Below are 56,398 nucleotides of genomic sequence, written 5' to 3' on the forward strand. Positions count from 1 at the left end.
GGGGGCGGCGCGGGGGGGGGCGGCCTCCCCGCCCCCCGGGGGTGCCGGCCCCCCCCCGCCCCCCCCCCGGCTCTACCGGTTTGCCGGGCATTACATGTCGAACCGCACGCTCACAGCGAACGTGCGCGGCAGGCCGGCGCCGGCGTTGGACCAGTACTTCCGGTTGGCCAGGTTCTCGACGCTGGCACGCAGGGTCACCGGATGGCCGGACGCCAGCAGGCGATAGCCGATGCCTGCGTTGACCAGCGTGTAGTCAGGCAGCTTCAGGGTGTTGTCGGCGTCATACCAGACATCGCCGTAGTAGCGCACGGCGGCGTAGGTCTCCAGTCCATCCACCCATGGCAGCTGGTAGGTGGCATGCAGTACCCCGCTCCAGCGCGCAGCACCGGCGGTACGGTTACCTTCCTGTGCGGCGCTGCCCGGGGACAGCTTGTCGTAGGTCGGGTCCAGCCAGGTGACGCCGCCACCGATGCTCAGTGCATCGTTGAGGTGCAGGTCGGCACTGGCTTCGATGCCTTCGTACAGCGTGATGCCGTCCTGTACCAGACGCTTGCCGGCAGGTGTGAGTTCATCAATGTTGGCGCCACGCTCCAGCCGGAACGCCGCCAGGTTGGCATTCCAGCGTGCTGCCTCGACCTTCGCGCCGATCTCGTACTGCTTGCTGATGGTCGGGTCGAGAACGTCGCCGGCGTTGATATAGCTGTTGCCTACGCGGCTGCCTGCTTCCAGCGATTCGATGTAGCTGGCATACAGCGTGACCGCCTCGCTGGGCTTGAACATCACCGCGTAGGTCGGTGTGACCGGGTAGGTGTGGTATCGCCCCTTGGTTTCGAAGTCGTTGTAGCGCCAACCCGCCAGTACCGACCAGCCGCTGCCGAGATCGACGGTATCGCTTGCGAACACCGCCTGCTGCACGGTCTCATCGCCGCGGGTCACTACCCGCGAACCGACGGCGTCATGGCGGATGGCGTGGCGCTGGTACAGGTTGGCGCGGCCGATCAGGTTCCATTCGTAGGGGCGGTCCCAGCCCAGCCCGGTCTGGTGACTGATGCCCGCCACCACCCGATGTTGCAGGGGGCCAGTGCGGAAGCTGCCCTGCAGCATCGCCTGCGCCAGCTTCCACTCGCTCTTGCCACCCAGTTCGTAGACGTTGACGTCGTAGTCGCCGTTGAGATCGTCGATGTAAGCGAAGATCTTGTTGACGTCATTCCACGAGGTGGTGACGCCGTAACTCAGGCTGGCTTTCCAGTCGCTGTTGATCTGCCAGTTCAAGCCGGTCGACAGCAGGCTGGAGCGTGTGTCGTAGTAGGTGCCGGGCACGCTGTTGTCGGTATCCCCGGCGATCGGCCGCGGCAACGAGGTCAGGCCACGGAAGTAGTACTGCGGCGATTCTTCGCGCAGGTCGCGTGACTGGAACACACCGTCGAAGATCCAGGTCAGTACATCGCTCAGGCGCGCATCCAGCGACAGTGCGCCAACCTTGCGATCGACGTGCCCACCATTGAAGGTCTCGCCCTTTTCCTGGAAGGCATTGAAGCGGTAGCCGAACATCTGCTCGTTGCCGAAGCGGCCGCCAACGTCGATGCCGCCGCTGACGATGCCCTGTTCGCGCCAGCCCAGCTGGGCGGAGAAAGTGGGCGTGTCCGTCGGCTTCTTGGTGATGTAGTTGACGATGCCGCCGGGGGTGCCGAAGCCATACAGGAATCCGCCCGGGCCTTTCAGCAGATCGACCTGTTCCATCACTTCCAGCGGCCATTCGGTACCCCAGGAAGAGACCTGCAGGCCATTGACCCGGTAGCTGTCGTAGTTCAGCTCCAGACCGCGGTTGCGGATGGGCGAGCTCCAGCCACTGGCATAGGCGCTGACCTGGGTGCTGACCGAGGGGTCGAGCAGGAAGGCTTCGCCCAGCGAGACCACCTGGCGCTGCTCGATCTGCTCGCGGCCAACAGCGGTGATCGCGAATGGAGTGTCGCGCAGGGCGCGGTCGCCCAGTGCGCCGGCGTCGGTATGGGTGCGTTCGGCGGTGACCTTCACCGCATCCAGATCGGTGGCGTTACGGCTGACGGCCGGCGCTTCGGCATGGGCAGCGCAGGCGGCGGACAGGGCGACGGCCAGCAGGGCCAGGCGGGGGAGACGGGAAGGCTGCATTGATGGTGGTCCTCGACGGACGGCCACAGGCCATCCGCCCACGGGTGGGGGAAGGGGCGGTGGCTGGGATCACGCAGGCTGGCCGGAGATGGCAGCGGGGCGCCGCGAAGGGGCGCAGGACCATGGCTGGATGAGAATTGTTCTCTTTTCGTTACGGCGCGTCAAACCCGGAGGCGTGCGGACCAACGGCCCGCACCCACCATCCGCTCCCACGGTAGTGCCGGCCGCTGGCCGGCAGATTGGCTGTACGGAGGCAGCCGGCCAGCGGCCGGCTCTACCAGTAGATCCACGCCATGCGTGGATACGCGTTCCTACGCCCGCTGCGCGCGCTTGAGCAGCTTCGCTTCGCGCTTGCGTGCGCGACGTGCCCGCCAGCGCTCGGCCAGGCAGGAGAAGATCACGTACAGCGCCGGTGTGCTGAGCAGGGTCAGGCTCTGCGAGAACAGCAGGCCGCCGATCATCGCGATGCCCAGCGGGCGGCGCAGCTCCGACCCTTCACCCAGGCCGATCGCCAGCGGCACGGCCGCCAGGATCGCCACCATGGTGGTCATCATGATCGGGCGGAAGCGCACGATGCTGGCCTCGCGTGCCGCTTCGCGCGGTGCCAGCCCGTGTTCGCGCTGCGCCACCAGCGCGAAGTCGATCATCATGATCGCGTTCTTCTTGACGATGCCGATCAACAGCACCAGCGCGATCATCGAGATCACCGACAGCTCGGTGTTGGTGCCGAACAAGGCCAGCAGCGCGCCCACACCTGCTGCCGGCAGTGTGGACAGGATGGTGACCGGATGGATCAGGCTCTCGTACAGCATGCCCAGCACCAGGTACACGGTCAGGATCGCTGCCAGCACCAGGATCAGCATGTCGCTGGGATCGGAGTTGAACCCGAAACCCGCATCATCGGCCAGGCGGATGTCGCCCGGCATGCGCATGCCGGCCACCGTCGCGTCGATGATTGCCTTGGCCTCACCCATGCTCACGTTCGGAGCAAGGTTGTAGCTGAGGTCCATCGTCGTGTACTGGTTTTCGTGGGTGATCTGAGACGGTGCCAGCCCCGGGACCTGGGTGGCCACCGCGGTGATCGGCACCATGTCGCCGTTGCGCGCACGCACGTACACCTCATCCAGCGCCGCCGGTGTGGCGGTCTGCGAGGGCAGGGCGTTCACCACCACGCTGTACTGGTTGATGTCGGAGTAGATGGTGGAGATCTGGCGCTGGCCGAATGCACCGTACAGCGCGCCGTCGATGGCGCCCACGGTGATGCCCAGGCGCGCGGCCTTGGCACGGTCGATCTGGATGTTCTGGCGCAGGCCGGCATTGTCCACGTCGGTGCCGACGTCGCGCAGCTTCGGGTTCTTCTTCAGTTCCGCCTGCAGCTTGGGCAGCCATTCCTGCAGTGCGGCCAGGTCGTTGCCCTGCAGCGAAATGCGGTACTGCGCGCCCTGGCTGGAACCGCCGCCATCGTTGCTGGGCAGGTCCTGGATCGCGCGCAGGCGCAGCTGCAGGTCGGGGTAGCGGTCGGCCTTGGCACTGAGGCGAGCCAACGCATGCGCGGTGGTTTCGCGGCGGCCGTCGCTGCGCGACTTCAGCTCGATGTTGAACTGTGCGCTGGAGCCCTGGCGGCCGCTGCCCAGGCGCACGCCCACGGTCTTCACCGCCGGGTCGGCCATCAGCATGTCGGTGATGCGGCGCTGGCGGACGACCATGTCCTCGAAGGACACCGTAGCACTGGAGTTGGCGCGGCCCCAGATCAGGCCGGTGTCCTGCGGCGGGAACGCACCCTTCTTCACCGCCCCGAACAGGAACACGGTGACGCCGATCAGGATCAACGGGGTCAGCGACATCAGCAGCGCGTGGCGCAGCGAGAAGTCCAGGAACACGGTGTAGATGCGCAGCATGCGCTCGTGGCCGGCGTCCAGCCAGCGGCCGAAGCGCGACGGCGGCGCGCTGTGGTCATGCGCGCTGAGGAAGCGGCTGCACAGCGCCGGGGTCAGCGTCAGCGAGACGATCATCGAGACCACGATGGCCGCGACCAGGGTGACGGTGAACTCGCGGAAGAATGCGCCCATCATGCCGCTGGCGAACAGCAGCGGGATGAACACCGCCACCAGCGAGGCGGTGATCGAGACGATGGTGAAGCCGATCTCGCGGGCGCCGGTCAGCGCCGCCTGCATGCGCGGCATGCCCTCGTCGAGGTGACGCATGATGTTCTCGATCACCACGATCGCATCGTCGACCACGAAGCCGATCGCGATCACCAGCGCCAGCAGGCTCAGGTTGTTCAGGGTGAAGCCCATCACGTACATCACCAGCGCGGCACCGGCCAGCGACAGCGGCACGGTCACCGCAGCGATCAGCGTCGGTGCCAGCCGGCGCAGGAACAGCGCCATGGTCAGCACCACCATCGCCAGGCTGATCAGCAGGGTGATCTGCACTTCATGCAGCGACGAACGGATGGTCGGCGTACGGTCGAAGTACGGCGTCATCGTGGTGCCCGGCTGCAGGTAGTCACGCAGGGTCGGGATCTGCGCCTTGACCCGGTCCACGGTCTCCACGATGTTGGCGCCGGCGCGGGTGAACACGTACATCACCACCGCCGGTTTGTGGTCGAACCACGCCGCCTGGTAGGCGTCCTGCTGGCCGTCGTAGACATTGGCGATGTCCTTCAGGCGGATCACCCGGCCATCGCCCTGGGTCTTGACCACCAGGTCGGCGAAGTCGGCGGCACGCGCCACCGAGTCGTTGGCGATGATCGCAGTGGTGGTGTTGCCATCGCTGAGGAAGCCGGTGGGCGAGGTCACGTTGGCAGCGCGCACGGCGTTGCGCAGGTCATCGGCGGTCAGGCCCAGCGCGTTCATCAGGCGCAGGTTGACGTCCACGCGCACCGCTGGCGTCGACGCACCGGCGATATCGACCGAGGCGACGCCGCTGATCTGGCGGATGCGCTGCGCCAGCAGCGAATCGGCGACGTTGTACAGCTCGTCGGCCGACTGCGTCTGCGAGGTCAACGCGATGGCGATCACCGGGTCGTCGTTCGGGTTCGCCTTCTGGTACATCGGCGAGCCCATGCCCGAGGGCAGGTCGGCCTGTGCCGAGTTGATCGCGGTCTGTACGTCCAGTGCCGCCGAATCGATGTTGTGGCCGCTCTGGAAGATCATGAACACCAGCGAGCTGCCTTCCGAGCTCGACGAGCGCATGCGGTCGATGCCCGGCAGCTGGCCGAGATGGCGTTCCAGCGGCGCGGTGACCGTGGATGCCATGGTCGCTGCGTCCGCGCCGGACTGGCTGGCGTGCACGAAGATCACCGGGATCTCGATGTTCGGCAGTGCCGACACGCCCAGCCGCAGGTAGCAGATCAGGCCGACCATGAACAGGCCGATGGCCAGCAGCGCGGTGCCGATCGGGCGGCGGATGAAGGGGCCGGACAGGTTCATCGTGCGGCCCCCCGCAGCAGCGGGGCGTGGATCATGCCTGCGGCTCCTGCAGCGAACCGTCGCGCAGTGCGCGCTGTTCGCGGCGACGGGCAAGCCACTCGGAGAAGCGCTCCATGTACAGGTAGATCACCGGCGTGGTGTACAGCGTCACCAGCTGCGACAGCAGCAGGCCGCCGACGATGGCGATGCCCAGCGGGCGGCGCAGTTCCGAGCCGATGCCGGTACCCAGTGCCAGCGGCAGCGCGCCGAGCATGGCCGCGGCGGTGGTCATCATGATCGGGCGGAAACGCAGCAGGCAGGCGCGGCGGATCGCTTCATGCGCGTTGGCACCGGCGCGGCGCGCTTCGATCGCGAAGTCGACCATCATGATGCCGTTCTTCTTGACGATGCCGATCAGCAGCACGATGCCGACGATGCCGTCCACCGACAGGCTCAGCCCGCACAGCATCAGCGCCAGCAGCGCGCCGACACCGGCCGGCGGCAGCGTGGAGATGATCGTGATCGGGTGGATGTAGCTCTCGTAGAGCACGCCCAGCACGATGTAGATCACCACCAGCGAGGCCAGCAGCAGCCACACCACATCGGTCTGGCTGCCGGTGAACTCGGCGGCCTTGCCGATGAACTCGGCGTGCAGGTGGGTGGGCATGTCCAGGCTGTCCTTGGTCTCCTGGATCGCACGCACGGCTTCGGACAGCGAATAGCCCGGCGCCACGTTGAACGAGACCGTCACCGCCGGCAGCTGCTGCTGATGGCTGACCAGCAGCGGCGCACTGCTGACCTTGCCTTCGGCCAGCGCCGACAGCGGGATGATGTTGCCGGCGCCAACGGTGATGCCGGTGTTCTGCGCACCGATGCCGGTAGCGGTCGACGAGTTCGACGAGGTGACCTGGCCGAAGCTGGTGGCATTGGTGCCGGTCAGTGCGCCTGCACCGTTGGACGCCACCGCCAGCTGTTCCATCAGCGCTGTGCTGGTGCGGAACTCCGGTGCCACTTCCAGCACCACGCGGTACTGGTTGAGCTCGGTGAAGATGGTGGAGATCTGGCGCTGGCCGAACGCATCGTAGAGTGTGTCGTCGATGGTCTGCATCGGCACGCCCAGCACGCTGGCCTTGTCGCGGTCGATGTTCAGCTCAAGCGCACGGCCCTGGTTGGACAGGTTGTTGTCCACGTCGGCCAGTTCCGGGCGCTTGCGCAGCGCTTCGGTCAGGCGCGTGGCCTGGGTCGCCACCGTTGCCGAATCCACGTCCGACAGCGAGTACTGGTACTCGGTGGCGGCCACGCGGGTATCCAGGGTCACGTCCTGCACCGGCTTCAGGTACAGCGCCACGCCCGGAATGCCGGCCACCGCCTTCTGCAGGCGCGGCAGGATCTCGTCCAGGCCATCGCGTTGGCTGCGCTCCTTCAGCACGATCGACAGCTGGCCCTGGTTGAGCGTGGGGTTCATGCTGCCGGCACCGATGAAGGCCGACACGCCGGTCACATCCGGATCGTGCCGCAGTGCCTCGGCCACCTGCTTGGTGCGCTGCTCCATCTGCGGGAAGGCGATGTTCTGATCGGCCTGCACCACGCCGGTGATCAGGCCGGTGTCCTGTTCGGGCAGCAGGCCCTTGGGAATCAGCACGTACAGCAGCACGGTCAGCACCAGTGCGGCGCCGGCCACGGCCAAGGTCAGGCGCTGGTGGCCCAGCACCCAGTCCAGGCTGTGCTCGTACAGGCCCACGGTGCGCGTCCACAGGTTCTGCTTGCCGGCCGCCGCTGCGCGCTCATGCGCGTCCTCGCCCTCGGGCAGGGCGTCGGGCTTGAGCAGGTAGGCGCACATCATCGGGGTCAGCGTCAGCGAGATCAGCATCGACAGCACGACCGCGATGCTCAGCACCCAGGCGAACTCATGGAACAGGCGGCCGGTGACGCCGGGCATCAGCAACAGCGGCAGGAACACCGCCACCAGCGACACGGTCAGCGACAGCACGGTGAAGCCGATCTGGCGTGCACCGATCTCAGCCGCTTCCTTGCCACTCTTGCCCTGCTCGATGTAACGCACGATGTTCTCGATCATCACGATCGCATCGTCGACCACGAAGCCGGTGGCCACCACCAGTGCCATCAGCGACAGGTTGTCCAGCGACATACCGGCGAAGGCCATCACCGCGAAGGTGCCCGCCAGTGACAAAGGCACCGCCACCGACGGGATGATCGTGGCCCACAATCGGCGCAGGAACACGAAGATCACCGCCACCACCAGGCCGATGGTCAGGATCAGGGTGAACTGCACTTCATGCACCGAGGCGCGGATGGTCTCGGTGCGGTCGTTGAAGATTTCCAGGTGCACGTCGGCCGGCAGCACGCCCTGCAGCTGCGGCAGGATCGCGCGGATGCGCTCGACGGTCTGCACGATGTTGGCACCGGGCTGGCGGCGCACTTCCAGCAGTACCGCCGGCTTGCCATCGGCCCAGGCGGCCAGCTGGTCGTTCTCCACGCCATCGATCACCTCGGCCACGTCCGACAATCGCACCGGGCGGCCGTTCTTGTAGCTGATGATGGTGTCGCGGTACTCGGCGGCGCTGGCCAGCTGGTCGTTGGTGCCGATGCTGTAGGACTGCGTCTTGCCGTTCAACGAGCCCTTGGGCGCATTGACGTTGGCCTGGGTCAGCGCGCTGCGCAGCTGCTCCAGGGTCAGGCCCATGTTCGACAGCTGCGCCGGATTGACCTGGATGCGCACGGCCGGGCGCACGTTGCCGGCAATCGAAACCAGGCCGACGCCCTGCACCTGCGACAGGCGCTGGGCCAGGATCGAGTCGGCGTAGTTGTTGACGTCGCGCAGCGGGCGCGTGTCAGAGGTCAGTTTCAGGGTGACGATGGCTGCGTCGGCCGGGTTCACCCGGTTGTAGACCGGCTGGTAGGGCAGCGACGAGGGCAGGGTGGCCTGGCGGATCGCCGCCTGCACGTCCTGTGCGGCGATGTCGATGTCGCGGTCCATCGAGAACTGCAGGATGATCGTGGACAACCCGGCCGACGAGTCGGAGGTCATCAGTTCCAGCCCGGAGATCTGCCCGAACTGCCGCTCCAGTGGCGTGGTGACCAGCGACGCCATGGTGGTGGCGTTGGCACCCGGGTACTGGGTGGTGACCACCAGGCTGGGCGCATCGATTTCCGGCAACGCCGACACCGGCAGCTTGCGGTAGCCGAGGATGCCGAGCAGTAACAGGCCCGCCATCAACAGCGAGGTGGCGATCGGGCGGCGGATGAAGATCGTCGAAAAGCCCACGGACTGATCCTTGCTGGCACTTCAATGTCGGCGCCGGCAGGTGTGCCGGCGCGAGGGAGAGCTGTGGCCTGCGCTCAGCGCGGGCCACCACCGCGACGGCCACTGCCGCCACCGTTCTTCTGCTCGGCCGCCTTCAGTTCGGCCTCGGTCGGCGCGGCCGGGGTCTCGCCCGGCTTCAGCGCGTTGACCTTGCTGCCCGGTTTCAGGCGGAACTGGCCTTCACTGACAACCCGCTCGCCGCCCTTCAGGCCTTCGGCGATCTGCACCTGGCTGTCGCCCACTTCCACGCCGCTGCGCACGGTCTGCATCTTCACCGTGTTGTCGCCCTGCACGACGTAGACGTACTCGCCATCCGGGCCACGCAGCACGGCCTGGGTCGGGATGACCACGCCACCGGCGATCGTGCGCAGCTGCATGCGCACGTTGACGAACTGGCCCGGCCACAGGCCGTTGTCGGTGTTGTCGAAGATCGCGCGTGCCTTGAACGTGCCGCTGTCGGCACTGATCAGGTTGTCGACCACATCGAGCTTGCCATCACCTGACAGCACGTGCGAATCGGCGCGGTCCAGCGCGGCCACCGGCACCGTGCCGGCGGCCTGCGCCTGGCGCACGTCGCCGAGCTGGCGCTCGGGCAGGTTGAACAGCACATGGATCGGGTGGATCTGGGTCAGCGTGACCAGTGCGGCGCCGGCGTTGACCACGTTGCCGGCGTCGACCGCGCGGATGCCGGCGATGCCGGAGATCGGTGCGGTTACCTTGGTGTACTGCAGCTGCACCTGTGCAGAGCGCATGCTGGCCTCGTTCGCCGCGACTGCGCTTTCGTACTGTGCCACTTGGTTTCGCTGTGTATCCAGATCGGTCTTGGCGACGTACTGGCGATACTCCGGCGCGTTCGAGCGCTGGAAGTTGGAGCGCGCAGTGGCCAGGAGGGCTTCGTTCTGGCGCTTGGCCGCGGCGGCCTGGTCGTAACTCGCCTGGGCGGTGCGCGGGTCGATCACCGCCAGCACATCCCCCTGCTTCACTTCCTGGCCTTCACGGAAATTCAGGCTCATCAGCTGGCCGCCGACCTGCGGGCTGACCGTAACGGTGTTCATCGCGGTCACCGTGCCCAGTGCGCTGGCATACACCGGCACGTCCTGGCGCGTAGCGTCGACCACGGTGACCGGTACCGGGCCGGCATCCGGATCTTCGCCGCCCTGGCGCGCGCCCGCAGCGGGTTTTCCAGCCTTGTCCTTGCCTCCGCCGACGACGCGCAGGCCAACCACGGCCAGCACCAGTACCGCCACGACCAGCAGCACGATCTTCCAAACACGTGACATTACGAGGACTCCAAGTGGGCTGGACCGGGCGGTGCCCGGGTTGGCAATGCGCAAAGCATACCTGTGCCACATCACGTTTCCTGCATGACGGATGGGACGGGCGCTAAGACCGGATCCGGCCGCGGAGGTTCCCGTGGCGGCGGCGTTGCCCTACATTCAGCTGGAACCCCCTGCCGTGGAGATCGCGATGCGCCGTTCGCTGTTGCTGTCCGCCCTGCTGCTGGCCCTGCCGGCCCTTGCCCATGCCCAGGACGGGCAACGCCCCGAAGTGACCGCTGCCGCCCAGCGCCTGCATGCCAAGGTGGTCGAATGGCGCCGTGACTTCCATCAGCACCCGGAGCTGTCCAACCGCGAGGTGCGAACCTCGGCCGAGGTCGCCAAGCGCCTGCGTGCGATGGGCCTGAAGCCGAAAACCGGCATCGCCCATCACGGCGTGGTGGCGATCATCGAAGGCGGCAAGCCCGGCCCGAAGATCGCGCTGCGCGCGGACATGGACGCGCTGCCGGTGACCGAGCAGACCGGCCTGCCGTTCGCCTCCAGGGCCACCGACCAGTATCGCGGGCAGACTGTGGGCGTGATGCATGCCTGTGGTCACGACGCGCACACTGCCACCCTGCTGGGCGTGGCCGAAGCGCTGGTGTCGATGAAGAAGGACCTGCCGGGCCAGGTGATGCTGATCTTCCAGCCGGCCGAGGAAGGCGCGCCGCCGCCGGAAGAGGGTGGTGCCGCGCTGATGCTGAAGGAAGGGCTGTTCGCCGACTTCAAGCCGGAGGCCGTGTTCGGCCTGCATGTGTTCTCCAGCGTGCAGGCCGGTCAGATCGCGGTGCGGGGCGGTCCGCTGATGGCGGCTTCGGACCGCTTCGGGATCAAGGTGATCGGTCGCCAGACGCACGGTTCGGCGCCCTGGAATGGTGTCGATCCGATCGTTGCCACCGCCGATCTGGTCGGCACCGCGCAGACCATCGTCAGCCGCCGCGCCAACCTGTCCAAGCAGCCGGCGGTGCTGACCTTCGGCGCGATCAACGGCGGCATCCGCTACAACATCATTCCGGATGAAGTGGAGATGGTCGGCACCATCCGCACCTTCGACGAAGGCATGCGCCAGCAGATCTTCGCCGACCTGCGCAACGTGGCCGAGCACACCGCCGCCGCGCACGGTGCCAAGGCGGTGACGGACATCTACGAGTCGGAGGGCAATCCGGCCACGGTGAACGACCCGGCACTGACCGCGAAGATGCTGCCGAGCCTGCAGGCGGTGGTGGGCAAGGACAACGTGTACGAGCCGCCGCTGCAGATGGGCGCAGAGGATTTCTCGCTGTACGCGAAGGAGGTGCCGGGCATGTTCTTCTTCGTCGGCTCCACCAGCGTGGGGATCGACCCGGCGACAGCACCGGCCAATCATTCGCCGAAGTTCCTGCTGGATGAGAAGGCGCTGGACGTGGGACTGCGCGCGCTGCTGCAGGTGAGCCTGGATTACTTGAACGGTGCCGGCACTCCTGCTGGCTGAGGGTTTCCGGCAGGGCTGCGCCCTGCACCCGCTGAGGCCAAGGCAACAGCCGGAGCAACGGCAGAAGCCGGCTATCTGTGGGTTGGCGGGGCGGGTCCGGTGGCAGGGGACGGCGCAAGTACGTCCCTGTAGCCTCGGTCGCCGCTTGCTCATGTGCGCAGTCCTGCGCACACGGCAAGACCGGGGTTGGGCGTCCTGCCCAACCCGCCCGAGGCATGCCTCGGGCCCATGCGGCTCACGCCCCTGCCACCGGACCCACCCCGCCTTCGACGGTTTCCCGCGAACTGTCGGAACGACATTCTGCTTCTGGTGGGTGTCGACCTTGGTCGACACGGCGGACGTCATGAATGTCTGAAGCATCTGCTTTTGATTTTGATTTTCCTGATCTTTCCCGTGGTGGCGGCCGCGCGTGGGGAACTGTCAGGGGCCGGGTGGGTAGGCGGGGCGGGGGTGTCCGCGGCATGGATGCCGCGGCCAAGCCCCCAAGGACGGGTTTACGGCGTCCCCCGACCCGCCTACCCACCCGGCCAAGCCGATAACCGCCTTCCACGACCAACCAACAAAACCACCACGGAGGGGCTCCGCCGTTGGCCGGCCCGGCCGAAGGCCCGCCGTCCGCGCGATACAATGACCCCCATGAACACCCCACAGGATTCCAGCCTCGGTCGCGAGGTCAGTTACCCGTCGCAGTACGATCCCGGCCTGCTGTTTCCCATCCCGCGCATCGGCGCCCGCGCCGAGATCGGCCTCGATGACGCCGCGCTGCCGTTCGTCGGCCACGACCGCTGGCACGCCTTCGAGTTGAGCTGGCTCGACCCGCGCGGCAAGCCGCAGGTCGCCGTGGCCACCGTGCAGGTGCCGTGCACCTCGCCGCGGCTGATCGAGTCGAAGTCATTCAAGCTGTACCTCAACTCCCTCAACAGCACCCGCGTCGACAGCGCCCAGGCACTGCGCGAGCGTCTGGTGGCTGACCTGTCAGCCTGCGCCGGTGCGCCGGTCCAGGTCGAGTTCGGCCTGCCGGGCCTGCGCGAGACGCCGCTCGGTGAATCCATCGACGGGCTGGACGTGGAGATCGACTGCTACGGCCCGCCACAGGCGGACTTCCTCGCAGCCGATGCGGGCGAGGTGGTGGAGGAGACCCTGGTCTCGGCGCTGCTGAAGTCCAACTGCCCGGTCACCGGCCAGCCGGACTGGGCAACGGTCAGCCTGCGTTACCGTGGGCCGAAGATCGACCGCGCGGGCCTGCTGCGCTACCTGGTCAGCTACCGCGAGCACGCCGAGTTCCACGAGCAGTGCGTTGAACGGATCTTCAGCGAGGTGTCCGCCCGCTGCCAGCCGCAGTGGCTGGAAGTGGAGGCCCGCTACACCCGCCGTGGTGGCCTGGATATCAATCCCTGGCGTGCCAGCCCCGGCATCGCTGCCCCGGCCGCGACCTACCGCGAACTGCGGCAGTAACCGCCGCAGGCGGTTACGGGTAGCGCCGGGCCATGCCCGGTGAGCGCCGGCCAGCGGCCGGCACTACCATGGTTCGCAGGCGGTTACGGGTAGTGCCGGCCGCTGGCCGGCAATCGGCCAAGGCCGGATCCCCCTGGCACAGCCGGCCAGCGGCCGGCACTACCGGGCACCGTCTCTCCCGATTGTTCAGCCGCCCCCGGGGGCGGCTTCACATCTGCACCATCCCCATTTAACAACCTCCATGGCACCGTGCGAACCACGTAGTCATGCAGACGGGAGTTGTGGATGAGTACCGAGAAGAAAGCCGATTTCTCCGGTGTCAGTGGCAGTGTCGACAGTACCGCCGAGCAGGTGCCGAAGGCGGACTTCTCCGGCGTCAGCGCCTCGGTGGACAGCACCGCAGACGTTGTCAGCGGCGGCACCTATACCGTGCAGAAGGGTGACTCGCTGTCGAAGATCGCCAAGCAGCATCTGGGCGACGCCAATGCCTGGAAGAAGATCTTCGAAGCCAATCGCGATGTGCTTGATGACCCGGACAAGATTTTCCCGGGCCAGACCCTGAAGCTGCCGCCGAAGTAAGCCGGCCATCGAACGCCGTCCGACAATCCCTGGGAGGAACCCCGAATGATCAAGACCACCCCGCTCCAGACCGCCCTGATCGCCGCCCTGCTGGGCAGCGTTGCCTTGGTAGGTTGCAAGAAGAAAGAAGAGTCGACCGATAGCAACGCCGCTCCGGCAGCGACCGCGCCGGCCGAACCGGCAGCACCTGCACCGATGACCGGCGCACCGCCGCCGATGGCCGAAGCCGCTGCAGTCAGCGTCTCGGCAGTCACCGTCGGCAAGACCGCAGCCGCCGACAAGTCGGTTGCGACGACGGCATTGTTCGCACCGAAGGATGACGTCATCGTCTCGGTCAAGACCGACGGCGCTGCCAACAACGTCACCGTTGGCGCGAAGCTGACCTACCAGGACGGTCAGGTGGCCGGCGAACAGAACGCCACCCTGAACACCAGTGGTGCGGAAACCACCAACGTCACCTTCAAGAATGCAAAGGGCTGGCCGGCCGGCAAGTACCGCGCCGAGGTCACCGTCGATGGCAAGGCGGCTGGAACGCCGCAGGAGTTCGAGGTCAAGTAAGTCCTGCCGACTCTCTCCCGGCAGGGCTCACGATGGACGCAGCCGCGAGGCTGCGTCCTTTTTTATTGGACGGCGGTTGGCGCCCTCCACGCATGGCGTGGATCTACTGACAGCCGGGCCGCGCTTCATCCACGCCATGCATGGATGGATCACAGCGTTGCCGCCGTGCAGTACCGCCGCGTATGGCGCGGCTTTGCCCCGCGCGGCTGAAAACGCGACAATGCAGGGGTTTCCCCGCCGCGCGCCCACCCTGACGGCGACGGGGGAAAGCGTGGGGCCCGGCCCCGCGCGCGACACGGTTGCACGTGGCCCGGCGCTGGCGCCGGCCTTCCCCTGAGCACTGCTACAGAGTCCAAGTCCCCCATGTCCAAGATCCTCTACACGCTGACCGACGAAGCACCGTTCCTGGCCACCCAGTCGCTGCTGCCGATCGTTGGTGCCTACACCGCCACTGCCGGCATCGTGGTGGAAACCCGTGACATCTCGCTGTCCGGCCGCATCCTGTCGCTGTTCCCGGAACTGCTCAGCGACGCGCAGAAGGTCAGCGACGACCTGGCCGAGCTGGGCCAGCTGGCGACCACGCCGGATGCCAACATCATCAAGCTGCCGAACATCTCCGCCTCGGTGCCGCAGCTGAAGGCGGCCATCAAGGAACTGCAGGACCAGGGCTATCCGCTGCCGGATTACCCGGAAACCCCGGCTGACGACCAGCAGCGCGACTACAAGGCGCGCTATGACAAGGTCAAGGGCAGCGCGGTGAACCCGGTGCTGCGCGAAGGCAATTCGGACCGCCGCGCACCGCTGTCGGTGAAGAACTATGCGCGCAAGCATCCGCACCGCATGGGCGCCTGGGCGTCGGATTCGAAGTCGCACGTCGCGCACATGGCCGCCGGTGATTTCTACGGCAGCGAAAAGTCGGCCACCCTGGCCAACGCCGGTTCGCTGAAGATCACCTTCCACGGCAAGGACGGCAGCACCGTCGTGCTGAAGGAAAAGACCGCGGTCAAGGCCGGCGAGATCGTCGACGCCGCCGTCATGAGCCGCAAGGCACTGGCCGCCTTCATCGGCGAGCAGATCGCCGATGCCAAGGCCCAGGGCGTGCTGTTCTCGCTGCACCTGAAGGCGACCATGATGAAGGTCTCCGACCCGATCATGTTCGGCGTGGCGGTCAACGAGTTCTACAAGGACGTGCTGGCCAAGCACGCCGACGTGCTCAAGCAGGCGGGTTTCGATGCCAACAACGGCATCGGTGACCTGGCTGCGCGCCTGTCGTCGCTGCCTGAAGCCACCCGTGCGGCGATCGAAGCCGACCTGGCGGCCGAGTACGCGCAGCGCCCGGGCGTGGCCATGGTCAACTCGGACAAGGGCATCACCAACCTGCACGTGCCGAGCGACGTGATCGTCGACGCCTCGATGCCGGCGATGATCCGTGACTCCGGCAAGATGTGGAACGCCGAAGGCAAGCTGCAGGACACCAAGGCCGTCATTCCGGACCGCTGCTACGCCGGTGTGTACCAGGCCGTCATCGACGACTGCAAGGCGCACGGCGCCTTCGACCCGGCCACCATGGGTTCGGTGCCGAACGTCGGCCTGATGGCGCAGAAGGCCGAAGAGTACGGCTCGCACGACAAGACCTTCCAGATCGCTGCCGATGGCGTGGTCAAGGTCACTGACGATGCCGGCACCGTGGTGTTCGAGCACGCCGTGGAAGCGGGTGATATCTGGCGCATGTGCCAGACCAAGGACGCGCCGATCCAGGACTGGGTGAAGCTGGCCGTCGAACGCGCCCGCCTGAGCAGCACCCCGGCCGTGTTCTGGCTCGATGCCGCCCGCGCCCACGACGCGCAGGTCATCGCCAAGGTCGAGCAGTACCTGAAGGACCACGACACCAACGGCCTGGACATCCGCATCCTGCCGCCGGTGGAAGCCACCGCGTTCTCGCTGGACCGCATCCGCAAGGGCGAGGACACCATCTCGGTGACCGGCAACGTGCTGCGCGATTACCTGACCGACCTGTTCCCGATCATGGAGCTGGGCACCAGCGCCAAGATGCTGTCGATCGTGCCGCTGATGGCCGGTGGCGGCCTGTTCGAGACCGGCGCCGGTGGTTCGGCCCCGAAGCACGTTCAGCAGTTCGTCGAAGAGGACTACCTGCGCTGGGATTCGCTGGGCGAATTCCTGGCCCTGGCCGCGTCGCTGGAACACCTGGGCAACCGCTACGACAACGCCGCCGCCCGCGTGCTGGCCACGGCGCTGGATGAAGCCAACGGCCAGTTCCTGGACAACGACAAGTCGCCGTCGCGCAAGCTGGGTGGCATCGACAACCGCGGCAGCCACTTCTACATCGCGCTGTACTGGGCCCAGGCCCTGGCCGCGCAGAATGAAGATGCTGCACTGAAAGCACGCTTCGCGCCGCTGGCCAAGGCGCTGACCGACAACGAGCAGAAGATCGTTGAAGAACTGATCGCGGTGCAGGGCAAGGCCGTGGACATCGGCGGCTATTACCGCCCGGACGTGACCAAGGCCAGCAAGGCGATGCGCCCGAGCGCGACCTTCAACGCCGCGCTGGAGCAGCTGCGCGGCTGATCCATCGCCGTTCGGTTGTGACACTGGAACCCGCGCTTCGGCGCGGGTTTCTTTTTTGCGGCCGTAGGGGTCGGATCCCTCTGCACCGCAGAGGGCTCTGACCCCAGCCGAAAAGCGTGACATCCGTCGGCTGTCGGAATGCCGTCAAAGGGGCATGAAACTTGCCCGCGATGGCCGTCGCAGAAGTGAAAGAACACCGTCTGCAACTGCCTTCGATCTGAGCAGTCGATCACGACGGCTGCCGCTGGCGATGCCCTAGCCTTGGCGACGCGAGGCCACCGGGGAGGTGGCCGCACGGGGAACACGGATGGCACGCGTGCTGGTAGTGGGAACCGACATCCAGGGCGAGCAGGCCCTGCTGCAGCGGCTGCGCGTCGCATCGTCCCTGCCGGACGGCCAGATCCGCCGCAGCCAGGACCTGGACGATTGCGATCTGCTGGTCATCCGCGATACGCCGGCGCTGCGCAACGCGGCCCAGCGCATGCGCCAGCAGCGTCCACGACTGCAGTGCTGGATCGAGGACCTGGGTGGCCAGCTGCGTGACGGCGATGGGCATCAGGACGTACTTGACGACAGCGCCATCGGCCGCGCATTGCGCGGCATGCAGTTGGCAGTGGAGCCCCTGGCCATGCCCGCACCCGCACCGATCCGCCTGGCCGATGGTGCACACGCCATCACCCGCCTGCTGCGCGAGCGGCTGCCGCTGCGACAGGGCCAGGCACTGTTGAGTGATGCGGGCGAGCCTCTGCTGCTGATGGATCTGGAGCACGACCAGGCCGTGCTGCTGCAGGAACCGGCTGCGGCGCTGGTGGAGCGCCTGGCCGATGCCTTTGAACGCCTGCAGCTGGATGCGCTGACGCAGGCACGCCTGCAGGCGCTGGCTGGTGAGCGGCCACGCCAACCGCTGCGGCCATTGCTGTGGCAGTGGGCACAGCGCAGCCGCCATTGGCAGGCATTGGACGAACGCCTGCGTGGCGCCTCGGTGAAGCTGCTGCGCTGGCCCGACTTCCGCGTGCTGGGCCACGACCACGATGGCTTCCGCCTGTGTTCGTTGCTGCTCAAGCGCGCGTGCACGGTTGACGAGTGCGCGATGCTGCTTGAGTTGCCGGCTGCGGCGGTGCGCGATTTCATCCATGCCGCCTACCTCTGCGGCTACGCGCAATTGCAGAGCGCCCCGGTGGCACCGATGACGGCAGTACGAGGCAGCGGCCCCGGCACCGACAACGGCCTGCTTGCCCGCCTGTGGCGGCACCTGCGCGGGAGCGAGCGCAATGCGTGAGCACAAGGTGGTGGTGCTGGGTGGCATGGGCAGCGGCAAGTCGACCCTGGTGCGCAGCATCGCGGCCGGTGCGGTGATCGACACGGATGTGACCAACAGCGATCGCCTCGGCGCCGACAAGGCTTCCACCACCGTCGCGCTGGACTATGCAGACATCGACCTGCCCAACGGCGAACGCCTGCGTCTCTACGGCACACCTGGCCAGCAGCGCTTCGATTTCCTGTGGCCGATCCTGCTGCAGGGGGCACGAGGTGCGGTGCTGCTGCTGGACGCGCGTCGTGCCGGGTTGGCCAGCGAGCTGGAGGACTACCTGCAGGTGCTGCAGCCGTTCGCATCGTCATTGGCGCTGGTGGTGGCGGTGACCCATCTCGACCAGGCGCCACGCGCCGCGCTGGATGACTGGGCCACGCGCGCCTGCCTCGACGACCAACCACTACCGCTGCTGGCGGTGGACGCCCGCGACCGCGAACAGGGGCTGCTGCTGATGGATGTGTTGATGAGTGAAATGGAAGCGCACGCACTGGTGGCGGCGCATGGCTGACGGGCAGATGGCGGTGCTGCCCGATGCCGGCCAGCGTGAGCGCCTGCAGCCCCTGCTGCAGGACCTGCAGCAGCGGGTCGAAGGCGTGCGCACGGTGGTGCTGGCCAGTGTCGATGGCTTTGCCCTGGTCAGTGCCGGTGCCGAAGGGCGCGGCGAACGGCTGGCAGCGATGACCAGCGCAATGCTGGCGCTGGCCGCAGCGGTGGGGCGCGAACTGGTGCTGGGCGATCTGCAGACACTGATGCTGGAGGCCGCAGGCGGCAAGGTGCTGATGCTGGCGATCCAGGCCGACGGGCGTGCACCGCTGCTGCTGATGGCGGCCTGCGACCAGCGCAGCGTGATCGGCCAGGTGCTGTGGCAGAGCAGGGAATGTGGCCAGGCGATCCTGGCCGAACTCGGCGGATCGTGAGCCCGGCCGCAGGGGAACGAGGGGCTCGAACCAACATCGACAAGGGGTGCGACGTGGCTGGATTGAATGAATCGTTGAACGCACTGATGGGCATCGACGGCGCGCAGGCAGTGGCGCTGGTCGACTACGAAAGCGGCATGCTGCTGGGCGAAGCCGGTGCCGGCATGGACATGGAAGTGGCCGCCGCCGGCAACACCGAAGTGATCCGCGCCAAGATGAAGACCGCCGCGTCGCTGAATCTCAACGACAGCATCGAGGACATCCTGATCTCGCTGGGCAAGGCGTACCACATCATGCGCCCGGTGGCGAAGAAGAAGGGCCTGTTCTTCTACATCGTGCTGGACCGTACCAAGTCCAACCTGGCATTGGCCCGGCGCAAGGTGCAGGACGTGGAGGCCGAACTGGCGATCTGAGCCGGTAGTGCCGGCCGCTGGCCGGCATCTGCATGGATCCACCGGAGGTCCAGGGGCTGCCGGCCAGCGGCCGACACTACCTCTGCGCTCGACGGCATCGCACACGCCGGCGTATGGTGGATGCCCGTCTCCCTGCCGAGCCGTGCATGTCCCAGCCTGACATCGCTGCCGAACTCGCGCCGCGTATCGCCAGCGCCATCCGCGATGGTTTCGAGCAGTACCACGCCCGCTTTGCGGCGATCACCGCGCGGGCGCGACAGCGCTTCGAGCAGTGCGACTGGGCCGGCGCGCGCCAGGATGCGGTTGAGCGCATCGCCCTGTACGACCTGTGCATCGCCGAGCAGATGGATACATTGCGCCGCCTCGCCGGTGACGCGATCGGCGAGCGCGCGCTGTGGTTGCAGGTGCACGCCCGCTACAGCGCGCTGCTGCAGGGGCTGATCGACGCCGAGCTGTACAAGACTTTCTACAACACGCTGTCGCGACGCCTGTTTGCTACCCGCGGCGTGGACCCGGCGCTGGAATTCATTGCTTTCGACGTCGAGCCGTCCGATGCGATCACCCATCCCGTCGCGCGGCATACCTATGCCGTCTCGCCGACGCGGCCGGTGGAGGCCCTGCAACGCGTATTGGCCGACTATCGTTTCGACATTCCGTACGCGCACCAGCTGCGCTGCGCGGCGGCCATCGCCGTGCGCCTGCAGGATGATCTGGTCCACTGGGGTGACACGCCAGTGCGCAGCATCGAGCTGCTCGACACCGTGTTCTACCGCGAACGCCGCGCCTATCTGGTTGGACGTGTATTCGGCGAGCACCGCTTCTCGCCCTGCGTGATCGCGCTGGTGAACGACAGGCACGGCCTGCGTGCCGACGCGGTGCTGACCCGGCGCCGTGATGTCGCTCACCTGTTCGGCGTGTCGCGCAGTTATTTCCAGGCCGACCTGCGCACGGTGGGTGATGCGGTGGTGTTCCTGCGCAGCCTGCTGCCGGGCAAGCCCATCGATGAGATCTACACGGTGCTGGGCCGGGCCAAGCAGGGCAAGACCGAGCGCTATCGCACCTTCTTCCGCCATTTCAACGAGCATCCGCAGGAGCGGCTGGTGCACGCCGAAGGCACGCCGGGCATGGTCATGGCGGTGTTTACCCTGCCCAGCTATCCGCTGGTATTCAAGCTGATCCGCGACCGCTTCGCGTGGCCCAAGGCGATGTCGCGGCAGCAGGTGGAAGAGAAGTACGCGCTGGTGTTCAACCTTGATCGTGTCGGACGCCTGCTTGATGCGCAGCCTTATCGCCACCTGAGCTTCCCGCGCGACCGCTTCGCACCGGCCTTGCTGGCAGAGCTGCTGGAGCAGTGCGCGCAGAGCGTGCGCGTCGATGGCGACCAGGTGGAAGTTTCACTTTGCTACGTGCAGCGCCGCTTCCGTCCATTGAACCTGTACCTGCGCGAGCAGGGAGGCGAAGCCGTGCGCGCGGCGGTGCTCGACTACGCGCAGGCGATCACCGACATGGCGCGCAACAACATCTTCCCAGGCGACATGCTGCCGAAGAACTTCGGCGTCTCGCGGCATGGCCGTGCGGTGTTCTACGACTACGACGAGCTCTGCCTGGTCAGTGACTGCGTGTTCCGTGCCTGGCCGCAGCCACGCACGCCTGAGGAAGCGATGGCGGACGAGCCTTGGTTCCATGTCGGTCCGCGCGATGTGTTTCCGGAGCGCTTCGGCCCGTTCATGGGCCTGCCGGCGAGCGAGTTGGCCGCAGTGCGCGAGCACTACCGGCATCTGTTCGATCCGGGCTGGTGGCAGGGCCTGCAGGAACGCTTCGCCCGTGGTGACTATCCGGATACGCCGCCCTATGCAGGCACGCACCGGCTGGCCTGAACCGGCTGTCATGGTGGCTGGGACTGGGGTACGCTCGCCGTTCATCACCAAGGATCCGGCAATGATGCGTTCCCCCCTGTTTCTCGCTCTCGCGCTGGCCGTAGGTGCCGGCACCCCGTTGCTTGCTGGCCAGGCCAGCGCGCAGACCACGCGTGCGGTGCGTGCCACCGCGGAAATGAGCATGGTGCTGTCCGGCCATATCGAGATCACGCCTGAGGGCGAGGTCAGCTCGCTGGTACTGGATCAGAAATCGGCCCTGACTCCGAGCATCGCCTCCTTCGTGGAAGGAACAATCGGCGGCTGGCGCTTCGAACCCACGCTGCACGATGGCAAGGCAGTGGCTGCACGTGCCCCGATGCGGGTGCGGCTGAGGGGGACGCAGATGGCCGATGGTGGCTACCAGGTCAGCATGACCAGTGTCGATTTCAGTGAATATGATCCGAAGGCTACCGATTCGGTGACCAAGATGCGCATAACCCCGCCTCGTTATCCGGACGAAGCCTATCGGAATGGCGCGCAGGGTGAAGTGTTGCTGATGATCAAGGTGGCGCGTGATGGCACCGTGGCCGATGTCATCGCCGAACAGGTGAACATGACCGTGGTCGGCCCGGAACGGGCCATGGCCAAGATGCGCGACATCCTGGCCAGAGCCAGTATCAGCAGCGCCCGCAGCTGGACCTTCAACCCACCGACCACCGGCGAGGACAGCACCCGCGACAGCTGGGAGGTACGCGTCCCGGTAGGCTTCGCCCTGGGCAACGACCGCAACACCGCGCAGGAACGCTATGGTCGCTGGCGCGCCTTCATTCCGGGACCTCGGCAGACCATACCGTGGCGCAAGTCGGCCCCGGTCGAGCGGGGCGGCAGCGACCTGCTGCCGGAAGGCGGCGTGTACATGGTCGATGGCGCCAAGCGCGGCGTGCGTCTGCTGACCCCGCTGGAAGAGAGCTGAGTGCTGGAGCGGAGCCGGGCAATCCGGCGCCGCGTCAGTCGGCGTACGGGTAGATCACCACCCGGTTGCGGCCCTGTTCCTTGGCCATGTACAGCGCCTTGTCGGCCAGCCGCAATGCCTGCTCGGCGTCGACGTGGAAGCTGGGGAAGTGGGCCACGCCCAGCGATACGGTGATGGTGCCGACCGGTTCGAACGGATGGTCGGCGATGTGCTGGCGCAGGCGTTCACCGGCCTGACGGGCCGATTCAGTACTGATGCCCGGCAGCAGCAGCAGGAATTCCTCGCCACCGGCGCGGCAGAGGATGTCGCTGTCGCGCGAGTAGCGGCGCATCTGGTCAGCGATGTGGACGATGGCGTTGTCGCCGACGTCATGTCCGTAACTGTCGTTGATCGACTTGAAGCGATCGATGTCCAACGCCAGGATCGCGAACGGAATGCCCTGCACCTGCAGCGCGTCCAGCGCCTGCTGCAGCCCGCGGCGGTTGAGCAGGCCGGTCAGCGGGTCGGTGCGGCTGGCACGGTTGAGCGTGCCGATACGATCCTGCAGGGCATTGAAGCTGTGCAGCACCGCCTGCTTGAGCTGGGCGACCTCGAAGTACCAGGCGCGGATGCCACTGACATGGTTGATCGCATTGCCGGTATCCTCACCGCCCTGCACATTGCGCGCCAGCTGCCACAACGGCATCGAAATGCGGCGCGCGAACCACCAGGTGACCAGCAGCGACAGCAGCCCGAGCGGAATCGCATTCCAGATCACCGCAGTCATCAGCCGTGACAGTGGCTGCAGGGTGGCCTCGGTCGGGCGCTGGGCGATGATGCCCCAGCCGGTGGCCGCCACCGGCGCATAGCCGGCCAGCATCGACACACCGCGGTTGTTGCGTACCTGCTGTGCGCCACGCTCTCCACGCACCACGGCCTTCACCGCCGGGTTGCCGACCACGTAGTCACCCACCCGCTTGCCATCGGCGTGGTACAGCAGGCGGCCATTGCGGTCCACCACGTACAGATAGGAACCGTCGCGGTAGTAGTGCTTGCCCAGCAGCGTGTGCAGTGCACTGCGCTGGCGCAGGTACAGGGTGCCGCTGACATAGCCTCGATAGCGGCCCTGGCGGTCGAAGATCGGGTGCGACAGCGAGACCAGCAGCTTGCCGGTGGCCGACTGGTAGGGATCGCTGATCATCGGCTGGCGCGCCGCCAGTGCCGCGTTGTTGCCGACACTGTGCAGCACCTCACCCTGCAGCTGCAGGGTCTGCGGCGAGGTGGCGATCACCAGGCCGTCGGCGTCCACCACCAGCGAGGAGTTGAAGCTGCTGGTCTGCAGCTGCAGGCGGCTGGCTTCGTCCTGGGCCTGCTTCGGATCAAGGTCGTCCTCGCCCAGGCGGGTCGCGGCATAAGCCAGTTGCTGCTGCGCGGCCAGCAGGAAGTTCTGGGTGGTCTCGGCCAGCTTGGTGGCGTAGACGCGGTTGGCTTCCAGGGTGTTGCCGACCAGCTGGTCGCGCTGCACCCGGTAGCTGGCCAGCAGGGTGTTGGCCAGGGCGATGATGGCGCTGAGCAGTGCCAGGGCGAGGATCAGCTTGCCCAGGTTGAGGCGGGGAGACAGCGTTCGCATGCGTCGACGGATCCGGCAGGAGGCTGGACCCGACCGGTTCTCCGGAAGGGGCGACAGCGGGAATCGGTGGCAGGGCCCACGGGGGCCGGGCTAGGGTATCGCGCGGATTATCCCCAAAAGTCGGCGGCGGCGAAGTGAAGTGCGTCGCCCTGCAGGCAAAAAAAAACCTGCCGCAGCGAGCGGCAGGTTCTTTTCGATGCAATGCCGTGGATCAGCGCTTCATCGAACCGAAGAACTCGTCGTTGGACTTGGTGTTCTTCATCTTGTCGAGCAGGAACTCCATCGCGGCCATTTCATCCATCGGATGCAGCAGCTTGCGCAGGATCCAGATCTTCTGCAGCAGTTCCGGTTCGATCAGCAGGTCTTCGCGGCGGGTGCCGGAACGGTTGATGTCGATGGCCGGGAACACGCGCTTCTCAGCAATACGACGGCTCAGGTGCACTTCACTGTTGCCGGTGCCCTTGAACTCTTCGTAGATCACCTCGTCCATCTTCGAACCGGTGTCGACCAGCGCGGTGGCGATGATGGTCAGGCTGCCGCCTTCTTCCACGTTGCGCGCGGCACCGAAGAAGCGCTTCGGGCGGTGCAGGGCGTTGGCGTCCACACCACCGGTCAGCACCTTGCCCGAGCTCGGCACCACGTTGTTGTAGGCGCGGGCCAGGCGGGTGATGGAGTCCAGCAGGATCACCACGTCCTTCTTGTGCTCGACCAGGCGCTTGGCGCGCTCGATGACCATTTCGGCCACCTGCACGTGGCGCGCGGCCGGTTCGTCGAAGGTCGAGCTGATGACCTCGCCGCGCACGGTGCGCTGCATTTCGGTCACTTCTTCCGGGCGCTCGTCGATCAGCAGCACAATCAGGTGCACGTCCGGGTGGTTGGTGGTGATGGCCGTGGCCACCTGCTGCATCATCATCGTTTTACCGGCCTTCGGCTGGGAAACGATGAGCGAGCGCTGGCCCTTGCCCTGCGGCGCCATCAGGTCGAGGATGCGGCCGGTGATGTCTTCCGACGAACCGTTGCCGCGCTCCAGGGTGAAGCGACGGCGCGGGAACAGGGCGGTCAGGTTCTCGAACAGCACCTTGTTCTTCGACGCTTCGATCGGCTCGCCGTTGATGGTATCGACGATGTTCAGCGCGAAGTAGCGCTCGCCATCCTTCGGGAAGCGGATGCGGCCGGAGATGTGGTCGCCGGTGCGCAGGTTGAAGCGGCGGATCTGGCTGGGCGAGATGTAGGTGTCGTCCGGGCCGGCCAGGTAGCTGGCTTCGGCCGCGCGCAGGAAGCCGAAGCCGTCCGGCAGGATTTCCAGCACACCGTCGGCGGCGACGCCGTCACCGTGGCGGGTCAGCACCTTCAGCAGCGCGAAGATCACATCCTGCTTGCGGGCGCGGGCCACGCCTTCGGAGATCTGCAGCTGCTCGGCGATTTCCAGCAGCTTCTGCGCCGGCATGCGCTTGAGGTCGCTCAGCGAGTAGACCGGGAAGCCCTCGGGCACGTTGGCGTGCGGGCGCGGCACGAACGGCTGCTGCTCGCCGCCATCGTTGGGCAGGCCATCGTCGCGGAAGCGGTTGTTGCGGTCACGGTCGCGGCGGTTGCGGAAGCGGTCGCGGCGGTTGCCCTGACCTTGCCCCTGGCCCTGCTGGCCGTTCTGGTTGTACGGGTTCTGGCCCTGGTTCTGGCCGCCCCCCTGGTGGTTCTGCTGGCGCGGCTGGCCGGATTCGCGACCCTCACCACCTTCGCCACCGCCACTGCTGGCAGGGGCCTCGGCGGCGGGCGCGCTCGGTGCGGGGGCGGCTGCGGCCGGTGCCGGCGCTTCGGGCGCGGCGGCCAGCGGCAGGGTCGGCTGCGCCGGAGCGGCGCTGGTTTCGGCGGCTGCCGGAGCGGCGGCCTTGCTCACGCGGGGCTTGCGCACGCGCTTTTCGGCGGGCGCATCGGCGCTGCCGGTTTCGGAAGTGTTATCGGACAAGAGCGTTATTCCTCGCTTGAAGGTGCGAGCGCCCGGCTGGGGCGGCGAACGTTGGGAATGGGTCTGGAAGAAACTGCGTCCAGAGGGTGCGGCACGCGAACGCGGCCGGATATGCCGACACTATCATCGGCCAGCGGCGCCACGCAAGGGTCACCGGGAACAGCATTCATCATGGGCGCGGGGCGCCCCGCCGGCAGCCGTGGTCGACGGCTGCCGGGGAACAGCAGGATCAGGCCAGGGCCTTGTCCAGCAGGCCGGCCAGCTGGGCCTTGCCCACTGCACCGATCTGCTCGGCGACCTTCTCGCCATCCTTGAACACGACCAGATACGGAATCGAACGCACGTGGTACTTGGCGGCCAGTGCGCGGTTGTGGTCGACGTTGACCTTGGCGATCTTGGCGCGGCCCTGGTAGGCATCGGCCAGTTCGTCCAGCGCCGGGGCGATCATCTTGCACGGGCCACACCACTCGGCCCAGAAATCGACCAGCACCGGTTCCTTGGAATTCAGCACTGCGCTATCAAAGTCGGCGTCGCCGACATGTACAACCTTGTCGCTCATCTTGGTTTCTCGTCTTGGATTGCACCCGGCCATGCCGGAGGTGGGTGAACTGGGCCATGCCCGGTGGCGCGACCCTCGTCGTTGCCTCGCGGCGCACTGCCGCGGTGCGTTCGGCGGGATGCCTGGACGCTCACGGCCGGCAGTGTACCCCTATCGCAGGGCAGGGACAGGCGCCGGCTGGAACCCAGCGTATCGTGATCGCTTCGATGCCTGGTATGTGTCGGATTTCACTGTCTTCCTGTACATGGGGCTGGCAGTGGGCGACACCAGCGGCCCCGGCAGGGCCGTTCAAGTCCGGTGTGGCTGGGTGAAGGAAGCCGTCTCTTGACATTGTGAGACAGGTCATTCCGGTTTGCTGGCCCGAGTGCGTTAAACTGGGGCATTGTGCGGCGCGCGGACCGGGTGGTCCCAGCCTGCCAACCCGCCGCAGGGGCCGCAGTTTGCGACGGTGCCCCTAGACGATGAAGTGCCAGCCGCCCCACGGGCCGGCGGCCATACCAAGACGGACTCATGAGCGACAAACCGCTGACCGATTTGACCTTCTCCTCCTTCGAGCTGCATCCGGCCCTGCAGGCCGGCCTTGAAGGAGCCGGATTCACCCGTTGCACCCCGATCCAGGCGCTGACCCTTCCGGTCGCGCTGCCCGGTGGTGATGTTGCCGGCCAGGCCCAGACCGGCACCGGCAAGACCCTGGCCTTCCTGGTCGCTGTCGTGAACCGCCTGCTGACGCGTCCGGCCCTGGCTGACCGCAAGCCGGAAGATCCGCGCGCGCTGATCCTCGCCCCGACCCGCGAACTGGCCATCCAGATCCACAAGGATGCGGTGAAGTTCGGTTCCGACCTGGGCCTGCGTTTCGCCCTGGTCTACGGCGGCGTGGATTACGACAAGCAGCGGGAGCTGCTGCAGCAGGGCGTGGACGTGATCATCGCCACCCCGGGCCGCCTGATCGACTACGTGAAGCAGCACAAGGTGGTATCGCTGCACGCCTGCGAGATCTGCGTGCTGGACGAAGCCGACCGCATGTTCGACCTGGGCTTCATCAAGGACATCCGCTTCCTGCTGCGCCGCATGCCCGAGCGCACCACCCGCCAGACCCTGCTGTTCAGTGCCACCCTCAGCCACCGCGTGCTGGAACTGGCCTATGAGCACATGAACGAACCGCAGAAGCTGGTGGTTGAGGCCGAGACCATCACTGCCGCGCGCGTGCGCCAGCGCATCTATTTCCCGGCCGATGACGAGAAGATCCCGTTGCTGCTGGGCCTGCTGTCGCGCAGCGAAGGTGCGCGCACCATGGTCTTCGTCAACACCAAGGTGTTCGTCGAGCGCGTCGCCCGTTCGCTGGAAAAGGCCGGCTACCGAGTCGGTGTGCTGTCCGGCGACGTGCCGCAGAAGAAGCGCGAGAGCCTGCTCAACCGCTTCCAGAAGGGCCAGCTGGAAATCCTGGTGGCCACCGACGTGGCCGCGCGCGGCCTGCACATCGATGGCATCAAGTACGTCTACAACTACGACCTGCCGTTCGACGCCGAAGACTACGTGCACCGCATCGGCCGTACCGCGCGCCTGGGCGAAGAGGGTGATGCGATCAGCTTCGCCTGCGAACGCTACGCCATGGGCCTGCCGGACATCGAGGCCTACATCGAGCAGAAGATTCCGTCCGAGCCGGTCACCAAGGAACTGCTGACGCCGCTGCCGCGTCCGGAACGCCCGGCTCCGGCGGCAGGCGAGGAAGGCGAGGACAACGAAAGCGTCGGCCAGATCTTCCGCGAAGCGCGCGAAGCCCGCGCCGCCGAGGAAGAGCGTCGGGGCGGTGGTCGTAGCGGCGGCCGTTCAGGCGGTGGTGGTCGTGGTGGTCGCGACGGTGAGCGCAGCGGCGAGCGCCGTCCGCGCGGCCCGCGCAAGCCGCGCGTGGAAGGCGAGCAGGGCGCTGCCGCCCCGGTCGCCGGTGCCGAAGGCGCCGCTGCCCAGGCCCCGCGTCCGCCGCGCCCGCCGCGTGCCGAAGGCGCACCGGAAGGTGCGGTGGACGGCGAGCACAAGCCGCGCAAGCGCCGTCGTCGTCGCCACGGCCGTCCGGTCGAGGGTGCCGAGGGCGTGCAGAGCGCCGCCGGCAATGGCGCCAGCCCGGTCACCCCGGTGCAGGTGGTGGCCAAGCCGGTGCGCACGGCTGCTGATACCGGCGATTCGTTCCTGACCCGCATTGGCCGCAAGATCCGCCGGATGCTGTCGGGCAGCTGATCGGTACTGCCGATCAGCGGGTAGCACCCGACCGTTGGTCGGGTGGCATTGAAAGGTGTGCCGACCAACGGTCGACACCCACCAAGCCGGACCGGTAGCACCCGACCGTTGGTCGGGTGGCATTGAAAGGTGTGCCGACCAACGGTCGGCACCCACCAGGCCGGACCGGTAGCACCCGACCGTTGGTCGGGTGGCTTTGAAGGGTAGTGCCGGCCGCTGGCCGGCATGCCGCGCAGCCGCCTGCCAGGCGACCCTGTCGCATCTGACTCTGGCCGCGCCTGCCAGCCTCCATCCAAGCTGACGCCTCCCGCATCCGGAGGCGTCACGCGATGGCATCCGCACCCTGCTACGACACATTCGATCTGCACTACGCGCAGCACGTAGCGGCTTCTGCATCCCGTCCGCTGGAACGCCGGACGCTGCTGGAGCTGGCCGGTCCACTGCAGGGGCGGGATGTCATCGATCTGGCCTGCGGCTCCGGTGATTTCGGCCGCCACCTTCTGCTGCACGGGGCCCGTAGCGCTCTCGGCGTCGATCTGTCCGCCGCGATGATCGAGCAGGCGCGCCAGCTTTCCGCGCAGGGCGGTGACGCCATGCAGTTCCTGCACGGCGACGCGACCCGTCTGGACATGCCGGCTCGTTTTGATATTGCCGTGGCGGTCTGGCTGTTCAACCACGCCGATACGCTGCAGGAACTGGAGCGCATGTACCGGGCCACGGCCGACGTCCTCAAACCGGGCGGAAGGTTGCTGGCTATCGTTACCCATCCGGCATTCCGCCTGGCCCGGGGCGACTTTTCGCGTTACGGCGCACGCATCGTCGGGCAACAGGTGCTGGACGATCATCACCTGGTGGAGGTGGAGTTCGCCGATGCGGCCGTGGCCCGCGTCACCGACCATCAATGGCGCGCGGACCAGCATGAGCAGGCGGCCGCCCGCGCGGGGCTGCCCGGGCTGCAGTGGCAGGCGCCGGTGCCGACAGCGGCGGAATGCCAGGCCCGGCCTCCTGGCTTCTGGGATGAATACCGGGACAACAACGCGCTGGTGGTCCTGCACGCCCGCAAGGAAGCGTAGCGCCCGGGCAGCCGGGCGGGCACCGCGGCGGATCGAAGATTCCGCCAGGCAGGGCCCAGCGCTACCGATCGGCGGCGCCGCTCCTGCATAATCGGGGCATGAGTGTCCTGCGCTTCGACAATGTCAGCAAACAGTACGCCGGTGGCCACGAGGCACTGACCGATGTCAGTTTCGAGGTCGCGCCGGGCGAGATGCTGTTCGTCACCGGCCATTCCGGTGCGGGCAAGAGCACCCTGCTCAAGTTGATCCACCTGGACGAGCGGCCAAGCCGCGGCGCGGTGGTGTTCGACGAGCGCAACCTGCTGAAGGTGCGTGGCGGCGACGTGCCCCGCCACCGTCGCGCAGTAGGTGCGGTCTACCAGGACCACCGCCTGCTGATGGACCGCTCGATCGCCGAGAACGTGGCGCTGCCGCTGATCCTGCGCGGCACCCGACGCGGCGACATCAACAAGCGCGTGCGCTCGGTGCTGGAGCGGATGGGCCTGGGCCATCGCGAGAAGGCGCTGCCCTCGCAGCTGTCGGCCGGTGAGCAGCAGCGCGTCGGCATCGCCCGCGCCATTGTCGGTGAGCCCAAGCTGCTGGTGGCCGATGAGCCGACCGGCAACCTCGACCCGACCCTGGCGGCGGAGATCATGGCCCTGTTCGCCGAGCTGCCCGCGCGCGGCACCAGCGTGCTGGTGGTCAGCCACGACCTGCCGCTGCTGCGCCGCATGCGCAAGCGCGTGCTGATCCTTGACCACGGCCGGCTGGTGGATGACATCTCGCCGCAGGACCTGGCGGAGTAACCGATGGCGAAGAACGAAAACAGCGAAGCCGCCGCCCCCTCGCGCGTGGGCGTCTGGTTCCAGCACCACGTGCACAGCGTGGTGTTCAGCCTCGGTCGCGCCTGCCGCAAGCCGTGGGCGACCCTGCTGACGGTGATGGTCATGGCGCTGGCGCTGGCCCTGCCGCTGGGCCTGTCGATCGCGCTGGACAATCTCAAGCAGTTCGCCGGCAGCGTGCAGCAGTCGCGCGACATCAACGTGTTCCTGAAGGGCAACGTCGATGGCCCCGGCGCGCTGCGGCTGGCGGGCCAGCTGCGTGACCGCGACGACGTGGCCGAAGTGAACGTGCGCACGCCCGAGCAGGGCCTGCAGGAGCTGCGCGATGCCGGCCTCGGTGAGGCGATCGATGCACTCAACGACAACCCGCTGCCGTCGCTGCTGGTGATCACCCCGGGCCAGGGCAAGGACGACGCGCGGCTGGCGCGCACGCTGGAAAGCCTGCCCGAGGCCGACCTGGTGCAGCACGACGCACTGTGGCGCCAGCGTCTGGATGCCTGGCTGGCGTTCGGTGCGCGGTTGGTGCAGGTGCTGTCGGTACTGCTCGGCGTCGGCGCCGCGCTGGTGGTCGGCAACACGGTGCGCCTGGACATCCAGGCCCGTCGCGAAGAGATCGGCGTGCTGCAGCTGCTGGGCGCCAGCGATGGCTTCATCCGTCGCCCGTTCCTGTACCTGGGCGCCTGGTATGGCCTGGGTGCCGGCGCGGTGGCGCTGGCCCTGATTGCTGCGGCCGGTGCCGCCCTGCGCGTGCCGCTGGCCGAACTCTCGCGCAGCTACGGCAGCCCGTTCGTGCTGCACGGCCTGGACCTGCTGCATGGCGGCCTGGTCCTGCTCGGCACGCTGCTGCTGGGTTGGCTGGGGGCATGGCTGGTGACCGGCCACTTCCTCCGCCAGACCCGCCCGACCGACACCTGAGACCGGCATGCAACCGCAAGCGCTGAAGCACCTTGAAGGGCCCGCGACGCGGGTGATGGTGGTCGATGGCTCGAAGCTGGTGCGCAAGCTGATCGCCGACGTCCTGCAGCGTGACCTGCCGGGCGTGGAGGTGATCGGCTGCGACAGCATCGAGGAGGCACAGCTGGCGCTGGCGCAGGGGCCGGTGGATCTGGTGACCACCTCGCTGACCCTGCGTGATGGCGACGGCCTGGCGCTGGCGCGCATGGTCCGCGAAGCCGCAGGCCAGGCCTATGTGCCGGTGATCGTGGTCTCCGGCGATGCCCAGCAGCACCTGGAGCAGCGCCGCTTCACCGAGTACGTCACCGACTATTTCGACAAGGCGCTGGGCCACGAGGCACTGGCGACCTTCATCCGCGGCTACGTGCAGCCGCAGACCATACCCGGCGCCACCATCCTCTATATCGAGGACAGCCGCGTGGTGGCCGAGGCCACCAAGCGCATGCTGGAGCGCCAGCAGTTGAACGTGCTGCACGTGGTCAGCGCCGAAGAGGCGTTCACCCTGCTCACTGCCGAGTCGCTGGGCCGCAGCCGCCACCGCATCGACCTGGTGCTGACCGACGTCACCCTGAAGGGTGAACTGAGCGGCCGCGACGTGGTGCAGCGCGTGCGCGTGGACTTCGGCTACGGCAAGCGCCGCCTGCCGGTGCTGGTGATGACCGGCGATGGCAATCCGCACAACCAGACCGGGCTGTTGCAGTCCGGTGCCAACGACCTGGTGCTGAAGCCGATCGAAGAACGGCTGCTGGTCACCAAGGTGCTGTTCCAGCTGCGGCTGGCCCGATTGAATGATGGACCCCTGATTCGATGATGGATGAAGTAGCCGACACCCCGACGATCCAGCTGGAACCGAGCTGGAAGCAGCATGTCGGCGATTACCTGTTGCAGCCGCAGATGCGCGAGCTGTCCAGCTTCCTGCGCCAGCGCAAGGCCAGCGGTGCGGCGGTGTTCCCGCCTGGTCCGCAGATCTTTGCCGCGTTCGACGCCACGCCGTTCGAACAGGTGAAGGTGGTCATCCTCGGCCAGGATCCGTACCACGGCCGCGGCCAGGCGCATGGTTTGAGTTTCTCGGTGGCGCCGGGCGTGCCGGTGCCGCCGTCGCTGCTGAACATCTACAAGGAGATCGAGAGCGATCTCGGTATCCCGCGTCCGGACCACGGCTGCCTGATCCCGTGGGCGCAGCGCGGCGTGCTGCTGCTCAATGCCGTGCTGACGGTGGAAGAGGGCCAGCCCGGTGCGCACCAGGGGCGTGGCTGGGAAGGCTTCACCGACCACGTGGTGGATGTGCTCAACCGCGAACGCGACGGCCTGGTGTTCATGCTCTGGGGCGCGTACGCGCAGAAGAAGGGCAAGGTCATCGACACCCGCCGCCACCGTGTGCTGAAGTCGCCGCACCCGTCGCCGCTGTCGGCCCACCGCGGCTTCCTCGGCTGCCAGCATTTCTCGATAGCCAACGAGTACCTGCAGCGCCGCGACCAGGCCCCGATCGACTGGTCGCTGCCGCCGCGTTCGGCGCTCTGAGCACGGGTGCCCGGCCCGGGCTGAACGCCTGGCAACGTTGCTGACCCTGAATGGGCCTCAAGAACGGCCCGTTCAGCTCCGCTTGACCGGAATCGGCCGGTTTCCAGTAGGTAATTGCTTGAATTCCAAGGGATTGTGAATCCCGAAAAGCGTGCTCGCCACTGTCATCAAATCGCGCTACGGTAGGGCTCTGTTTGGGACCAGTGTTGCATCAATAGGATGCTGGAACTTTTTCCTCCTTTAGCAGTCCAAATGCCGGACTGCTAAGATGGGTGCCTATGAGCCAGAACACCTCTACTGCCCTTGTGGCAAACAATCTCCCGATTCCCAGTGCGCTCGGTTCGCTGGACGCCTACATCGGTGCCGTGCACCAGATCCCGGTGCTGTCGGTCGATGACGAACAGGACCTGGCCCGTCGCTTCCGCGACGGCAACGATCTGGACGCCGCCCGCGAGCTGGTGCATTCGCACCTGCGCTTCGTGGTGCACGTGGCCCGCGGCTACAACGGCTACGGCCTTGCGCTGGGCGACCTGATCCAGGAAGGCAACATCGGCCTGATGAAGGCGGTCAAGCGCTTCGACCCCGACATGGGCGTGCGCCTGGTCTCCTTTGCCGTGCACTGGATCCGTGCCGAGATGCACGAGTTCATCCTGAAGAACTGGCGCATCGTGAAGGTCGCCACCACCAAGGCGCAGCGCAAGTTGTTCTTCAACCTGCGCAAGTCGAAGACGCGCCTGGGCTGGATGAACGCGGCTGAAGTGAGCGCGGTGGCCAAGGATCTGAACGTGTCCGAGCGCGAGGTCATGGAAATGGAGTCGCGCCTGTCCGGTCGCGATATCGGTTTCGATGCGCCGACCGACGAGGACAACGAGCACGCGCCGCCGTCGCCGGCCGCGTTCCTGGTCGCCAACGACGAAGACCCGTCGATGGCCTACGAACGTGCCGACAGCGAAGACAACCAGATGCAGCTGCTGCGCGAAGGCCTGGCTGAGCTGGATGCCCGTTCGCGCGACATCATCCGCCGCCGCTGGCTGGACGCGGACAGCAAGGTGACGCTGCAGGAGCTGGCGGACGAGTACGGCGTGTCGGCCGAGCGCATCCGCCAGGTCGAAGCGAACGCGCTGAAGAAGATGAAGGCGCTGTTCACCGCGTAAGGCGGGGTGGCGTTGAAATAAAGAAAGGCCCGGCAATGCCGGGCCTTTCTTGTTTGTGGGGCTCATCCACGCATGGCATGGATCTACTTCGGCGGTACGGCATCCAGTAGAGCCACGCCATGCGTGGATGCTCTGCGGCGGCTCATGACGCGATCTGCTATCGAACTGACAATCTGGTTCTGATGGAATATGCGAAACATCGCAGGACGCATGCAGTGACCAAAGCCCAAGAGAAGGGGCGTGCGAAAAGCCGACTGCTGCAGACGATGCACGACGCGGCGGTCAGTCTGCACGCTCACGACCTCATCGATACGCCTCGTTTGAGGATCTATGAGGCGCTGTGTCTTAAGCCTGTCTCCGCGTGCAGCAATACCCAGCCAAGGAGGTCGACGCCCGCGAAAGCGCGTTGATTGATCGCACCGAACTGGCCAGTTCTTTGAATGGCAAAAGGCCCGGCAATGCCGGGCCTTTCTTGTTTGTGGGGCTCATCCACGCATGGCGTGGATCTACTGACGCCGCGCGGGCCTCACCCCTCGCGTGCGATCGCGCGCCAGCCGATGTCGTTGCGGTGGAACTCGTTGGCCCACGTCACCTTGGCTACGCCGGCGTAGGCATTGGCCTGCGCGTCGCGCACGCTCTCGCCCAGCGCCGCCACGCACAGCACGCGGCCGCCGGCACTGAGCACCTGGCCCTGTGCGTCCAGCGTGGTGCCGGCATGGAACACCTTGGCACTGGCCGGCACGTCGTCCAGGCCGGAAATCACATCACCGGTGATCGGCGCTTCCGGATAAGGCTTGGCCGCCATCACCACGCCCAGCGACGGGCGCGCATCCCACTGTGCCTCGATCTGGTCCAGGCGACCATCGATCGCTGCCTCCACCAGGTCCACCAGGTCGGACTGCAGGCGCAGCATCACCGGCTGCGTTTCCGGGTCGCCGAAGCGCACGTTGAACTCGATCACCTTCGGCGCGCCGCTGGCATCGATCATCAGGCCTGCGTAGAGGAAGCCGGTGAACGGGATGCCATCGGCAATCATGCCCTGCACGGTCGGGTACACCACCTCGCGCATCACCCGCGCATGCACTTCGGGGGTCACCACCGGCGCCGGCGAGTACGCACCCATGCCGCCGGTATTCGGACCGGTGTCGCCATCGCCGACGCGCTTGTGGTCCTGCGAGGTGGCCATCGGCAGTGCATGCACGCCGTCGACCATCGAAATGAAGCTGGCTTCCTCGCCGTCCAGGAATTCCTCGATCACCACGCGCGCGCCGGCATCGCCGAACGCGTTGCCCGAGAGCATGTCACGCACCGCGTCTTCGGCTTCGGCCAACGTCATTGCGACAATCACGCCCTTGCCGGCGGCCAGGCCGTCGGCCTTGACCACGATCGGTACGCCCTTCTCGCGGATGTAGGCCAGGGCGGCGTCCACCTCGGTGTGCACGGCGTAGAACGCGGTGGGGATGTTGTGACGGGCCAGGAAGTCCTTGGCGTAGGCCTTGCTGCCTTCCAGCTGCGCGGCGGCGGCGGTCGGCCCGAAGATGCGCAGGCCGGCGGCGCGGAAGCGGTCGACCACGCCGGCCACCAGCGGTACTTCCGGGCCGACCACGGTCAACGCCACGTCTTCCGCCTGGGCCAGCGCCAGCAGGCCGTCGATATCGGTGACCTTGACCGCCACGTTGCGGCACTTGTCTTCGCTGGCGGTGCCGGCGTTGCCGGGCGCCACGATCACTTCGGTGACACGGGAGGACTGGGCCAGCTTCCATGCCAGGGCGTGTTCGCGGCCGCCAGAGCCGATGACAAGTACGTTCATCACGAGATTCCAGATTGCGTGGGAAGGGAAGATCGATATCCCCGGCGGCGCGCGTGCCTCACTCGCAGCCTTCGCGTCGCAGCGATTCGGGGAAGGAATAGGCCCAGGTCTTCGGGTCCAGGGTGAAGCGGTGCTGCTGCCGGACCTGCTTGCCGCCACAGGTGGTTCCGGTTTCCTCGATCAGCAGTGGCCAGACGCGGGCGCTGCGGTCGCTGTCGTCAAAACGCAGGGCGAAATCGATGCTGAAGCGGCGGGTGCGGCAGTCATTGGCCGTATCCGGGTCGGTACTGGCGTCGGCAGCGTCGCACTCGTACTGGGCGTCATTGTCGATATGGCTGCGCACGCTGCCGCTTGCAACCAGGCCGTTCGGGCCCGGCAGGATCAGCGACTGCGAGAGCAGCGAGAAACCCTGCCCGAACCAGCCGTCTTCGACGCGGAAACCATAGAAGTCACTGCCGGCGCGGATGATGCTGGCGGTGCCGGGCTGGCCGCCGCTGCCGAAGCGCTCGCCGGTCAGTTCGCTGGTCACTTCGAAGCCCTCGCCCTTCGGGCGCAGCACGAAGAACTCGATGGTTCCTGGGTCGATATGCGCGCCATCAACCAGCGCACCACACACGGCCAGCAGCTGTTGCCAGCTGTCACCGCTCACCACCGGTTGCTCCGCGCAGACCTGCCAGTCCATCGCATGGGTGTCGCCATCGTCGGTCCAGCTGCCGCGCCATTCACCGGAGAGCCTGGCGTTGCTGCCGTAACGCTGGACCAGGAAAGCCTGCAGCCGCGCGGTGCGGCTGACATGCTGTTCTGGTGCGGCAGGGACCACCGCCGGCGCCTCTGCCTTCGGGCCCGCGCTGGGCTCGAAGGCAGGCTTGCAGCCTGCCAGCATGGCCGCACCCGCCAGGGCGAGGGCGGCCAGCGATTTCATTGAAACTGTGGACATCCGTGTCGCTCCAGGATCAGTGACGGAAGTGGCGAACACCGGTGAACACCATGGCCAGGCCATGTTCGTCGGCGGCGGCGATCACTTCGGCATCGCGCATCGAACCGCCCGGCTGGATGACCGCCTTGATGCCGGCGGCGGCAGCGGCATCGATGCCATCGCGGAACGGGAAGAACGCATCGGAGGCCATCACCGAGCCCTCGACCACCAGGTTCGCATCGGCGGCCTTGATGCCGGCGATGCGGGCCGAGTACACGCGGCTCATCTGGCCGGCACCCACGCCAATCGTGCGGTTGTCCTTGGCATAGACGATCGCGTTGGACTTCACGAACTTGGCCACCTTCCAGGCGAACAGCAGGTCGGTGAACTGCTTGTCGGTCGGCGCCAGCTTGCTGACCACCTTCAGTTCGTCGCGGGTCATGCCGCGGTTGTCGGAGGACTGCAGCAGCAGGCCCGAGCCGACGCGCTTGCTGTCGAAGTTGTTCAGGCCATCGCCGTGCGGGATGCGCAGCACGCGCACGTTGGCCTTCTTCTGTGCGTATTCCAGCGCGGCCGGCTCGTAGTCCGGGGCAATCAGCACTTCCACGAACTGGCGGTCCAGGATCACCTTGGCAGTGGCCGCGTCCAGCGGCTTGTTGAAGGCGATGATGCCGCCGAAGGCGCTGGTCGGGTCGGTGGCGTAGGCCAGCTCGTAGGCGTCGCCGTTGCCGGCACCGACGGCCACGCCGCACGGGTTGGCGTGCTTGACGATGACGCAGGCTGGCGCGTCGAACTGGCGCACGCACTCCCACGCCGCATCGGCATCGGCCAGGTTGTTGTAGCTCAGCTCCTTGCCCTGCAGCTGCTGGAAGGTGGCCAGCGTGCCCCGCACCGGGTACAGGTCGCGGTAGAACGCGCCGCTCTGGTGCGGGTTCTCGCCGTAGCGCAGGTCCATCACCTTCACGAAGGTGGAGTTCATCTGCGCCGGGTACTCGGCACGGGCCGGCACGGCGGCGTCGGTGGCGGTGACCGCCGACAGGTAGTTGCTGATCGCGGCGTCGTACTGGGCGACGCGGTTGAACGCGGCCACCGAGAACGCGAAGCGGGTGGCAGCCGACAGCTGGCCGTCGTTGGCGTCCAGCGAAGCCAGCAGCTCGGCGTACTGCGACGGATCGGTAGCCACCGCCACGCGGGCGAAGTTCTTGGCCGCCGAGCGCAGCATGGCCGGGCCGCCGATGTCGATGTTCTCGACCGCGTCGGCCAGGGTGCAGTCGGCCTTGGCGGTGACCGATTCGAACGGGTACAGGTTCAGTACCAGCAGGTCGATGGCACCGATGCCGTGCTCGGCCATCACTGCATCATCCAGGCCCGAACGGCCCAGCAGGCCGCCGTGCACCATCGGGTGCAGGGTCTTGACCCGGCCGTCCATCATTTCCGGGAAGCCGGTGACGTCGGCCACGTCTTTCACGGCCAGGCCCGCATCGCGGATCGCCTTGGCGGTGCCGCCGGTGGACAGCAGCTCCACGCCGCGTGCCGCCAGCGCAGTGGCCAGCTCGACCAGGCCGGTCTTGTCGGAAACGGAGAGGAGGGCCCGGCGGACGGGCAACAGATCAGCAGTCATGGGACAGAATCGGCAGCGGAGCGGGGCCGATATTGTAGGCGGTGGGGGCCGGTGGCGGGCGCCGACGGGCGAAATCGGCTGCCAGCGCGGGCCTGCGGCCCCCTTCGGCACAGCCCGGTTGGTTGCAGACTGCAAGCAATCCGATGGGGCGGCATCGCCCCGATCGGGTAGGCTGTGCCCGGACTGCCAAGGATCAGCAGGTACAGATCGTGTCGATCTATGCATTGAAAGGACGTTTCCAGGACCTGTTGCGTCCGGCCGTACGCGGCCTGTACCGCATGGGGATCACCGCCAATACGGTGACCGTGGCCGCTGCCGTGGTCTCGCTGCTGGTGGCTGCGGCCGTGTGGTGCTGCGCGCCGGCGCAACCGCTGCTGTACCTGCTGCTGCCGCTGTGGATGCTGCTGCGCATGGCGCTCAACGCCGTGGACGGCATGCTGGCCCGCGAGTTCGGCCAGCAGTCGCGGCTGGGCGCCTATCTGAACGAGTTGTGCGATGTGATCGCCGATGCGGCGCTGTACCTGAGCCTGCTCAGCGTGCCGGGCGTGCGCCCGGAAGCACTGTGGCTGCTGGCCTGGACCGCGGCCCTGAGCGAGTACGCCGGGGTGCTGGGGCTGATGGTCGGTGCCAGCCGCCGCTATGACGGCCCGATGGGCAAGAGCGATCGCGCCTTCGTGATCGGTGCGCTGGGCCTGCTGCTGGCGTTTGAGTGGGTTGGCGCGATGACGGTCACTGGCGTGGCCGCGGCCATGGCGGTGCTGTGCGTGCTGACGATGATCAATCGCGTCCGTCGCGGACTGCGGGAAGCGGCGGTTTCGCCGAATTAATCAAGCAGATACAAAAAGACAATCAGGAGATTGCATGCGTCAGGCGCAGGAGCGGGAATTCCACAGCTTCGACCAGGTACCGCTGTTCTACCGGTACTGGGCGAGCACCACCGCAACCCCGGCCACCAAGGCCATCGTGCTGTTGCACCGCGGCCACGAGCACTCCGGGCGTGTCACCCACCTGGTCGATGAGCTGGACCTGCCCGACACCGCCTTCTTCGCCTGGGATGCGCGCGGCAATGGCCGTTCGCCGGGGGCGCGTGGCGATGCACCGGGCTTCCCGGCGCTGGTGCGTGACCTCGACAGCTTCATCGCCCACATCGGCGCCGAGCACGGTATCGCGGTGCAGGACATCGCGGTGATCGCACAGAGCGTGGGGGCAGTGGTCGCCGCCACCTGGGTGCACGACTATGCACCACGCCTGCGCGCGCTGGTGATGGCTTCGCCGGCGTTCAAGGTGAAGCTGTACGTGCCGTTCGCACGCCCGGGCCTGGCGCTGATGCAGAAGCTGCGCGGCAATTTCTTCGTCAACAGCTACGTCAAGCCGCAGTGGCTGACTCACGATCCGGCGCGGGTGGAAAGTTATCGCACCGATCCGCTGATCACCCGGCCGATCTCGGTGCGCGTGCTGCTGGGCCTGTACGAGGCCGCCGACCGCATCGTGGCCGATGCGCAGGCGATCAGTGTGCCGGTGCAGCTGCTCGTGTCCGGCTCGGACTTCGTCGTGCATCGCGGCCCGCAGGACCGCTTCTACGAGCGCCTGTCCAGCCCGATCAAGGAGCGCGTGCACCTGCCGGGCTTCTTCCACGACACGTTGGGCGAGCGCGATCGGGCGCCGGCGCTGGCGCGCATCCGCGGTTTCATCCAGGCGCGTTTTGCCGAGCCGCTGCGTGAGCTGTCACGCCGCGATGCGCACCGCCATGGGCCGACCTTCGAGGAATCGGAAATCCTGGCCTGGCCACCGGAACGCAACAGCCTGGCCGACCTGCGCTGGCGCGTGGTGCGTGGCGGCCTGCGCTTCGGTGGCACGCTGTCCGAAGGCATCGCGCTGGGCCTGCAGACCGGTTTCGATTCCGGCAGCACGCTGGATTACATCTACCGCGACCAGGCACGCGGCAAGGGCCCGCTCGGCCGCATTGTCGACCGCAACTATCTGGATGCGATCGGCTGGCGCGGCATCCGCGTGCGCGGCCAGCACCTGCAGGAACTGCTGCGCGATGCCGCCCAGCGCCTGCGCGGGGAGGGCACGCCAGTGCGCGTGCTGGACGTGGCCGCTGGCCATGGCCGCTACGTGCTGGAAGCGCTGGGCCGGGGCGAGCAGCGCGCCGACCGCATCCTGCTGCGCGACTTCAGTGATCTGAACGTGACCCAGGGCCACGCCTTGATCGAGCGCCTGGGTGCGGCCGACATCGCCCGCTTCGAACAGGGCGATGCGTTCGACCCGGCACAGTTGGCGCAAGTCGACCCAGCGCCGACGCTGGCGGTGGTATCGGGCCTGTACGAACTGTTCCCCGACAACGACGCCGTGCTGCGCTCGCTGCAGGGCATCGCTGCAACGGTGCCGGTGGGTGGCTACCTGGCCTACACCGGCCAGCCCTGGCACCCGCAGCTGGAATTCATCGCCCGCGCGCTGACCAGCCACCGCGGCGGCGCCGCGTGGGTGATGCGGCGCCGCACCCAGCAGGAAATGGATGAGCTGGTGCGCCTGGCCGGGTTCGAGAAGGTGGCGCAGCGTATCGATGACTTCGGCATCTTCACCGTGTCGCTGGCGCGCCGGACCGCGTGATGGCAACGCTCGCCGCAACCCCGCTGGCCGTGGAGGGGCGCCCCTGGCGGCGCGCCCTGCTGTGGCTGGCCCTGCTGGGCCCGTTCTTCTTCGCCAGCTATGGCTTTGCCAACTGGATGGCCGGCCGCCATGCCGAACTGCCGGTGATGGCCTTCGGCTGGGAAACGCAGATTCCGTTCGTGCCATGGACGATCGTGCCGTACTGGTCGATCGATCTGTTCTACGCGATCTCGTTTTTCCTGTGCCGTCAGCGCTTCGAACTGGACCGGCACGCGCTGCGGCTGTTCAGTGCACAGCTGATCGCCGTGACCTGCTTCCTGCTGTGGCCGCTGCGCTTCAGCTTCGAGCGTCCGGAGATCGGCGGTGTGTTCGGCTGGCTGTTCGATGTGCTGCTGGGCTTCGACAAGCCGTTCAACCAGGCGCCATCGCTGCACATCGTGCTGTTGATCGTGCTGTGGGTGAAGTTCGCGCAGTACCTGCACGGTGTGTGGCGCTGGGTGCTGCACGTATGGGCGCTGCTGATCGGCGTCTCGGTGCTGACCACGTTCCAGCACCATTTCATCGATATCCCGACCGGCCTGCTGGCCGGCTGGCTGTGCGTCTGGCTGTGGCCAGAGCAGGGCACACCACCGTTGCGCGCCTGGCGCACCGCACGTGATGCCAAGCGCTGGCGCCTGGCGGGGCTGTACCTGCTGGGGGCCGCTGTGCTGCTGGTGCCGGTGGTATTTCTGCGTGGCGCGGCGTTGTGGCTGCTGTGGCCGGTGGTGTCGTTGCTGCTGGTGGCGCTGGCGTATGCCGGGCTGGGTGCGGCGGTGTTCCAGAAGCGGGCCGATGGTCGCCTGACCATGGCCGCACGCTGGCTGCTGGCGCCGTACCTGGGTGCAGCCTGGATCAATTCACGGCTGTGGACGCGGCGTGCGCCGCAGGCGGTGCCGGTGATGGATGGCGTGTGGCTGGGGCGCATTCCCTGTGCTGCGTTGCCAACATCCTTGGTCGGCGTGGTCGATGCCTGTGCTGAACTGTCCTGTCGTGCACCGGGCGCGGCGTATGCCAGCGTGCCGATGCTGGACCTGGTGGTGCCCACGCCGGAACAGTTGCGCGCGGCGGCCGAGGCCATCGAGCGGCTGCGTGCGCATGGACCGTTGCTGGTGTGCTGCGCACTGGGCTATTCGCGCAGCGCCGCCAGCGTGGCGACGTGGCTGCTGCGCAGTGGTCGCGCCGTGGATGTCGAGGCGGCGGTCGCGATCGTGCGTGCCGCACGACCGGGCGTCGTGATGGGGCAGGCGCATCTGCGCGCCATCGCGGCAGCAAAGGGAGACCGTACATGAGCGCGGTTCCCGACCTTGCGACCATGCGGTTGCTGCTGCGCCAGGGGCGTTGGCCCGCGCTGCTGTCGCTGGGGTTGCTACTGGTGGCGTTGCTGTTGCTGGGCATCGAACCGGGGCTGGCGATGATCGCCGCCGGGCTGTTGCTGCTCAGTGTTGCCGCGGGCATCGCACAGATCTACCACGCGTGGCGGGTGGAGCTGGATGCCAGCCTGTTGCAGCTGCTGCGCGATGAAGGCCTGGAGGGCGATGCTGCCGCGCGCCGCACCGACCAGCTGCTGCACGACAGTGGCCTGCGCCGCGCGTCGCCCGATGTGCCACTGCGCGGCTGGGATGCGCGCTGGGCCGGCATGCGTCGCCTGCTGCTGCGCCAGTACCTGCTGACCGCAATGCAGTTCGCACTGCTGGTGCTGGCCGTGTTGTGGCCGCAGACGTGAACGGGAGGGACCGATGTTCGCTGAATTGATTGCGCGCGCCTGCAGTGGCGCGATCCATGTGGTGACCGGCGCCCGCGCGTTGTGGATCGGCTGTGCGCCGTCCAGCGAGCGACGCGTGTATTACGGCAACCACGCCAGCCACGGCGACTTCGTGCTGATCTGGTCGTCGATGCCCCCGGCACTGCGGCGGCAGGTGCGCCCGGTGGCCGCGGCCGAATACTGGCAGCGCGATGGCCTGCGCCGTTACCTGATCGATGCGGTGTTCAACGGTGTGCTGGTCGAGCGCGAGGCCGGCCATCGCCAGCAGGATCCGCTGCAGGTACTGCGCGATGCCGTGGACGAAGACTGCTCGCTGATCCTGTTCCCGGAAGGCACGCGCAATGTCGGCGATGAGCCGCTGCTGCCGTTCAAGAGCGGCATCTACCACCTGGCGCGGCAACGGCCGGAGCTGGAGTTCGTGCCGGTGTGGATCGACAACCTGAAGCGGGTGATGCCGAAGGGCCGGTTCCTGCCGTTGCCACTGCTGTGTACGGCCACCTTCGGCACGCCGCTGCGGCTGCAGGCCGACGAGGACAAGGCCGCGTTCCTGGCGCGCAGCCGGCAGGCGCTGCTGGACCTGGCGCCGAATGGAGGTCGTGCATGAGTTTCGTGTTGGATGTATCTGGCGATCTGGCGACGCAGAGTGTCGGCCAGCAGACCGGCCTGCTGTTCGCTGGCGTCGGCGCGGTGCTGGTGCTGGCGACGTTGGTGGCCGAGACCCTGCGCTGGCGCCAGCGTGGGCGGCCCAGCGCGGTGATCGCCAACCTGGTCTCGCGCATCCGCGCCTGGTGGGTGATGGCGATCGTGGTCGGGCTGGCGCTGTTCTTCGGCCGTGCCGGGGTGATCGTGCTGTTCGCGATCATCTCGCTGTTCGCGCTGCGCGAGTTCATCACCCTGGCGCCGACCCGTTCAGGCGACTACTACGCGCTGCTGGCCGCGTTCTATATCGTGCTGCCTTGGCAGTACTACCTGGTGTGGATCGACTGGTACGGCATGTACACGCTGCTGATCCCGGTCTATGCGTTCCTGTTCCTGCCGATCCTGTCGACCATCGGCGGCGACACCACCCACTACCTGGAGCGGACCGCGAAGGTGCAGTGGGGGCTGATGATCTGCGTGTTCTGCATTTCGCATGTACCGCTGCTGCTGAACCTGCATGTGCCCGGGCATGATCCGTCGCGCAACGTGCTGCTGTTCGCCTTCCTGGTGATCGTGGTGCAGTCCTCGGACGTGCTGCAGTACATCTGGGGCAAGCTGCTGGGCAAGCACCTGATCGCACCGAAGCTGTCGCCGTCGAAGACGGTGGAGGGTTTCGTCGGCGGCGTGCTCAGTGCCAGCGCGCTGGGCGCGGCGCTGTGGTGGATCACCCCGTTCACGCCGTTGCAGGCGTTCGGCCTGTCGCTGCTGATCAACCTGATGGGGTTCTGGGGCGGCCTGGTGATGTCGGCGATCAAGCGCGATCGCGGCATCAAGGACTGGGGCCACATGATCGAGGGCCATGGCGGCATGCTCGACCGGCTGGATTCGGTGTGCTTCGCCGCGCCGGTGTTCTTCCATGTGGTGCGGTACTACTGGAAGGCGGGCGGCGGCGGCTGATTCCGTGGGGGCGGCATCCACGCATGGCGTGGATCTACCGGTAGTGCCGGTCGCTGGCCGGCAACGGCAACATCCTGCCATCGTTCATGGGGTTGCCGGCCAGCGGCCGGCACTACCCGCGCTCGCTTACGCGCTGATGCCGTATTCCTTCAGCTTCTTGCGCAGGGTGGCGCGGTGGATGCCCAGCATCGCGGCGGCCCGGCTCTGGTTGCCTTCGCAGTGGTTGAGCACTTCCACGAACAGCGGAATCTCCATCTCGCGCAGCACGATCTCGTAGACATCGTCCGCGTCGCAGCCATCAAGGTCACGCAGGTAACGGCGCACGGACTGGGCGACATGTTCACGCAGCGGTGGCCGGGGAGCGCCACGACTGTTGTCAGGACGAGAAAGGACAGCGTTCAAGGGGGTTCCCGATTCGGTTGGCCCGTGCGCGCGAAGCGCGCGGCCGGACGAGGTGGTGGCGGTCAGTCTAGCGCGAGCGTGCCCGGCCTGCCATGACCGGGCGGCCGCTTATGATCAAAGGAAGTCGAAGGTGAATGCGACGGTAGACGCCGCGGGCTCCTGTACGCGGAAGGCGACGCGTGCGCTCTGTCCCGGTTCCAGCAGGGCCGCACCGGGGTTCTCGCCCAGGTACTGCGCGGGCGTGAACACGCCGCTGCCGATCACCCGGCCATCGGCATCGGACAATGACAGACGCAGGTCCGGCCACGCCTGTGCCCAGCGCGCATCGTTGCGGATGCTGGCCTGCACCTGCAGCACGCCGGCCTGGCCTGGCAGGGGGCGGATCTCGCGGCTGGTCATGGTGAACGCAGTGGGTTCGTGCCAGGCGGGCAGGCTGCAGCGCAGCACGCCGCACAGCGTCCCCAGCCATGCGCGGTTGCCGGCGTCGGCGGCCAGCCGCGCGCGGTCGGCCAGCACGCTCTGCAGCACCAGCAGCAGCGCCAGCGCGGCGACCAGCAGCCAGTGCCAGCGCGGCGTCGGCAGGGTGCGTGGGCGCGCATTGCCGAGGAAACTGGGTGCGTCGGCGGTAACCGCCGTTGCCGGTAGTGCGACCGGTGCCGGTTCGATGGCCGCGGTGTCATCAACGATGACCGTGTCATCGTCGTGTTGCATCTCCGCCGCCGGCGCAGGGGCCAGGTCGAGGGGCGCGGCCGGCGACTGCGTTGCAGACGCAGCAGGCCCAGCTTGGTCCTGCGCGCGCGTATCGGTCGCAGGCGCAGCCTCACCTTCCGGCGTCGTGCGCAGGAAGGTAGCCAGGGGGCGGCGCGGTGGGTTCGGCTCGGACATGCTCAGGGCGCGGGCTCGGATCCAGCGGTCATTCAACCACGATCAGGCGCGGCGTACGCCGGTGATGCGCATCCAGTCGCCGTCCTGGGTGGCCTGCAGGTCGTCGAACCATGCGGCGTAGCGCTGCAGCAGTTCGCCTTCCTGGCCATGCAGGATGCCCGACAGGGCGATGCGACCGCCGGCGGCGACGCGTGCGGCCAGCAGCTCGGCCAGCGCATCCAGCGCCGAGGCAAGGATGTTGGCGACCACGATCGGATAGGTGGCGACCGGTTCGTCCTGCGGCAGGTACACATGCATGCGGGCCTGCTCGCCATTGCGCTCGGCATTGTCGGCGGTGGCGACCAGCGCCTGCGGATCGTTGTCCACGCCGATCGCTTCGGCGGCGCCCAGCTTCAGCGCGGCCAGCGCGAGGATGCCCGAGCCGCAGCCGAAATCGAGCACGCGCTGGCCCTGCAGCAGTCCATTCACGGCCAGCTGGTCCAGCCAGCGCAGGCACAGGGCTGTGGTCGGGTGGGTGCCCGAACCGAAGGCCAGGCCCGGGTCCAGTCGCACCACGGCCGCATCGGCGGCCTGTGCGGCTTCCGGCAGTTCATGGTTCCACGGCACGATCCAGGTACGGCTGCCGAAATCCATCGGCTGGAACTGGTCCAGCCAGGCGCGTTCCCAGTCTTCGTCCTCGACGGCACGGAAGCTGCCACCACTCCAGTCCAGCTCCGGGTCGAAGGATTCCAGCGCGGCCAGCAGCAGCAGGGCGTTGCTGTCGGCGGGGAACAGTGCGCTCAGCACCAGGGTGTCCCACAGCGGGGTCTCGCCCACGCCCGGCTCGAGGATGGCCTGTTCGTTGCTGGTATCGGCCTCGGCATCGAGCAGGGTGACGGCCAGTGCGCCGACGTCCTCCAGCGCGTTTTCATAGCGGGGCTGGGTGGCTTCGGTGCAACGCAGGGTCAGTTCCAGGAACGGCATGGCGGTGGGGGCAATCACGGGAAAGGGGGCCATGCTAGACCATCAAGGCGTCTCCGTATTGCCTGAGATGCTGCCCCAGGATGAACGGAGGTGGTTCAGACAGGCCTGTCGGGCCTTGCTAAACTGGGCACTTTCCTGTGTGCCGTGAACGCTCACTGCCGCCAATGGCCTTTGCTCCGACCCTGAAAACCTGGTTGCTCGTGCTGCCGGCGGTGGCCGTGCTGGGCGTGGCCGGGTATCGGGCCAGCGGCCATGCCGGGTCGGTGCAGACGACGGTGGGCGAGCTGCCGGCGTCGTCGCTGGCAGCGGTGGATGCGGCGGTGCCGCTGCCGGTGGTGCCGGAAGCGCTGGCGCGTCGGCTGGCGGCGTTCGAGCGCGGCAATGCGCTGCCCTCGGGTCTGCCGCTGGATCTGCGCGCCGACATCGAGGATGCCACCGATCTCTACGCCTATGCGCAGCGCCTGCGCGTGCAGGCCGACGACGGCAATCACGAGGCGCGCTGGATGCTCAGTCGGGTCTACGACTACTGCGCTCAGTACGCCATCGACCCCGGCGGCTACCGCTTGGACAACAACGTGCTGGCGGGGTTGGGTCTGACCGCCGCGCCGGCGATGGTGCAGGCACGTGAGCGCGTGGCGCAGCGCTGCGGTGGTTTCGTGCCGGGCGACAAGCTGGGGTCCGCCCTGGTGCTGGCGGAGCGTCGCAAGGCGGCCGCGCAGGGCAACCTGGCAGCGGAAGCATCGCTGTTCGCCGAAGGCGAGCCGTTGCAGGACAGCCCCGAGTATCGCCGTGATCTGGTCGAGCGGGTGCGCACCTCACGCGACCCGGAAGCGTTCATGGCGATCGCGCCGGGCATGGGCGTGCGTGCGGCAGGGGACCGCGCACTCAATGGCCTGGTGGCCGGCGAGCAGCTCAGTGAACTGGCATGGCGGCTTGCGGCCTGCGAACTCGGTCTACCGTGTGGGGCCGACAGTGTGCTGGTCAACAGTTTTTGTGCGAATGGAGGGATCTGTTCGCAGGATGGGACGCAGGATTTCCGGGATTTTGTGTATGACGCTGCGGTTTCGCGGCAAGGTGCGGGGAAAATGAAGCAGTGGATCAAGCGATTGGTTGGAACGAGGGACGGGCAATGAATTACCGTCGATTCCTGCATGGGGCCAAGTTCTGGTTCTGGGTGGCGCTGTTCGTGGCTTACTCGGCCGGCGCGGTCGGGCTGTTGATGATCGACACGTACGAAGATCGTTACCGGCATCTGTCGAAAGTGGAACTGACCACGGTGAAGGCGCACGAAGACGTGCGCCGCGCGGGTGCCAGCCAGGTCGCCGCGGTCTATCGCGCGCAGAGTGGCATGCCGTTCGCCTCGTTGCCGGCCGGCAGCACCTTCCAGGTGGTGTGGCCCGATGGCTCGACCGAGACCATGGTGATCATCGATCCGAGTTCACCCAACGGTATCCGTCCGCTGGCGAACTCGCAGATTCCTGCGACGGCGGCCGACGCGCGCTGAGCCCGCCTGGGTAGAGCCGGGCAGGCCCCGGCTGTGCTTTCCGGCAAGCCGAGCATGGGCTCGGCTCTACAGATACAGAAAAGGGCGGGGATTTCCCCGCCCTTTTCATGTCCAGCACCTGCCGCCGATCAGGTCAACGCGATCGGCTTGTTCTTGCGCTCGGCAAGACGCTTTTCCAGGTAGTGGATGTTCTGGCCACCGGCCTGGAAGCCCTTGTCGCGCATGATCCGCTGCTGCAGGGCGACATTGGTCTTGATGCCATCGACCACCATTTCGCTCAGCGCCACCTGCATGCGGGCGATGGCGGTTTCGCGGTCCGGGCCGTGCACGATCAGCTTGCCGATCATCGAGTCGTAGTTCGACGGCACGCGGTAGCCACTGTAGATGTGGGTATCCACGCGCACGCCAGGGCCGCCCGGCGGATGGAAGCCGGTGATGGTGCCCGGGCTCGGCACGAAGGTCTCGGCGTCTTCGGCGTTGATGCGGCATTCGATCGCATGACCGTTCAGCACCACGTCGCTCTGCTTGATCGAGAGCTTCTGGCCGGCGGCGATCTTCAGCTGCTCGGCCACCAGGTCGATGCCGGTGACCATTTCGGTGACCGGATGCTCCACCTGGATGCGGGTGTTCATTTCGATGAAGTAGAAGCGGCCGTCCTCGTAGAGGAACTCGAACGTGCCAGCGCCGCGATAGCCGATGCGGATGCAGGCTTCCACGCACACCTTGCCGATCTGCTCGCGCTGTTCGGCGGTGATGCCCGGTGCCGGCGCTTCTTCCACCACCTTCTGGTGGCGGCGCTGCATCGAGCAGTCGCGCTCACCCAGGTGGATGGCGTTGCCCTGGCCGTCGGCCAGCACCTGGATCTCCACGTGGCGCGGATTCTCCAGGAACTTTTCCATGTAGACCTCGCCATTGCCGAACGCGGCCTTGGCCTCGCTCTTGGTGGTTTCGATCGAGGTCTTCAGCGAGGCTTCGGCGTGCACCACGCGCATGCCACGGCCACCGCCGCCACCGGCCGCCTTGATGATGACCGGGTAGCCGATCTCACGGGCGATCTTGGTGTTGGCGACGATGTCCTCGCCCAGCGGGCCGCCCGAGCCGGGCACGCACGGCACGCCGGCGGACTTCATCGCGCGGATGGCTTCGACCTTGTCACCCATCATGCGGATGGTGTCGGCCTTGGGGCCGATGAAGATGAAGCCGGACTCTTCCACGCGCTCGGCGAAGTCGGCATTCTCCGACAGGAAGCCGTAACCCGGGTGAATGGCCTGGGCGTCGGTGACTTCCGCCGCGGCGATCAGCGCCGGGATGTTGAGGTAGCTCTGCGGCGACGGCGCCGGACCGATGCAGACCGACTCGTCGGCCATGGCCACGTGCTTGAGGTTGCGGTCGACCGTGGAGTGCACGGCCACCGTGCGGATGCCGAGGGTGTGGCACGCGCGCAGGATGCGCAGCGCGATCTCCCCTCGGTTGGCGATGACGACTTTGTCGAGCATGGCGTGCCCCTCAGCCGATCACGAACAGCGGCTGGTCGAATTCCACCGGCTGGCCGTTCTCGCCGAGGATGGCGACGATGGTGCCGGACGTGTCGGCTTCGATCGGGTTGAACATCTTCATCGCTTCGATGATGGCCAGAGTCTCGCCTTCCTTGACCTGCTGGCCAACGCTGACGAAGGCCGGCTTGTCCGGAGCGGACGAGGCGTAGAAGGTGCCGACCATCGGCGAGCGCAGCACGTGCCCTTCCGGCAGTGCCGGGCCCGGCTTGGCGGTGCCGCCGGTGGAGGCTTCGGTCGGCGACTGCATCGGCATTGCCTGCGCAGCCGGGGCGGCCGGGGCGGCATACACCGGGGCCGGCATCGGCGCGGCGTAGCCGGCCACCGGGGCGCGCGACAGGCGCACCGACTCTTCGCCTTCCTTGATTTCGATTTCAGCCAGGTTCGACTCTTCCAGCAGGTCGATCAGCTTCTTGATTTTGCGGAGATCCATGGTGGCCTCTTTGCTCTTGATGTCAGTGTGGTGGGAAGCGCATCGCGCTCGGGTCAAAGCAGTTCGTAGAACTCGCGCAGCTGCCGCGTACGGTCGCGCGTCTGGGTGATCAGGCACTGCATCTTCGCAGGGTTGCGCGAGGTGCCGTCTGCATTGAAGGCGTAGACTGCCTCGCAGTCTGCATCGCGCAGGGTTATCCAGATGCGCTGGGCCTTCACCAGCTGCTGTTCGGCCGCTGCGCAGCGGCTGCAGCTGCCATCGGCGGCCTGCGCCTTCAGTTCGCCGCGCGCCTGGACGTAAACGGCGTTCAATGCGCTGTCGGCGTCATCCAGGCGATCGGAATCGCACATGTCGCGCTCGTAGCCGCCGGTGGCCTGCGCGCAGTCAATGCCGGCGGCCGCGCGCTCGGCGGCGACGCTGGCGCCGCACACGCCGGCCCACAGCACGATGCAGGCAAGCACTCTTGGGAGCATCTTCACGCGCGGGCCGCCTGCACGCGCAGCAGCGCTGCGTCCATCGCGTAGCGGTAGCTGTCGGCGCCGAATCCGCACACCACGCCCACGGCCTTGTCACTGAAGTAGCTGTGCTGGCGGAACGGTTCGCGGGTATGCGGGTTGGACAGGTGGATCTCGATGAACGGCACCGCCACCGCCGCCAGCGCATCGCGCAGGGCGACCGAGGTGTGGGTGAACGCGGCGGGGTTGATCAGGATGAAAGCGGTTCCGTCGTTGCGCGCGGCCTGCACGCGGTCCACCAGTACGTGCTCGGCATTGGACTGCAGGCTCTCCACGGCGTGCCCGGCAGCCGATGCCTGGGCGGCCAGGGCCTGGTCGATGTCGGCCAGCGTGGTGTGGCCGTAGACCTCCGGCTCGCGGGTGCCGAGCAGGTTGAGGTTGGGGCCGTGCAGGACCAGCAGCTTCGCCATGGGATCCGGAAGACGGGAAAGGGCGGCAGTCTGGCGGAACCGGCGGATGCTGTCCAGTTCGGCGAAGTTTGCTGCGTTTCAATCGATTGTTTGAAATCTGCCGGAGCGCTTGTGGCCGTACGGCGGGCGCTGGATCAAGGCGCGCTGAACGTCGTGCTGGCCGGGGATGCAGGCACGTAGGCCGACGATGCCGGCAAGGCCGGGGGCTGACCGATGCCGCAACGGGCCGTGATGCGCTAGATCCACGCCATGCGTGGATGAAGGAAGTTCGGTGCGCAGCAAGCTACGCACCCACCGAGGGGCAGCCCAAGGCGCGCTGCACGCCACCCACCGCCCCCGCCACGCACCCGCTCAGGTCTCCAGCGGCACCGTCGGCACCACGTTCGGGAACACCTCCTCCAGTGGCTCCCGTTCCCCCGGCTTCGGCGCCGGCCAGTTGTAGGCATTCACCGGCTGCGCGCGGTTCACCCACAACGCGTAATGCAGATGGTCGGCGCGGCCATCGCCGGTATTGGGGTGGATCAGGATGGTCAGGCCCAGGCTGTTGAGCTGCAGCCAGGGCACCAGCACCGGCAGCAGGTCGTTGGTGAAGCCGAAATAGAACGACGGGGTAACGTGCGGGCCGCGTGGCTCCAGGTTCCAGTTGCCCAGCTCCACCGGGAAACGCTCCGCCGCCCAGCGCCGCAACAGGGCCGCCTTCTCGAAGCTGTCCTCGTCGAAGTAGATATGCGCGTGATAGCTCTTGATATCGGTGTAGGCACGTGGCCGGGCAGGCAGCGTGGCCTCGCCGGGGCGCACGCTGGTCGGGCGCGGGGTCGGTTCGCTGGCCGTGGCGTGGCCCCAGGGGCTGCTGCCCTCGGGTGCCGGCGGAACAATGGCGCGGAAGCCGGGGCGTCCAGGCTCGGTGGTGTTCAAGGCGCTATCGCTGCGCGCGGCTGCGGTCGAGGTGCTGGCCAGGCCGCCGGCGGCCAGTCCGGCCGACGCGATCAGGCGTCGGCGGGTGGGTGAGAGCAGGTCGGCCCAGTGGGCGTCATCGTCGCCGGCGCCGGTGAGGGGCTGCGGGTCCGGGTGCATGGAGGGCTCCGTGGCGGCACTGTGTGGGCAGGCAAGCACGCTCGGGCAGCGCGCACGGTGGTGTCCAATAAGCAGCCTGCATCACCTCATGCACGGCCGCCTTCATCGCCATTGAGCGCGACGAAGCGGCGGGCTAGGGTGCAGGTCTGCCGTCCCGGAGCCCGCCATGAACTCGCTCGATGCCGACACCCCGCGCAAGCGCGCGGCCTTCCGCCAGCTGCATGCGCAAGGTTGCTTCGTGCTGCCCAATCCGTGGGATGTGGGCAGTGCCCGCTACCTGCAGCGGCAGGGCTTCCAGGCCCTGGCCACGACCAGTGCCGGCTGTGCCTGGAGCGAAGGGCGGCCGGATGGCGCGGTTTCGTTGCCGGCCACGCTGGAGCATCTGCGCCTGATGGCGGCGGCGACCCCGTTGCCGTTGAATGCCGACTTCGGTGATGGCTTCGGCGCTACGCCGCAGGCGGTGGAGGAGGCGGTGGCCGCGGCGCTCGACACCGGCATCGCGGCGTTGTCGATCGAGGATGCCAGCGGCGTGGCCGATGCACCGCTGAGACCCATCGACCAGGCGGTCGAGCGCCTGCGCGCGGCGCGTGCGGCCATCGATCGCGCCGGCGGCGACGTGCTGCTGGTCGGGCGTGCGGAGAACTTCTTCGTCGGCGTGCCGGATCTGCAGGACACCCTGCAGCGCCTGCGTGCCTACGCAGAGGCTGGTGCCGATGTGCTGTATGCACCTGGCATCAGCACGCGCGAGCAGATCAGCGCGGTGGTTGCCGCTGCGGGGTCGAAGCCGGTGAACCTGCTGGTCGGTGGACCGACACCGCTGAGCCTGCAGGACATTGCTGCACTCGGCGTTCGCCGGGTCAGCCTGGGCGGCGCACTGGCCCGTGCCGCGTGGGGTGGGTTGATGCAGGCGACCCAGCCGATCGTGCAGGACGGACGCTTCGATGGCCTGCAGCAGGCGGCTTCCGGGGCCGCGTTGAACGCGCTGTTCCGTTGAGGGAAACCCCGGTGCGGACTCTGGCCAGCAGGGACAGTAGATCCACGCCATGCGTGGATGGATGCGCCTACGCCTACAGCGCTTCCGTCTCACTCTCCGGCAGGACCACGTCCGGTTCCAGGTCGGGCAGCAGCTGCTGCAACAGCCCGGGGTTGTCCGGCAGCGCGGCGCCATCCAGATAGCGCCATTGTGTGGTACCGACGCGCCGCACAGCGACCATGAATGACGTGCTGCGCATCGGCGCTTCGCGCACGCGCAGCAGTGACTGGCGCGGTACGAAGCAGACTTCCTCGTCACCGGCCGCATAGGTGCGGCCCGGCACGCCCGCCTCGTCGCTGATGATGGTGACGCCGGCCTTACGCAGCGCCTTCACCGTGTCGCGGGTCGCCCGCGCATAGGCCTCGTCGCCGCCGGCCAGCTGCTTCAGGCTGGGATGGGTGCGCGCGATGATCAGCTCGGTATCGCCCCGGGCGAAGGCGTCCATCATCGCCTGCACCTCCTTGCGCAATGCAGCCGAGTCTTCCGGGCTGAGTTCACCGGCCGGCGCGGGCGCAACGGCCATTGCCATGGGCAGGACCAGCAGAAGGGCAAGCAGATATCGGTGCATCGTCGGGTATCTCAGCGAGAACCGCCGCACTATACGGTGGATGCGGAAACAGCGTCCCACGCATGGTGCTGGTATCCCGGGCGTCTCTACTTACTATTGGTAGTTAGTGAATTCCGGACATCCCCCATGCACACTCTCATCGTTACCGCCCATCCTGAATCCGGCGCGTTGACCCATGCCATCGCCAGGCGCATCGGCGAAGCCATCATCGCATCGGACGCCGCCAACCGCGTGACCCACGCCGATCTGATGGCCGAAGGCTTCGATCCGCGCTTCAACATGCAGGACCAGGCGCTGTTCCGTGGCACCGGCGCAACTCCGGCCGACGTCGCCGCCGAGCAGGCGCGGCTGGAGGCTGCCGACACACTGGTACTGGTCTACCCGTTGTACTGGTGGTCGTTCCCCGCGCTGCTGAAGGGCTGGATCGATCGTGTGTTCACCCAGGGCTGGGCCTACCAGGACGGCGCCGATGGCAAGGTGCAGAAAAAGCTGCAGCGGTTGCGCGTGCACCTGGTCGGCATCGGCGGGGCCGGCGCGGACATGATCGAACGGCGCGGCTACGGCGCGGCGATGAAGACCCAGATCGACATGGGCATCTTCGATTACTGCGGCGCACGCGTGCTGTCGTCAGACCTGCTGCTGGATGCGGATTCCGGTGCGGCCGAAACGCATCTGCAGACCGCGCTGGTGATCGGCCGTAAAATAGGCACTCCGATGCGCTGATCGCCGTGCTCCGCCGATGCCCGCCAACGCTGTTCCCACGCGCCGCCGATTGACCCGCGAGCAACGCGCCCGCCAGTTGCTGGACGTGGCTTGGGCGCTGGTCGGCGACGAAGGTACCGCTGCGCTGACGCTGGGACGGCTGGCCGAGGCAGCGGGTGTGACCAAGCCGGTGGCCTACGATCACTTCGTGACCCGCAACGGCCTGCTGGCCGCGCTCTACGATGACTACGACGGCCGCCAGACGCTGGTCTTCAACGAGCGCATCGGCCGTGCCCGGGCGCAGTTGGCCGATCGTGCGGCGGCCATCGCCTCCGGCTACATCGACTGCATCCTCAGCCAGGGCAGTGAAGTGCAGGGCATCCTTGCCGCGTTGGTCGGTGCACCTGAACTGCACGAGGTGCGGCGGCGCTACCAGCAGGACTTCATCGACAACTGCCAGGTCTGGCTGGGCCCGTTCGCCGCCGACGGCACGGTATCGCTTGCAGGACGCTGGGCGATTCTCGGTGCGGCCGAGGCCCTGTCCGAAGCCGTGGCGGCAGGCGCGCTGGACAAGGCAGAAGCCGAGGCCGAGCTGCAGCGCTTGATCGTGGCGACGGTCAAGCGGCGCTGAGCCGCTCAGGCGTCGGCGGTGTTGTCGGCCAGCGCCGCGAACCCGGCGGCCAGCCGTTCGCGCACAAGGGCATCGCGTGCGTCGCGGCTTTCAGAACCCAGCACCACGATGATCAGGCGTACCGGCTGGTCCCGCCCGGGCACTGACCGGCATGCGGTGGCGGCCAGGCAGAAGCCTGCGGCCTGGGTGTAGCCGGTCTTCAAGCCATCCACGCCGTCATCGCTGAGCAGCGCGTTCTGGTTGTTGCGGCTGAAGCTGCCATGCGCGAACGCGCGCTGCGCGGTGATTGCCAGTATCTGCGGATGGTCATTCAGCAGGCAGGCGGCGAGTACTGCCATGTCGCGCGCGCTGGAGGCATGGTGCGGAGTGGTGATGCCGGAGACGCTGGCGAACCAGCTGCTGCGCAGGCCAAGCTGGCGCGCGTGCCGGTTCATGCGCTCCAGGAACGCAGGCTGTGATCCGTCCAGATGGCGTGCGATGGCCAGCGCCGCATCATTGCCGGAGACGATCATCAACCCTTCCAGCAGGCGTGCCAGGCTGACCGTTTCGCCGGGCACCAGGCCCATGCGCGTTTCATCATCGGCCACCGCATGCACATCTTCGGCGGCGATGGTGACCGCCTCGTCCCACGCACGACCGTTCTCTTCGACGCATTCGTAAGCGGCGTAGGCAGTCATCAGCTTGGTAAGCGAGGCCGGTTGCCGCGCGATGTCCGCGTTGCGCTGGTGGACCACCGCGAAGGTTGCCGCATCGAGGGTGATCGAGGACAACGGCGCGCGCGCAGGAGCAGGAGACGGCATGGAGGGGCCGATGGAGGAGGGCCTGCAGGATAGCCTGCGGCGGCTGCATGAAGCTGCAATATTGAAACGATATAACGTACCGTCATTGTGGGCCGCTGCTGGCCCGATTGGATCTCCGATGACTGCACGCACGCCACGCCGCTGGCTCCATTCCTCGCTGCTGCTTGCGCTGGCCGCGCTGTGCGGCTGCCAGCCCAACCTGCGCGTCGAGGCTGTTGCTTCCGGCCAAGCGCGCCCGCACAACGTGATCGTGATGATCAACGACGGCGCCGGTTGGGGTACCTGGGACGCCGCTGCCTACTGGCAATACGGCAGCCGCGACGGTGCGCCGTATGCGGAGTTTCCGCAGCGCCTGGCGGT

General features: G+C 67.2%; 50 protein-coding genes (1 of these 50 only partly in view). 30 read left to right on the top strand and 20 right to left on the bottom strand.

Annotation, left to right across the window (positions count from 1 at the left end):
* Nucleotides 1–90 precede the first annotated feature (90 nt).
* The 4 genes from ACJ7C5_RS08075 to ACJ7C5_RS08090 form a co-directional block, all read right to left on the bottom strand.
* Complete coding sequence (locus tag ACJ7C5_RS08075; protein ID WP_412703590.1) at nt 91–2,148, bottom strand: TonB-dependent siderophore receptor; 2,058 nt, start codon at nt 2,146–2,148, stop codon at nt 91–93.
* A gap of 311 nt (nt 2,149–2,459) precedes the next feature.
* Entirely contained in the window at nt 2,460–5,582 is a 3,123-nt protein-coding gene (locus tag ACJ7C5_RS08080; protein ID WP_412703591.1) for an efflux RND transporter permease subunit, read from the bottom strand.
* Between the two features lie 31 nt (nt 5,583–5,613).
* The gene (locus tag ACJ7C5_RS08085) at nt 5,614–8,847 is read right to left on the bottom strand and encodes an efflux RND transporter permease subunit (protein WP_412703592.1); all 3,234 of its coding nucleotides are present in this window, start codon (nt 8,845–8,847) and stop codon (nt 5,614–5,616) included.
* Nucleotides 8,848–8,921: 74 nt separating this feature from the next.
* Nucleotides 8,922–10,166: an efflux RND transporter periplasmic adaptor subunit gene (locus ACJ7C5_RS08090; RefSeq protein ID WP_412703593.1), complete on the bottom strand. Its 1,245-nt coding sequence runs from the start codon at nt 10,164–10,166 to the stop codon at nt 8,922–8,924.
* Between the two features lie 301 nt (nt 10,167–10,467).
* Between ACJ7C5_RS08090 and ACJ7C5_RS08095 the strand changes: the two genes are divergently transcribed.
* From ACJ7C5_RS08095 to ACJ7C5_RS08145, 11 genes are all read left to right on the top strand, one after another.
* Nucleotides 10,468–11,673 (top strand): M20 family metallopeptidase, encoded by a 1,206-nt coding sequence (locus ACJ7C5_RS08095; RefSeq protein ID WP_412703690.1) that lies wholly within the window; start codon nt 10,468–10,470, stop codon nt 11,671–11,673.
* 636 nt (nt 11,674–12,309) lie between these two features.
* Nucleotides 12,310–13,128 carry an NADPH-dependent 7-cyano-7-deazaguanine reductase QueF gene (gene queF, locus ACJ7C5_RS08100; protein ID WP_412703594.1) on the top strand — a complete coding sequence of 273 codons (819 nt, stop codon included), beginning with the start codon at nt 12,310–12,312 and terminating at the stop codon, nt 13,126–13,128.
* 285 nt (nt 13,129–13,413) lie between these two features.
* Complete coding sequence (locus ACJ7C5_RS08105) at nt 13,414–13,707, top strand: LysM peptidoglycan-binding domain-containing protein (protein ID WP_005419771.1); 294 nt, start codon at nt 13,414–13,416, stop codon at nt 13,705–13,707.
* Nucleotides 13,708–13,752: 45 nt separating this feature from the next.
* Nucleotides 13,753–14,265, top strand: a complete 513-nt coding sequence (locus tag ACJ7C5_RS08110) for a hypothetical protein (RefSeq protein WP_032130280.1) — start codon at nt 13,753–13,755, stop codon at nt 14,263–14,265.
* A 363-nt stretch (nt 14,266–14,628) separates the two neighbouring features.
* On the top strand, nt 14,629–16,851 hold the full coding sequence (locus tag ACJ7C5_RS08115; RefSeq protein WP_412703595.1) for an NADP-dependent isocitrate dehydrogenase: 2,223 nt from the start codon (nt 14,629–14,631) through the stop codon (nt 16,849–16,851).
* Nucleotides 16,852–17,167: 316 nt separating this feature from the next.
* Entirely contained in the window at nt 17,168–18,130 is a 963-nt protein-coding gene (locus ACJ7C5_RS08120) for a hypothetical protein (protein ID WP_412703596.1), read from the top strand.
* Nucleotides 18,123–18,671, top strand: a complete 549-nt coding sequence (locus tag ACJ7C5_RS08125) for a GTP-binding protein (RefSeq protein ID WP_412703597.1) — start codon at nt 18,123–18,125, stop codon at nt 18,669–18,671. Before ACJ7C5_RS08120 ends, ACJ7C5_RS08125 begins: the two co-directional genes overlap by 8 nt.
* The gene (locus ACJ7C5_RS08130) at nt 18,664–19,080 is read left to right on the top strand and encodes a roadblock/LC7 domain-containing protein (protein WP_049446748.1); all 417 of its coding nucleotides are present in this window, start codon (nt 18,664–18,666) and stop codon (nt 19,078–19,080) included. Before ACJ7C5_RS08125 ends, ACJ7C5_RS08130 begins: the two co-directional genes overlap by 8 nt.
* Nucleotides 19,081–19,133: 53 nt before the next feature.
* Entirely contained in the window at nt 19,134–19,493 is a 360-nt protein-coding gene (locus tag ACJ7C5_RS08135) for a hypothetical protein (protein WP_005419760.1), read from the top strand.
* 146 nt (nt 19,494–19,639) lie between these two features.
* Entirely contained in the window at nt 19,640–21,370 is a 1,731-nt protein-coding gene (aceK, locus tag ACJ7C5_RS08140; protein WP_412703598.1) for a bifunctional isocitrate dehydrogenase kinase/phosphatase, read from the top strand.
* 61 nt (nt 21,371–21,431) lie between these two features.
* Nucleotides 21,432–22,322 (top strand): energy transducer TonB, encoded by an 891-nt coding sequence (locus tag ACJ7C5_RS08145; protein WP_094001335.1) that lies wholly within the window; start codon nt 21,432–21,434, stop codon nt 22,320–22,322.
* A gap of 34 nt (nt 22,323–22,356) precedes the next feature.
* On the opposite strand, the gene ACJ7C5_RS08150 is transcribed toward ACJ7C5_RS08145, so the two are convergent.
* From ACJ7C5_RS08150 to trxA, 3 genes are all read right to left on the bottom strand, one after another.
* Nucleotides 22,357–23,931: a sensor domain-containing diguanylate cyclase gene (locus ACJ7C5_RS08150; RefSeq protein ID WP_412703599.1), complete on the bottom strand. Its 1,575-nt coding sequence runs from the start codon at nt 23,929–23,931 to the stop codon at nt 22,357–22,359.
* Nucleotides 23,932–24,142: 211 nt separating this feature from the next.
* On the bottom strand, nt 24,143–25,894 hold the full coding sequence (rho, locus tag ACJ7C5_RS08155) for a transcription termination factor Rho (RefSeq protein WP_094001169.1): 1,752 nt from the start codon (nt 25,892–25,894) through the stop codon (nt 24,143–24,145).
* Between the two features lie 229 nt (nt 25,895–26,123).
* Nucleotides 26,124–26,453 (bottom strand): thioredoxin TrxA, encoded by a 330-nt coding sequence (gene trxA / locus ACJ7C5_RS08160; RefSeq protein WP_088027548.1) that lies wholly within the window; start codon nt 26,451–26,453, stop codon nt 26,124–26,126.
* 510 nt (nt 26,454–26,963) lie between these two features.
* Between trxA and rhlB the strand changes: the two genes are divergently transcribed.
* From rhlB to rpoH, 7 genes are all read left to right on the top strand, one after another.
* A complete protein-coding gene (rhlB, locus tag ACJ7C5_RS08165) occupies nt 26,964–28,685 on the top strand; it encodes an ATP-dependent RNA helicase RhlB (protein WP_088027546.1) in 1,722 nt (573 codons plus the stop codon).
* 329 nt (nt 28,686–29,014) lie between these two features.
* Nucleotides 29,015–29,758 (top strand): class I SAM-dependent methyltransferase, encoded by a 744-nt coding sequence (locus tag ACJ7C5_RS08170; RefSeq protein WP_412703600.1) that lies wholly within the window; start codon nt 29,015–29,017, stop codon nt 29,756–29,758.
* A gap of 98 nt (nt 29,759–29,856) precedes the next feature.
* Nucleotides 29,857–30,543: a cell division ATP-binding protein FtsE gene (gene ftsE / locus ACJ7C5_RS08175; RefSeq protein WP_019338976.1), complete on the top strand. Its 687-nt coding sequence runs from the start codon at nt 29,857–29,859 to the stop codon at nt 30,541–30,543.
* A 3-nt stretch (nt 30,544–30,546) separates the two neighbouring features.
* Nucleotides 30,547–31,494, top strand: coding sequence for a permease-like cell division protein FtsX (gene ftsX, locus ACJ7C5_RS08180; RefSeq protein WP_412703601.1), 948 nt, complete (start codon nt 30,547–30,549; stop codon nt 31,492–31,494).
* Between the two features lie 7 nt (nt 31,495–31,501).
* Nucleotides 31,502–32,344 carry a response regulator gene (locus ACJ7C5_RS08185; RefSeq protein WP_088027540.1) on the top strand — a complete coding sequence of 281 codons (843 nt, stop codon included), beginning with the start codon at nt 31,502–31,504 and terminating at the stop codon, nt 32,342–32,344.
* Nucleotides 32,344–33,054, top strand: a complete 711-nt coding sequence (gene ung / locus ACJ7C5_RS08190; RefSeq protein ID WP_412703602.1) for a uracil-DNA glycosylase — start codon at nt 32,344–32,346, stop codon at nt 33,052–33,054. Before ACJ7C5_RS08185 ends, ung begins: the two co-directional genes overlap by 1 nt.
* Before the next feature lie 278 nt (nt 33,055–33,332).
* Nucleotides 33,333–34,208 (top strand): RNA polymerase sigma factor RpoH, encoded by an 876-nt coding sequence (rpoH, locus tag ACJ7C5_RS08195; protein WP_006473441.1) that lies wholly within the window; start codon nt 33,333–33,335, stop codon nt 34,206–34,208.
* A gap of 526 nt (nt 34,209–34,734) precedes the next feature.
* On the opposite strand, the gene purD is transcribed toward rpoH, so the two are convergent.
* Genes purD through purH form a run of 3 tightly spaced genes read right to left on the bottom strand, consistent with a single transcriptional unit; the run spans nt 34,735 to nt 38,555 of the window.
* Entirely contained in the window at nt 34,735–36,018 is a 1,284-nt protein-coding gene (gene purD / locus ACJ7C5_RS08200; protein ID WP_412703603.1) for a phosphoribosylamine--glycine ligase, read from the bottom strand.
* 58 nt (nt 36,019–36,076) lie between these two features.
* The gene (locus ACJ7C5_RS08205) at nt 36,077–36,955 is read right to left on the bottom strand and encodes a hypothetical protein (RefSeq protein WP_412703604.1); all 879 of its coding nucleotides are present in this window, start codon (nt 36,953–36,955) and stop codon (nt 36,077–36,079) included.
* Between the two features lie 16 nt (nt 36,956–36,971).
* Nucleotides 36,972–38,555, bottom strand: coding sequence for a bifunctional phosphoribosylaminoimidazolecarboxamide formyltransferase/IMP cyclohydrolase (purH, locus tag ACJ7C5_RS08210; RefSeq protein WP_412703605.1), 1,584 nt, complete (start codon nt 38,553–38,555; stop codon nt 36,972–36,974).
* Nucleotides 38,556–38,764: 209 nt separating this feature from the next.
* Here purH and ACJ7C5_RS08215 point away from each other — a divergent pair, with 209 nt between their 5' ends.
* Genes ACJ7C5_RS08215 through ACJ7C5_RS08240 form a run of 6 tightly spaced genes read left to right on the top strand, consistent with a single transcriptional unit; the run spans nt 38,765 to nt 44,565 of the window.
* A complete protein-coding gene (locus ACJ7C5_RS08215) occupies nt 38,765–39,382 on the top strand; it encodes a CDP-alcohol phosphatidyltransferase family protein (RefSeq protein ID WP_094001334.1) in 618 nt (205 codons plus the stop codon).
* Nucleotides 39,383–39,416: 34 nt separating this feature from the next.
* On the top strand, nt 39,417–41,168 hold the full coding sequence (locus ACJ7C5_RS08220; RefSeq protein ID WP_412703606.1) for a bifunctional alpha/beta hydrolase/class I SAM-dependent methyltransferase: 1,752 nt from the start codon (nt 39,417–39,419) through the stop codon (nt 41,166–41,168).
* Complete coding sequence (locus tag ACJ7C5_RS08225) at nt 41,168–42,496, top strand: phosphatase PAP2/dual specificity phosphatase family protein (protein WP_412703607.1); 1,329 nt, start codon at nt 41,168–41,170, stop codon at nt 42,494–42,496. The genes ACJ7C5_RS08220 and ACJ7C5_RS08225 overlap by 1 nt, the downstream gene beginning before the upstream one ends.
* Nucleotides 42,493–42,930 carry a hypothetical protein gene (locus ACJ7C5_RS08230; RefSeq protein ID WP_412703608.1) on the top strand — a complete coding sequence of 146 codons (438 nt, stop codon included), beginning with the start codon at nt 42,493–42,495 and terminating at the stop codon, nt 42,928–42,930. The genes ACJ7C5_RS08225 and ACJ7C5_RS08230 overlap by 4 nt, the downstream gene beginning before the upstream one ends.
* Nucleotides 42,931–42,943: 13 nt before the next feature.
* Nucleotides 42,944–43,573 carry a lysophospholipid acyltransferase family protein gene (locus ACJ7C5_RS08235; RefSeq protein ID WP_014038692.1) on the top strand — a complete coding sequence of 210 codons (630 nt, stop codon included), beginning with the start codon at nt 42,944–42,946 and terminating at the stop codon, nt 43,571–43,573.
* Nucleotides 43,570–44,565, top strand: coding sequence for a phosphatidate cytidylyltransferase (locus tag ACJ7C5_RS08240; protein WP_049446723.1), 996 nt, complete (start codon nt 43,570–43,572; stop codon nt 44,563–44,565). Before ACJ7C5_RS08235 ends, ACJ7C5_RS08240 begins: the two co-directional genes overlap by 4 nt.
* A gap of 126 nt (nt 44,566–44,691) precedes the next feature.
* On the opposite strand, the gene fis is transcribed toward ACJ7C5_RS08240, so the two are convergent.
* The 3 genes from fis to prmA form a co-directional block, all read right to left on the bottom strand.
* Complete coding sequence (fis, locus tag ACJ7C5_RS08245; protein ID WP_005419706.1) at nt 44,692–44,967, bottom strand: DNA-binding transcriptional regulator Fis; 276 nt, start codon at nt 44,965–44,967, stop codon at nt 44,692–44,694.
* A 114-nt stretch (nt 44,968–45,081) separates the two neighbouring features.
* Nucleotides 45,082–45,678 carry a DUF3426 domain-containing protein gene (locus tag ACJ7C5_RS08250; protein ID WP_412703609.1) on the bottom strand — a complete coding sequence of 199 codons (597 nt, stop codon included), beginning with the start codon at nt 45,676–45,678 and terminating at the stop codon, nt 45,082–45,084.
* Between the two features lie 216 nt (nt 45,679–45,894).
* Nucleotides 45,895–46,848: a 50S ribosomal protein L11 methyltransferase gene (gene prmA / locus ACJ7C5_RS08255; protein WP_412703610.1), complete on the bottom strand. Its 954-nt coding sequence runs from the start codon at nt 46,846–46,848 to the stop codon at nt 45,895–45,897.
* Nucleotides 46,849–47,009: 161 nt separating this feature from the next.
* Between prmA and ACJ7C5_RS08260 the strand changes: the two genes are divergently transcribed.
* Nucleotides 47,010–47,948: a hypothetical protein gene (locus ACJ7C5_RS08260; protein WP_412703611.1), complete on the top strand. Its 939-nt coding sequence runs from the start codon at nt 47,010–47,012 to the stop codon at nt 47,946–47,948.
* On the top strand, nt 47,945–48,319 hold the full coding sequence (locus ACJ7C5_RS08265) for a hypothetical protein (protein ID WP_088027514.1): 375 nt from the start codon (nt 47,945–47,947) through the stop codon (nt 48,317–48,319). The genes ACJ7C5_RS08260 and ACJ7C5_RS08265 overlap by 4 nt, the downstream gene beginning before the upstream one ends.
* Nucleotides 48,320–48,447: 128 nt before the next feature.
* Here the strand turns inward: ACJ7C5_RS08265 and accC are convergent, their stop codons facing one another.
* The 5 genes from accC to ACJ7C5_RS08290 all read right to left on the bottom strand — a co-directional run bounded on the left by accC (nt 48,448) and on the right by ACJ7C5_RS08290 (nt 52,304).
* Complete coding sequence (gene accC / locus ACJ7C5_RS08270; RefSeq protein ID WP_049446715.1) at nt 48,448–49,815, bottom strand: acetyl-CoA carboxylase biotin carboxylase subunit; 1,368 nt, start codon at nt 49,813–49,815, stop codon at nt 48,448–48,450.
* A gap of 10 nt (nt 49,816–49,825) precedes the next feature.
* Nucleotides 49,826–50,305, bottom strand: a complete 480-nt coding sequence (accB, locus tag ACJ7C5_RS08275; protein ID WP_097048607.1) for an acetyl-CoA carboxylase biotin carboxyl carrier protein — start codon at nt 50,303–50,305, stop codon at nt 49,826–49,828.
* Between the two features lie 53 nt (nt 50,306–50,358).
* The gene (locus ACJ7C5_RS08280) at nt 50,359–50,778 is read right to left on the bottom strand and encodes a lysozyme inhibitor LprI family protein (protein WP_176510658.1); all 420 of its coding nucleotides are present in this window, start codon (nt 50,776–50,778) and stop codon (nt 50,359–50,361) included.
* 2 nt (nt 50,779–50,780) lie between these two features.
* Entirely contained in the window at nt 50,781–51,230 is a 450-nt protein-coding gene (gene aroQ / locus ACJ7C5_RS08285) for a type II 3-dehydroquinate dehydratase (protein WP_049446709.1), read from the bottom strand.
* A 351-nt stretch (nt 51,231–51,581) separates the two neighbouring features.
* On the bottom strand, nt 51,582–52,304 hold the full coding sequence (locus tag ACJ7C5_RS08290) for a DOPA 4,5-dioxygenase family protein (RefSeq protein ID WP_412703612.1): 723 nt from the start codon (nt 52,302–52,304) through the stop codon (nt 51,582–51,584).
* Nucleotides 52,305–52,470: 166 nt separating this feature from the next.
* On the opposite strand from ACJ7C5_RS08290, the gene ACJ7C5_RS08295 reads away from it, so the two are divergent.
* Nucleotides 52,471–53,298: an isocitrate lyase/PEP mutase family protein gene (locus tag ACJ7C5_RS08295; protein WP_412703613.1), complete on the top strand. Its 828-nt coding sequence runs from the start codon at nt 52,471–52,473 to the stop codon at nt 53,296–53,298.
* A gap of 73 nt (nt 53,299–53,371) precedes the next feature.
* Here ACJ7C5_RS08295 and ACJ7C5_RS08300 read toward each other — a convergent pair whose 3' ends face one another.
* On the bottom strand, nt 53,372–53,866 hold the full coding sequence (locus ACJ7C5_RS08300; RefSeq protein WP_412703614.1) for a hypothetical protein: 495 nt from the start codon (nt 53,864–53,866) through the stop codon (nt 53,372–53,374).
* A 165-nt stretch (nt 53,867–54,031) separates the two neighbouring features.
* On the opposite strand from ACJ7C5_RS08300, the gene ACJ7C5_RS08305 reads away from it, so the two are divergent.
* Together ACJ7C5_RS08305 and ACJ7C5_RS08310 are read left to right on the top strand one after the other, a co-directional pair.
* A complete protein-coding gene (locus ACJ7C5_RS08305) occupies nt 54,032–54,628 on the top strand; it encodes an NAD(P)H-dependent oxidoreductase (protein WP_412703615.1) in 597 nt (198 codons plus the stop codon).
* Between the two features lie 16 nt (nt 54,629–54,644).
* The gene (locus tag ACJ7C5_RS08310; protein WP_412703616.1) at nt 54,645–55,238 is read left to right on the top strand and encodes a TetR/AcrR family transcriptional regulator; all 594 of its coding nucleotides are present in this window, start codon (nt 54,645–54,647) and stop codon (nt 55,236–55,238) included.
* Nucleotides 55,239–55,243: 5 nt separating this feature from the next.
* On the opposite strand, the gene ACJ7C5_RS08315 is transcribed toward ACJ7C5_RS08310, so the two are convergent.
* Entirely contained in the window at nt 55,244–56,038 is a 795-nt protein-coding gene (locus ACJ7C5_RS08315) for a D-alanyl-D-alanine carboxypeptidase family protein (protein WP_412703617.1), read from the bottom strand.
* Nucleotides 56,039–56,156: 118 nt separating this feature from the next.
* On the opposite strand from ACJ7C5_RS08315, the gene ACJ7C5_RS08320 reads away from it, so the two are divergent.
* Nucleotides 56,157–56,398, top strand: partial view of an alkaline phosphatase gene (locus tag ACJ7C5_RS08320; protein ID WP_412703618.1) — the start only. It continues 1,312 nt past the right edge of the window; the window shows 242 of its 1,554 coding nt (coding positions 1–242); the start codon lies at nt 56,157–56,159; its stop codon lies off the right edge, out of view.

The sequence above is a fragment of the Nocardiopsis yanglingensis genome (assembly GCF_045809185.1).
GTDB lineage: Bacteria > Pseudomonadota > Gammaproteobacteria > Xanthomonadales > Xanthomonadaceae > Stenotrophomonas > Stenotrophomonas yanglingensis.

Excerpts from the sequence above, each read along its gene's own strand:
- ACJ7C5_RS08300 (WP_412703614.1), bottom strand. The coding sequence starts at position 53,866 with ATGGCAATGGCCGTTGCGCCCGCGCCGGCCGGTGAACTCAGCCCGGAA.
- ACJ7C5_RS08170 (WP_412703600.1), top strand. The coding sequence starts at position 29,015 with ATGGCATCCGCACCCTGCTACGACACATTCGATCTGCACTACGCGCAG.
- ACJ7C5_RS08075 (WP_412703590.1), bottom strand. The coding sequence starts at position 2,148 with ATGCAGCCTTCCCGTCTCCCCCGCCTGGCCCTGCTGGCCGTCGCCCTG.
- ACJ7C5_RS08230 (WP_412703608.1), top strand. The coding sequence starts at position 42,493 with ATGAGCGCGGTTCCCGACCTTGCGACCATGCGGTTGCTGCTGCGCCAG.
- rpoH (WP_006473441.1), top strand. The coding sequence starts at position 33,333 with ATGAGCCAGAACACCTCTACTGCCCTTGTGGCAAACAATCTCCCGATT.
- ACJ7C5_RS08240 (WP_049446723.1), top strand. The coding sequence starts at position 43,570 with ATGAGTTTCGTGTTGGATGTATCTGGCGATCTGGCGACGCAGAGTGTC.
- ftsX (WP_412703601.1), top strand. The coding sequence starts at position 30,547 with ATGGCGAAGAACGAAAACAGCGAAGCCGCCGCCCCCTCGCGCGTGGGC.
- ACJ7C5_RS08220 (WP_412703606.1), top strand. The coding sequence starts at position 39,417 with ATGCGTCAGGCGCAGGAGCGGGAATTCCACAGCTTCGACCAGGTACCG.
- ACJ7C5_RS08295 (WP_412703613.1), top strand. The coding sequence starts at position 52,471 with ATGAACTCGCTCGATGCCGACACCCCGCGCAAGCGCGCGGCCTTCCGC.
- ACJ7C5_RS08290 (WP_412703612.1), bottom strand. The coding sequence starts at position 52,304 with ATGCACCCGGACCCGCAGCCCCTCACCGGCGCCGGCGACGATGACGCC.
- ACJ7C5_RS08315 (WP_412703617.1), bottom strand. The coding sequence starts at position 56,038 with ATGCCGTCTCCTGCTCCTGCGCGCGCGCCGTTGTCCTCGATCACCCTC.
- ung (WP_412703602.1), top strand. The coding sequence starts at position 32,344 with ATGGATGAAGTAGCCGACACCCCGACGATCCAGCTGGAACCGAGCTGG.
- ACJ7C5_RS08150 (WP_412703599.1), bottom strand. The coding sequence starts at position 23,931 with ATGCGAACGCTGTCTCCCCGCCTCAACCTGGGCAAGCTGATCCTCGCC.
- ACJ7C5_RS08080 (WP_412703591.1), bottom strand. The coding sequence starts at position 5,582 with ATGAACCTGTCCGGCCCCTTCATCCGCCGCCCGATCGGCACCGCGCTG.
- ACJ7C5_RS08310 (WP_412703616.1), top strand. The coding sequence starts at position 54,645 with ATGCCCGCCAACGCTGTTCCCACGCGCCGCCGATTGACCCGCGAGCAA.
- ACJ7C5_RS08145 (WP_094001335.1), top strand. The coding sequence starts at position 21,432 with ATGATGCGTTCCCCCCTGTTTCTCGCTCTCGCGCTGGCCGTAGGTGCC.
- ACJ7C5_RS08115 (WP_412703595.1), top strand. The coding sequence starts at position 14,629 with ATGTCCAAGATCCTCTACACGCTGACCGACGAAGCACCGTTCCTGGCC.
- ftsE (WP_019338976.1), top strand. The coding sequence starts at position 29,857 with ATGAGTGTCCTGCGCTTCGACAATGTCAGCAAACAGTACGCCGGTGGC.
- ACJ7C5_RS08205 (WP_412703604.1), bottom strand. The coding sequence starts at position 36,955 with ATGTCCACAGTTTCAATGAAATCGCTGGCCGCCCTCGCCCTGGCGGGT.
- ACJ7C5_RS08105 (WP_005419771.1), top strand. The coding sequence starts at position 13,414 with ATGAGTACCGAGAAGAAAGCCGATTTCTCCGGTGTCAGTGGCAGTGTC.
- aroQ (WP_049446709.1), bottom strand. The coding sequence starts at position 51,230 with ATGGCGAAGCTGCTGGTCCTGCACGGCCCCAACCTCAACCTGCTCGGC.
- ACJ7C5_RS08225 (WP_412703607.1), top strand. The coding sequence starts at position 41,168 with ATGGCAACGCTCGCCGCAACCCCGCTGGCCGTGGAGGGGCGCCCCTGG.
- ACJ7C5_RS08130 (WP_049446748.1), top strand. The coding sequence starts at position 18,664 with ATGGCTGACGGGCAGATGGCGGTGCTGCCCGATGCCGGCCAGCGTGAG.
- rhlB (WP_088027546.1), top strand. The coding sequence starts at position 26,964 with ATGAGCGACAAACCGCTGACCGATTTGACCTTCTCCTCCTTCGAGCTG.
- ACJ7C5_RS08265 (WP_088027514.1), top strand. The coding sequence starts at position 47,945 with ATGAATTACCGTCGATTCCTGCATGGGGCCAAGTTCTGGTTCTGGGTG.
- aceK (WP_412703598.1), top strand. The coding sequence starts at position 19,640 with ATGTCCCAGCCTGACATCGCTGCCGAACTCGCGCCGCGTATCGCCAGC.
- ACJ7C5_RS08280 (WP_176510658.1), bottom strand. The coding sequence starts at position 50,778 with ATGCTCCCAAGAGTGCTTGCCTGCATCGTGCTGTGGGCCGGCGTGTGC.
- ACJ7C5_RS08125 (WP_412703597.1), top strand. The coding sequence starts at position 18,123 with ATGCGTGAGCACAAGGTGGTGGTGCTGGGTGGCATGGGCAGCGGCAAG.
- purH (WP_412703605.1), bottom strand. The coding sequence starts at position 38,555 with ATGACTGCTGATCTGTTGCCCGTCCGCCGGGCCCTCCTCTCCGTTTCC.
- queF (WP_412703594.1), top strand. The coding sequence starts at position 12,310 with ATGAACACCCCACAGGATTCCAGCCTCGGTCGCGAGGTCAGTTACCCG.
- ACJ7C5_RS08185 (WP_088027540.1), top strand. The coding sequence starts at position 31,502 with ATGCAACCGCAAGCGCTGAAGCACCTTGAAGGGCCCGCGACGCGGGTG.
- purD (WP_412703603.1), bottom strand. The coding sequence starts at position 36,018 with ATGAACGTACTTGTCATCGGCTCTGGCGGCCGCGAACACGCCCTGGCA.
- ACJ7C5_RS08235 (WP_014038692.1), top strand. The coding sequence starts at position 42,944 with ATGTTCGCTGAATTGATTGCGCGCGCCTGCAGTGGCGCGATCCATGTG.
- accC (WP_049446715.1), bottom strand. The coding sequence starts at position 49,815 with ATGCTCGACAAAGTCGTCATCGCCAACCGAGGGGAGATCGCGCTGCGC.
- ACJ7C5_RS08110 (WP_032130280.1), top strand. The coding sequence starts at position 13,753 with ATGATCAAGACCACCCCGCTCCAGACCGCCCTGATCGCCGCCCTGCTG.
- prmA (WP_412703610.1), bottom strand. The coding sequence starts at position 46,848 with ATGGCCCCCTTTCCCGTGATTGCCCCCACCGCCATGCCGTTCCTGGAA.
- trxA (WP_088027548.1), bottom strand. The coding sequence starts at position 26,453 with ATGAGCGACAAGGTTGTACATGTCGGCGACGCCGACTTTGATAGCGCA.
- accB (WP_097048607.1), bottom strand. The coding sequence starts at position 50,305 with ATGGATCTCCGCAAAATCAAGAAGCTGATCGACCTGCTGGAAGAGTCG.
- ACJ7C5_RS08305 (WP_412703615.1), top strand. The coding sequence starts at position 54,032 with ATGCACACTCTCATCGTTACCGCCCATCCTGAATCCGGCGCGTTGACC.
- ACJ7C5_RS08250 (WP_412703609.1), bottom strand. The coding sequence starts at position 45,678 with ATGCAACACGACGATGACACGGTCATCGTTGATGACACCGCGGCCATC.
- ACJ7C5_RS08090 (WP_412703593.1), bottom strand. The coding sequence starts at position 10,166 with ATGTCACGTGTTTGGAAGATCGTGCTGCTGGTCGTGGCGGTACTGGTG.